Below are 55,831 nucleotides of genomic sequence, written 5' to 3' on the forward strand. Positions count from 1 at the left end.
CATGGCGGCGGGTCACGGCGCGCTCCTCCAGGAAAGCCTCATAGCCGCCGTCGTACACCGCGACCGTGTTCTGTGCGAGGTCCAGCTCCACGATGGTCGTCACGCAGCGCGCGAGGAACTCTCGGTCATGCGAAACCAGGACCACGCCGCCGCGCAGGCCCTGCACGAAGGCCTCCAGCTTGGCGAGGCCGCTGAGGTCCAGGTCGTTGGTGGGTTCATCGAGCAGCACGATGTCGAAGCGGCTGAGCAGCAGCGCCGCGAGGGCTACCCGTGCGGCCTGGCCCCCGGACAGCCCGGTCATCTCCGCGTCCGGCCCCACGTCAAGGCCGAGATCGGCCAGGACGGGCGGAATCCGCTCCTCGAGGTCGGCGGCGCCGGATGCCATCCAGCGGTCGAACGCCAGGGAGTAGGCGTCGTCGGAGCCGGGGGCGCCGGAACCCAAGGCTTCGGCGGTGGACTCCATGTCCGAGGCGGCCCGGGCGCAGCCTGTCCGCCGGGCGATGTAGCCGGCCACCGTTTCGCGGGCGATCCGCTCGTGTTCCTGCGGCAGCCAGCCCACGAAGGCGTCGGCCGGGGCAAGGCTGACCGTGCCCTCCTGTGGCTCGTCGACGCCGGCCAGGAGGCGGAGCAGGGTGGACTTGCCGGCGCCGTTGGCGCCCACGACCCCCACGACGTCGCCGGGAGCAACGGTCAGGGAGAGTTTGGAAAATAGCGTGCGGTGATCGTGACCACCGGAAAGGTCCTTGGCAACAAGGGTTGCAGTCATTAGTCAATCCTCTCACCACGGCCCAAACCGGCGGTCCAGAACGGCCCGGAATCCTCCGGGCATGCAGAAACCCGCCGGTCCGGACTTGGGGGGTGTACGGACCAGCGGGTTCGACCAATTAGCATAGTTGAATCAGACCTCTTCGTAAAATCGCTGCACAGCCGCACGCCAGGACCCGCTGCTCCCACCGACTCCGCAGGACGCCATAGATGCCCGTACCCGCCAAGGCATTCCAGCACTGGCTTCACAGTGTCGCGCCGGCCGCCAGCACCGCCGACATCTGCAGGATCTCCGGCATCAAGCGGACCACCCTTGCGCAGCAGCTGGTGCGGGGCAAAGTGGCCGAATCCACGGTAGTGAGCATCAGCCGGGCCCTGGACCGCAGCCCCCTGGCGGATCTGGCCACGTTCGAGAACTATGCCGAACTGGCCGGGCAGCCGCGGCCGCCGACTCCGGCCGAACTCGTCAGCCAGATTGCGACCGTGGATCTGCTGCGCGCGGTCATTGCCCGCCCCGACGCGGCCCACGGCGCACCGGTGGCCATGCTAGCGCTCAGCCCTGCGCCGCACGCCACGTCCGTCCGGAACTGGGTGGATGCGATCGACGACGGCGAGCTGCGGCACCGCGTCTCCGCCGCCACCGGGGTTGCGCCGCAAAACTATTCGGCCCAGCTCACGGCCAACAGGCTGTCCCCGGAACTTGCGGTCGCCACCGCGCGGGCGGCTGGCGTAGGCTTCACGGGCGGACTCGTCGCAACCGGACTCATTACCGAGACGGAAGCGGGCTGGCCGCCAAAGGCGAAGCAGTCGGCCCTGGACGCCCTGTCCGACGGCGAGCTCACGGCCCTGGCCGGCGAGCGGCTGCAGACGCTTGGCAAGGCGCTCCGCCGCCAGGAGCAGGAACAAGCACAAACAGAAAAGATATGGGAGAACCTCGGATGATCGGGATCCTTCAATGGACGACACTGGCGGTCTGCGGAATCGTCGCCCTTGCCCGCATTCCCAGTGCGCTCCGGGGTGAAAACCGGTCCCTGTTCTTCGTCTACGCGCTGATGACAGTGGCCATCCTCTTAAGCATCGACGCCCCGTACCTGGCCATCGACCAGGCTTTGGGGGGCACGAACATAGCCAACCTCGTGCTCCGCTTCCTCATTTTCGCCGCCATATTCTTCCTCGGCCTCAGGGTCGCCCGGGGCTTCAGCTCGGACGACGCCCTGCGGCTCATCACCGGCCCGATCGGAATCGCGGTAGCGGCGGCTGCGTCGCTGGCAGTGGTGGTGGTCTTCCTCATGATGGACACCGCCGGCTCATCAGCCGGAATGGTCGCAGTCTTTGCCAAGGACGCCCGGAATGCCGCCCTGGTGGAATACTACGGAGCCGCCGGACGCCTGTACCCCGCGTACATCACCCTGGCTTTGTTGCCTGCAATGGTGCGGACCGCGACCAGCAGCCTGCCCGTCCTGGTGCGGTTCAGCGCAGGGTTGATGGCGGCCGGTTCCGTGGCCATCACGCTGAGCCTGTTGTCCCCGGTGCTTCCGCCCGCGCTCGGATACCTGAGGTTCATCGTCAACTACACCGCCATTCTCTGCCTCGTGGTGGGCCTTGCCCTGATCTGGCTGGGGAAGGTACTTGCGAAGAGGACGCCGAAGAAGCAAGCTGACCTCTGATCGCCCATCCCCCGGTAGGGCTGGTGAAACATTCCACAAGAACGATGGACAGGGGCATTCACAAAATCATTAGACCGTGAGAGAATCATGAATGTGTGAAAGCGACATATCGCTTCGCGAACGGAAGTCAGCCGTGCGAGGCGGAGGCAGTCGTCCAAGCGCCATTGGGGGGATGAGTGGTAGCGGTCCAGCAGGACCGCTACCACTCAGCCTGTTTAACGGGCTTTCCGCTCCTCATACCCGGCTGTCCGAGGCCGTTTCCGGCCCCTCAGGCGGCCTCACAAACCTCAAAGTCATCAACTGGAACGGCCGGAGGGTCAGCCCGGCAGAATCGCGGCCGGCCGTCACCCCCGGGGCGTCGACGGGCCGCTCCAGCAGATCCACGGTATGAACACTGGCGACGTCGAAATTGGCCGTCATCAGCCCCGTGGACCGCTCCCCCAGCGATTCATACAGGCGCACGATTACGTCGCCGGAGCCGTCCTCAGCGAGCTTGACCGCCTCGATGACGAGGGCCTGGTTGAACACGGTGAACAGCGGTTCAACCCCGTGGGCCCCCCTGAGCACCCGCGGCACCAGGTTGGTCCGGTAGCCCTCTTCGACGGCGTCGGCGATGCTGGCGCCGGGCCGGATGGTCACGTTCAGCTCATGCCGGCCGCGGTCCGCCCCGGGATCAGGGAACTTGGGCGCCCGCAGGAGCGAGAGCCGCACGGTGGTGGTCGTCCCGCCGTCGTGCTCCCGGACGTTTCGGGTGACGTCGTGGCCGTAGCTGGAGGCGTTGGAGACCGCCACCCCGTAGCCCGGCTCGGCGACGTGGATCCAGCGGTGGGCGCAGATCTCGAACTTCGCCGCTTCCCAGGAGGTGTTGACGTGGGTGGGGCGGAACACGTGTCCGAACTGGGTTTCCGAGGCCGAGCGGTCCGCCCGGACATCGAGCGCGAAGCCGAGCTTCAGCAGTTTCTCGCTTTCCTGCCAGTCCACCGCCGTGGAAATGGCCAGCGAGCCGGAACCGGCCTCCAGCGAGATCCGCTGGGTCACGGCCGAGGAGCCGGCCATGCGCTCCACCAGCACGACGGCGTCCGGGCTTTCCCTGCGGGGGTCCCGCTCCAGCGTCACCGAGCGGGCGTCGGTCAGCCGCTCGACGTTCCTGCGGTAGAAGGCGTCGATGTCCCAGGCGTCCCATTCGTTCGGGGTGTCCCGGTGCAGCTCCAGGAGGTTTCCGGACTCCCCGGGCGCGATCGTCTCGCGCCCGCTGGAGTAGTCCATGAGGGAGGCCAGCAGCCCGTCGGCATCCACCACTGCCCGGATGATGCCGTTGTCCAGAATGTAGCCGCCCTCGGATCCGGTGACGGACACGGGTTGCTCGAAGCGGATCGGTTCGGCCGCGGCCAACGCCGGCACGCCCTGGCGCTCGTGCGGAGCGGCGTTGAGGAGGAACTCCCGGTCGCCCGTTCCCAGCACGGCCGCCGCGGCGTCCTCGATGATGGCTTCGAGCCCCCTTCCGACGGCGGCGTAGTTCCGCTCGGCGTCCTGGTGGACCCAGGCAATGGAGCTGCCGGGAAGGATGTCGTGGAACTGCTGCAGCAGGACCAGGCGCCACAGCCTCTTGAGCTCTGCCGCCGGGTAGCTGTAGCCGGTCCGCACCGCCGCCGTGGCGCACCAGAGTTCCGCTTCCCGCAGCAGGTGCTCGCTGCGCCGGTTGCCCAGCTTGGTCTTGGCCTGGCTGGTGTAGGTGCCGCGGTGCAGCTCCAGGTACATCTCCCCCACCCAGACGGGCAGGGACTGGTATTCCGCCTGCGCTCGGGCGAAGAAGCTGCTGGAAGTCCCGATCTGCACCTTCGGCGAACCCTCCAGGTCCGCGGTGCGCCTCGCCGCCGCCAGCATCTCCCGCGTGGGACCGCCGCCGCCGTCGCCGTAGCCGAACGGGACCAGCGACATGGTTCCCCGTCCGTGGTCGCGGTAATTCCGCTCCGCGTGGGCCAGGTCCCTGGCGCTGAGCTCGGAACTGTAGGTGTCCACCGGCGGGAAATGGGTGAACAGCCGGGTGCCGTCGATTCCTTCCCAGTCGAAGGTATGGTGCGGCATCCTGTTGACCTGGTTCCAGGAGATCTTCTGGGTCAGGAACCACCGGCTGCCCGCGGCCTTGACGATCTGCGGCAGTGCCGCGGAGTAGCCGAACGTGTCCGGGAGCCACGCTTCCTGGCATTCGACGCCGAACTCGTCCAGGAAGAAGCCCTTGCCCTCCAGGAACTGCCGTGCCATGGCCTCGCCGCCGGGCATGTTGGAGTCCGATTCGACCCACATGCCGCCCACAGGGATGAACTGGCCTCCCCTGACCTTTTCGCGGATGCGCCCGAACAGCTCCGGATAGTATTCCTTCATCCAGGCGAGCTGCTGGGCCGAGGAGCAGGAAAACACGAACCCGGGGTGCTCATCCATCAGCGCCACCGCGTTGGAGAACGTCCGGGCACACTTGCGGATGGTTTCCCGGACGGGCCACAACCAGGCGGAGTCGATGTGGGCATGCCCCGTGGCCACGAGCCGATGCGCCGAGGCATAGGCCGGCCGGGCCAGGGCGTCCGCCAGGGCGGCGCGTCCGGCGGCTGCCGTTCCCGGGACGTCGTCGGGGTCCAGGATGTCCAGCATCCGTTCCAGTGCGCGCAGGATCTCGTGACGGCGGGGCAGCTCCATGGGCAGCTCGTGCATGAGCCCGCCGAGCGCCCGGATGTCCTGCTGCAATTCCCAGACTGTCTGGTTGAGCTCGGCGATGACGATCCCGCCAAGCCGGTACTTCGGCTCGCTGCCCGACGTCGCCTTGTCGCCGTACGGCGTGGCTGCGAACGTCCAGCCCTGGGACAAGTCAGGGTTTGCCGCGGCCTCGACGTAGAAGTCCACGGCCATGCCGCTGCCCAGGAGTTTCAGCGGGATGTACTGGTTCCGTGGCGAGATCGCTTTGATGATGGTTCCGTCGGGCCGCCAGGCGATGCCTTCGCACTGGAATCCCGGGAGGGCGCCGCCGAAGCCCAGGTCCACGAGGACTTCGACCGAGGTGTCCGCCGCCGCGCCCCAGGCGTCCGGCACTTCACCCTGCAGCCTCAACCATTTGGTGCTCCAGGGCCGGCCCCAGGCCGCGCCGTGCTCCTGGGGGGCGAACTCCTGCCGCAGGGCCTCCGACACCGGCACCGGCTCGTCCGGCGCGTCCCAGCTGCTCAGCGTCAGCGGCACGCTGCGCGGGTACAGCGCGGGAACGATCCGTTCGCGCAGAAAGCGGTCCAGCCGGACTTCCGTGAGACGGCGGTCGTCGTGCAATGTGATCCTCTTTAGCGCTGGTGGAGGAAGCCGGGTCGCATCCAATCGATGGATAAAACTTACTTCGCGCGGAGGGGTTTAGCCAAGGACGCGCTATCCGGTCACGGACGCAGGAACGGTCACGCGGCTGTGGCCGGCGTACACATTCAGGGACGTGCCGCGGCTGAAACCGGCCAGGGTCATCCCGCTGGCCTCCGCCAACTCGACGGCCAGGCTGGAAGGGGCGCTAACGGCTGCCAGCACGGGGATTCCGGCCAGCGAAGCTTTCTGGACGAGTTCGAACGATGCCCTGCCGGAAACCTGCAGCACGGTTCCGCGGAGCGGCAGCAGGCCCTCGCGCAGCGCCCAGCCCACGACCTTGTCGACGGCGTTGTGCCGCCCCACGTCTTCGCGCAGGCACAACAGCTCGGCGGAGCCATCGACGGCAATCCTGAAGAGCCCCGCGGCGTGCACGCCCCCGGTGACGTCAAAGACTGCCTGGGCCTCCCGGAGCGCGTCAGGGAGGGACGCCAGCGTCGCCAGCGGCACGGTCAGAGGGTCGTCGGCCGGGCTGAAGTGCGAGGACTTGCGCACGGCGTCGATCGAGTCCGTGCCGCAAATACCGCATGAGCTGGAGGTGAAGATGTTCCGTCCGGTGTCCGGCCGGACGACGTCGGGCCGGAGTTGGGCCTCCACCACATTGAAGGTCTGGACCCCGTCGGCGTCTTCGCCGGCGCAGAACCGCAGGGAGACAAGCTGCTCGGGGGTCCAGATGACGCCCTCGGAGACGAGGAACCCCGCCACGAGGTCGAAGTCGCTGCCGGGCGTGCGCATCGTGACGGAGAAGGAGAGGCTTCCCAGCCGGATCTCCAGCGGTTCCTCGACGGCCAGCACATCCTCCCGGTGGCGGACCGGGAATTCGAGGGCCTGCGGTGATCCGTCCAGGACAAATTTGTGCACCTTGCGGCGCTGCGTCACGCGACCCATCAGGGGCTCCTAAGCAACGTGTTGTGCGGACCTTCGGTTGATTCCATCATTGCAAGTGCGGGACTCGGAAGCCAGCGCAGCCAGCGCGGCCTGGCGGAGCGCCGCTCACCCAAGGGCGCTCCAGTCCACCGGACCGTCGTTCGCCGGGGGTTTCCTTGCCGGTCTCCTGGCGGCCGTCTTTGCCTTTGCGGCGGCAGCCCCGGGGTCCGGGATGGGGGCGCCCCACGGGAGCGCGAAGGCGGGGACGGGCTCCCCCAGCTGCACGCCGTGGGGCGGGACAACCAGGACGCCGTCGGCGGCGGCCAGTCCGCGCATCATTCCGGGGCCGGTATGCTGCGCCGGCGACGCCATCCCGTAGAGCAGCCGGAAGGGCATCAGCCGTGTCCGGCCGGGATCAGCGTCGATCGTCGAGCCGCACGGCACCTCGGCGATCGGCGGTAGCGTTCCGTGCCCCAAGGCCGCAAGGAGCGGCGCCCCGATGGTCGAGAGCGCCATCATGGCCGCGAGCGGGTTCCCGGGCAGGCCGAGGATGAACCGGCCGTCCGGCAGCTCGGCCAGCACGGCGGGGTGGCCAGGACGCATGGCGATGCCGTCGATCAGCAGGCGTCCGCCCAGCTCGGCGACGGAGCGCCTGAGGTGGTCCGTTCCGGAGCGGCCGGTGCCCCCCGTGGTGATGACGACGTCGGCGGGCAGGTTCTCCATCACCGGTTCGGCGGCGGGCTCCGCGGACGGATCCCCGGCGGCGGCCGGCCCGGTATCCTCCAGTGCGGCGAGCCATTCGGCGTAGCTGTCGCCGATTTTCACCTCTTCAGTGCAGATTCCACCGAGCATGCCCACCACCCCTGCCAGCTGGGGTCCGAACGTGTCGCGCACCTCGCCCGGGCCCGGCAGGCCCGCGGCGACAACTTCGGAGCCGGTGAACACGAGGCGGACCAGTGGTTTGCCGAGCACCGGAAGGGTGTCGTACCCGGCCAGCGCGGCGAGGGCAAGATGGGCTGGGTTCAGCAAGGTGCCGGCCTTGATCAGCAGCTCGCCGGCGGCGGCTTCCTCCCCTGCTTTCCGGATGTGGTCGCCGTTTCGCGGCTCACCGGGCTTCGCAATGCCGCCGAGCCTCAGGACCGGCAGGCCGTCCTCGTCGGTGCCGATGGTTCCGTTCTCGCTGCGCAGCACGGCCTTCGCCCCTGGCGGGATCAGGCCGCCGGTGGCGATCGGACTCGCCTGGTGCGGGGCCAGCCGCTGGTTCGGCTCGGCCAGGATCCAGGGCCCGCTGCCGTTGACGGCCCAGCCGTCCATGGCAGACGAGGCATAGTGCGGCATGTCCTGCAGGGCCGCCGCATCCGCCGCCAGGGTCCTGCCCAGGGCCTGCCGGAGAGGCACGGGGGCCGCGGGAATGGCGGTGGCACAGTCAAAGGCGAGCTGCCGGGCCTCATGCCAGGTGTGGGCCACGTGCCGGTGCTGCCCCGGCTCGGCCTCCGCAGTCCCGTGGCCGTGAGGGGGTGCAGGCGTCATGCCCCGGGAGCTTCGGCGGCCGCGTAGTCCTTGGCGAGCTGGCGGGCCACTCCCATGGCGGCCTGCATGGACACGGCGTCGGTGGCCTGGCCGGAACCTGATGCCAGTCCGGCGGCAAAGCCTGCGATAAACGTGGTCAGCGGGGCGGCAGGGCGCACCACGGAATGAGCCGCCACACCGGCCAGGGCCAGGACCTCTGTCACGTCAATCTCGACATCCTCAAGCTCCAGGGCCTGGAGCAGGGCACGGCACCAGTCTTCCAGTGTTTCATCCTGGCTCTTCACCGTTTGCCTCCAAAGTCGAGTTCAGCTGCGGAGCTCCGGACCGGCCGTCTGGATCGTGGCCTTGAACCGGGCCGGATATCCCTAGGGCGGTGGCGTCATCCCAGGTATCCACATCATCCGTGGAACCGGAGGGGACTCGAACTTCCCGCACCTCAAGACTAGCAAGAAGGGCGAATACCGAAGCGTTCTCGAGGGCTCCCCGGCGCGCGGCGTCCGCGACGCAACGTTGTAGCGCAACTGTGCCATAAAAGCCCAGTAGGGGTTGCCTGCGCCCATCGCCGGAGACGGCCATGACGCCGTCGGTCTCCGGCGCATCCTCCCGGGCTGGCGTGGCGGACAGGGCTGTACTGTCCGGCCCGTCGCCTTCCAGCGCTTTGATGAGGGCGCGGACAGCGGACTCCACGCGGGGCATGTCACAGGCCAGGACCAGGGTGAGGGGCGCCGGACCGACTGCCCCGCCTCGGGCTGCATGGTCCGCCGCCACAGCGGACAGCCCGGCAGCGATGGCGGCGGCCGGACCCGCGAAGGGAGGATCCTCGCGGCAGTTCAGGACGCCGTCGGGCAGGTTCCCCGGGTCAGGCCCGACGACGACGACTCCCCTGGCGCCGTGCGCGGCCCGCAGCGAGCGTTCAAGGAGGGTGGCGCCGTCGTAGACCAGCCGTGACTTGGGCACGCCTCCCAGACGGGAGGACTTCCCCCCGGCGAGAATGACGGCATCGAACTCCACCGCTTCAGCCTAGCGCGGCAAGGGGTCCGGACCGGCACGCCGCGGGTTCAGGCGGCAGGTTCAGGCGGCAGGTTCAGGCCGCAGGTTCAGGCCGCGGATTCGGGCAGCAGGAACGGATCCCAGGCCGGAGTCGGCTTTTCGAGTTCCTTGATCTGCCAGACGGTGCCCTTCGGCGGCGCGGGAGCAAAGCCGAGTTTCCAGCCCATCTCGCCGGGCGTGTGATCACCCTTGGCGTTGTTGCAGCGCAGGCAGGCGGCCACGAGGTTTTCCCAGGAATCCGCACCGCCCCGGGACTTGGGCTGGACATGGTCTATGGTGTGGGCAGCCTTGCCGCAGTAAGCGCAGCGGTGGCCGTCCCGGCGGAGCACGCCCCGGCGGCTGACAGCCGTCATCGTGTTGTACCGGGGCCGGATATAGCGGTTCAGCAGGATCACGGACGGGCGGCCCAATATGTCCTGGGGGCCGACGACGGGATCGTCCCCTTCGGCCACCACGCTGGCCTTTCCGGTCAGCACAAGGACAAGCGCCCGGCGGAAGGTCACTACCGCCAGCGGTTCATATCCAGCATTCAGAACGAGCGTGCGCATCCGCATACCTCTTCACGGCCGCACCCGCCAGGGGCACGAGGGCCGGCTGCCCTCTGCATGGTCAGGCTATGGATCGACAACACAAGAGTAAACACTCAAGTGCCGGATCACCGAATTTTTTTCGACCGCGCCGGTCCGTGCCCCGGAAAGTTCATTCCGCGGCAACACAAAAGACCCCCGCCACCAGGGCGGGGGTCCTTCGAAAGTGCTGGGGCCGTGTTTAGCCTTTGTCTTAGCCCGTGGCTTAGCCGCCGACGCGGATGAAGACCGGGCCGGAGCCGACGTTGGCGCTGTACAGGGCGGTGGTGCCGCCGTTCCAGCCGCCGTGGACGGCCATGCCGTTGCCGACGTAGACAGCGATGTGGGCCATGCCCACGCCACCGTTCTGGTAATAGGCGAGGTCGCCCGGCTGTGCCTCGGCGGCGCTCACGGTGCGGCCCAAGGACAGGTAACCTGCCGGCCAGCCGTGGTAGTGGATGCCCGCTGCGGCCAGTGCGTTGGTTACGAGGGCGGTGCAGTCCTGCCCGACGCCGATCTGTGCATAGGCAGCGGCGGCGATCGTCGCGCCGTTGCCGCTGCCGATGCCTGCCGGTGCGCCGACGGACGCGGATGTTCCGAGCTGCGCGCCGCCGGCCTGGGCGTCCTGGACCTTCACAGCGGGCTTCGGGGCCTCGACGACAGGAGCCGGCGACGTGGTGACGGCGGGCTTCTCGTAGGAGATCGCGATGGTAGAAGCAGCCGAAATAGTTGCCGGAGCAGCTGACTGGACTTCGAGGGCGGAAGCGGAGGTGGATTCGCGCTGAACGTTGGTCTCAGCAGCGTTGGCTGCGATACCGCTGGTCAGAACCAGGCCGGATGCTGCGGCGATGACTGCAGCCTGGCGGCCCATGCCGCCGGCGTTGTCGCCGACAGCCTTGGCAATGACAGCAAGCGAGTTGGTCTTGGTGACCTCGGCGCGGTGCCGTGCAATGGTTGCACGAGTAGTCATTAAGTTCTCTCTTTCGTGATCCTTGGACCGCGCGTTTTCAGGCGCGGAATGAGGACGCTCCGGCATCTTGGGGGTACGCCGGATCGCCCCGAATGGGTTACTTAGCGAAGGGTGTACTGCGAAGACACGCCAAAAGCGAGCAGGTGCTTGGCCTGCTGTCCGGACTCAGTGGAGAGTGAGTCCGCGGAGTGAGCTCCAATCCGGGCGCCGGCAAGGGCAGCACGGGAGTTGGATTTCAGCGGGCTCCGAAGAGCCGCGCAAGCGCGATTATGCGCAGCATTGTGGCGTGAAGACACGAAAGTAGCCTCTCCCAATGCCTGCGAGGTGAGCTGTCGGATTCGGATGGGAGTCACCCGGCCGCGCTGCTTCCTGGGAAGCTTTGCGACTTAACCCCAAGGTCTTCTTTCGAAGACCAAAATTGGTTCCCCCGCCCCTGCCAGACGATGTGATGCGATCGGACCTTGAGCGGTGGCAGAGCTAGGCAATCCACTCAAGAGCGCCAACTTCGGAAAAGTTGGCGTGCTTCAAACGCTACAGGAGTCCGGACTCAATGTCACATTCAGATCACGGCGTGTCACAAGAATTCGAGAGTGATCCATCGGCTTACTTAGAGCCAGCCGAGCGGGTCAACGACGTCGCCGTTGACCATCACTTCGAAGTGGAGGTGGCAGCCCGTGGAGGCGCCTGTGGTGCCGCTCATCGCGATGAGGTCCCCGCGGGAGACCTTCTGGCCGACGCGCACGGAGGATGAGGACAGGTGGTTGTACGTGGTCTCCAGGCCGTTGCCGTGATCGATCACGATGCGGTTTCCACCGCCGTAGGGGTGCCATCCGGAAAAGGTGACGGTGCCGCTGGCGGCTGCGTGGACGGCTGTTCCGCATTGGGCGGCGTAGTCCTGGCCGCGGTGGAACTCGCCCGCACCGCCCGTGATCGGGCTGACGCGGTAGCCGAACGGCGAGGCCGTGACCATCTGGTCCAGCGGCGCACCGAGAGTGCCGGCCGATGCCGCGCGGGTGATGCTGCCCACCGACTGGGCGCTCAATAGCTGCTTGAGTTTCCCGTCCGGGTCGCCCTTCGTGGTGACGGCCGTGCGGCTGAAGTCGACCTTGGCTGCGGCGGCCGCCGTGACATCCGGCTGCGCTGCGGCGGCGACCGATCCGGACAGGCCGGCGCCCGTGGCCATGACCGGGCTGGTGACGGGGACGGTTACGGTCAGGACCAGGCCCGTGGCGGCCAGTGCGATGCCGGCCTTCTGTCCCACACCGCTGGCGGCGGCAAAGTCCGTTACCTGGCGGAACGGACTGCGGCGGCCCCGGCGTTCGTCGCGGTGCGCGTCACGTGGGCGGTCGGCCATTGGGGCGACAACCGGGCGCGGCTCCGGAGCGGGACCGGTCGCGCGACGACGGCCCCTGGCGGTCTGGGTAGTCAAGAACGGTTCCTCTCTGGATAGCCTGCGAAGTTAGCTGTCGGATTCGGGTCAGAGAGATCAAAGACCCGGTCCGCCGTGGCAAGCAGCCAGACACTGAGGCATCTTGGGATGCCTCGGTGGAGTGTGCTTGCCGCTGACGGACTTCACCCCAAGGCTGCTGTTGAAGCAGCCGCAAGTGGTTCCCCCGCCCCTGCCAGAAGGTGTTTCTGCGACTGATCCGCTGGCAGGGCTCGGCTTCGGATCAGGTAACGCTTTGGTATCGGTACTGGCCACTAACTATAGGTGATTAAGCCGCCCGGTAATAATTCCGTAATCACTTTTGTGCACAACTCATCGGTCATCCCATGAGCGGCGAGTCAGGGCAGGTTAGACGACCGTTACAAACACATGGGCGGCGACTTCGGGAGGCAACTCCAGGGCGCCTTCGATATCCGGGACCCGGACCGAGATGTACTCGCCGACCCGCTCCAGCGAGATCACGGCACCGGGCCGGATGCCGCCCTCATCAAGCTGAACCAGCAACTCCGGCTCGACCTGGATCGGCTCCGCCAGACGGCTGACCGTGATCCGCGAATCCGCACCGTAGCCGGCCATGGCGTCCAGCAGGTTCACCACCCCGTCCGTGTAGGCCCGGGACGGCTGGCCGCCGAGCTCCGCAAGTCCCGGGATCGGGTTTCCGTACGGCGAGACGGTCGGGTGGTTGAGCATCTCGAAAATCCTCCGCTCGACGCGTTCACTCATCACGTGCTCCCAGCGGCAGGCTTCCTCGTGGACGTAGGCCCAGTCGAGGCCGATCACGTCGGCGAGCAGGCGCTCGGCGAGGCGGTGCTTGCGCATGACTCCGATAGCGCGTTTCCGGCCGGTTTCCGTCAGCTCAAGGTGGCGGTCGCCCGAAACAACCACCAGTCCGTCGCGTTCCATGCGCCCGATGGTCTGGGAAACGGTGGGGCCGGAGTGGCGCAGCCTTTCGGCGATGCGGGCGCGGAGGGCGACGATGTTTTCTTCTTCAAGTTCCAGAATGGTCCGAAGATACATCTCCGTAGTATCGATCAGATCCGTCATTCAGCTCAGCTCCTCGAGCGCCGTCCTTGCGTCATTCCCACCGTACCGCGTGCAGGATGCGCCCTGGCGAGATCCGCCGTACGTTCGCAGGACATCTTAGCCTATTTTGAATTACTCCGGATAATCTTCCGGGCGTCGGCACTGGCCGTCACAGTCCCCTCGTTGAGCGTCGGCGTATCAACCGCGAACCAGCCGCGCACCGCCCGCACCGGTGCCTCAATGACTGGACTGTGACGGACCCTTTTCCGTATCGCCCGGGGCTTTCAGGCAGAATGAAAAGGAGTCTTCGTTGCAGCCACCCCTGCCAGGCCACCTCCCAAGCCACGCTACGTATCAGCCGAAAATTGGAGCCACTGTGAGCGACACCAGCATCACGATCCCCGCAAACCTCCTGCCCCAGGACGGACGGTTCGGCGCCGGACCGTCCAAGGTCCGGCCGGAACAGATGGAGGCCCTCGCCGCGGCGTCGGCGAAACTGCTGGGGACCTCCCACCGCCAGGCACCCGTCAAGAACCTTGTCGGCTCGGTCCGGACAGGGCTCAGCGAGTTCTTCCGTGCCCCCGAAGGCTACGAGGTCATCCTCGGCGTCGGCGGCTCCACGGCGTTCTGGGACGTCGCCAGCTTCGGCCTCGTGGACAACAAGGCACAGCACCTGTCCTTCGGCGAATTCGGCTCGAAGTTCGCCTCTGCCACCAACAAGGCACCCTTCCTGGCCGCCTCCTCCATCATCAAGTCCGAGCCCGGCACCCGGCCGTCCGCACAGGCGGAGGCCGGCGTCGACGTTTATGCGTGGCCCCAGAACGAGACCTCGACCGGCGTCGCCGCCCCGGTCAAGCGCGTGGCCGGCGCCGATGCGGGATCCCTGGTACTGGTGGATGCCACCTCTGCCGCCGGCGGCCTGGACGTGGATGTGGCCGAGGCCGACGTCTACTACTTTGCCCCGCAGAAGAACTTCGCGTCCGACGGCGGCCTGTGGCTCGGCCTGTTCTCCCCGGCAGCCCTCGAGCGGGCGGCCCGGATCAAGGCCACCGACCGCTGGATTCCCGACTTCCTGGACCTCCAGACGGCGATCGACAACTCCCGGCTGAACCAGACCTACAACACTCCGGCGCTGGCCACCCTCGTCACTCTGGACGCCCAGGTGCAGTGGCTCAATGCCAACGGCGGACTGGACTTCGCCGCGGCCCGGACCGCGGACTCCGCCGGGCGGATCTACCGCTGGGCCGAGGCCTCCGGGTACGCCACGCCATTCGTGGCCAACGCCGAGGACCGCTCCAACGTCATCGCCACGGTCGACTTCGACGAATCGATCGACGCCGCGGCCATCGCCAAGGTGCTCCGCGCCAACGGCATCGTGGACACCGAGCCCTACCGCAAGCTGGGCCGCAACCAGCTTCGGATCGCCACTTTCGTGGCGATCGAACCGGACGATGTCTCTGCGCTGCTGGAGTGCATCGATTTCGTCGTGGCCGAACTCAAGAAGTAGCGTCGGCGTTTCCGCCTGGGCGTTCCGGCCCAGCGCCGCCGGAACGGGTGCCGGATTCGAGCCGGAAGTGCCGCAGCCCGCGCGCCCTGCGGTCAAAGCGGATCCGCAGCTGCTTCGCCCGGACGATCCACAGCAGCCCGATCAAGGCCGCGATGAGTCCCGCGGCCGCCGCGACGCCCATTGACCAGCGGGGACCGGCAATGTTCGCCACCCAGCCCACCAGCGGTGCCCCGATCGGCGTGCCGCCCATGAAGATCGCCATGTACAGGGCCATCACCCGGCCGCGCATCACCGGATCCGTCGTCGTCTGGACGTAGCCGTTGGCGCTGGTCAGCATGGTGATCGCGAAGAGGCCCACCGGCACCAGCGAGACGCCGAACCAGAAGTAGTTCGGTGCCAGCGCGGCTAATCCGGAGGTCACACCGAATGCCCCGGCGGCCCCGAAGATGATCCGCAGCCGGGGCTTGCTGCGGCCGGCTGACAGCAGCGCCCCGGCGACGGACCCGATTGCCATGATCGAGTTCATCAAGCCGAAGGCGCCGGCGTCCAGGCCGAATTCCGTGCCGACCATCGCCGCGATGAACAGGGCGAAGTTCAGTCCCAGGGTTCCCACAATGAAGATTGCCACGAGCACCACCAGGATGTCCGGCCGGAACCGCACGTACCGCAAACCCTCACGGATCCGACCCTTGCCCGCCGGCGCCCGCGGCAGCTGGCGCAGCGACGCCGCCGGGATCTGCCACAGGCTCGCCAGCAGGGCAACGAACGTGAGGGTGTTGATCAGGAAGACCCAACCCGGCCCGACGACGACCGTGAGCACGCCGGCCACCGCCGGTCCGATCATCCGGGCCACGTTGAAAGAGGCGCTGTTGAGGGCCACGGCGTTGGGCAGGTAGTCGTCCCGGACCAGTTCCGAGACGAAGGTCTGCCGCACGGGCGCATCCAGCGCGGATACGACGCCGAGCAGCAGGGCGAACGAGTACACGTGCCAGAGTTGCGCGGCACCCGAGACCACCAGGACGCCGAGCCCGGCACTGAGCAGCGCCATCGCGGACTGGGTCAGGACAAGGAGCTGCTTACGGTTGAAGCGGTCGGCCACCAGTCCGGCCACGGGCGCCAGGAAAAGCTGCGGGCCCAGTTGCAGGGCCATCGTGATGCCCATGGCCCCGGCGTCGTGCCCGGTCAGGTGGGCGAACACCAGCCAGTCCTGGGCGGTGCGCTGCATCCACGTCCCGATATTGGAAATGATCGCGCCGATGAACCAGATCCGGTAGTTCAGGATGTGCAGGGATTTGAAGGTGGAGATCATGTCCAGCCCTCCCCGTGCATTCCCCGGGACGCTTCCAACCGCTAGTCAGCCTCGGCTGCGGAGTCGTCCTGGTCGGCGTCGGCGTCGGCTGCAGCGTCGTCGGCTGCAGCGTCGTCGGCGTCGGCTGCGGAGCTGTCCTCGGCGTCAGGCGCATCCGACGGCGCTCCGGCGCCGGATGCCTCCTCGGCAGCCTCGTCGCCCTGAGCGTCTTCCGGACGGACACGTTCAGCCCACGGGATCCAATCAGGCGCCAGGACGGAGTCCTCCGAGGGCAGCAGACCGAGCTCGTCGACCGTCACCACCTTGGACCGCGAGTTGCGGGTGAGCACGGCGTACCACTGCCAGCCCAGGTATCCGGGCAGCTTTGATTCGAACAGGTGTGTCACGAGACGGTCGCCTTCGCTGCGGGCACCCAGGTGCTGGCCGATCTGCCAGGCCGGGGCGATGCCTTCCACGGCGGTGCGGGCGAAGTCGACGGCGGCGGCCAGGACAGCGTCCGGCTTGCCCGTGCGCCAGACCGGAACGCCGGCGCGCGGCCGGGATCCGGCTGTTTTGGATCCGGCAGTTTTGGATCCGGCTGCGCCGGCCGCCTTGGGCGCCTTCTGATCAGGTTCCGGAGTCATCAAGGGCCCTATACGTCCAGCTCGTCGGCAACCTTACGGAGCGCGGCGGCAATCGCCTTGCCCTTGTTGCCTTCCGGGTACTTGCCCGCGGACAGGGTACCGGACAGGTTGTCCAGCACGCTCACCAGGTCCTGCACCAGCGGGGCAAGATCCTTGGCGCTGGGCCGCTTGGCCTTGGCGATGGAAGGTGTCTTGTCCAGCACGCGCAGGCCCAGGGCCTGGGCGCCCTTGCGGCCGTCGGCCACGCCGAATTCAACGCGGGTGCCGGTTTTCAGCTCCGTTACGCCCTCGGGCAACGCGGACTTCGGCAGGAACACTTCCTGGCCGTCCTCGCCCGCGAGGAATCCGAAGCCTTTTTCCTTGTCATACCACTTGACCTTGCCGGTAGGCACGTAATCAACCTTCTTCGTTCTGCTGGTACACGGCCGGCGGTCACCGCATCCGCATGGATATGCGGGTTCAGGGTGTGACTGCCTGGACCGTGTTGGTCTGTACGTCCAAGGTTATCCTGCCTCGCCCACTTTGACGGTTTGAGGCGCGGGCGAGGCCGGACTGTTAGCGTTGCCCCCATGACACCACAGCGCTACCGGCGGCCCCTACTGATCATTGCGGCCGCCGTGGCCGTGCTCTCGCTTGTTGCCGTCGGCGCCGTCATGGCCATGGCCTTCAACCAAGTCGTGGCCCCAGTCTGGATCACTTCCGCGGCCCTCTACGGGCTACCGCTGGCATTCCTGGTCATGCTCGCGCTCGTGATCGACGCGGTCGCAGCCCGGCGCCGCCCGCAAGAGCCGCGCGAAAGGTAACGTTGGACTGATGTCCCTTATCCGCGCGCTCAGCATCGATCTGCAGGCCCGCAGCGACGACTCGTTGCGGGCCCTGTTCTCCGCGCGACCGGACCTGGTTTCTCCCGGCGTGCCGGACTTCGCCGCCCTCGCCGCCCGGGCGAGCGGACGGGTCAGCGTGCAGCGCGCGCTGGAGCGGCTCAACCGCCCGGAAATGCAGGTACTGGAAACGCTGCACCTGTGCACCAACGCGGATACCGGGCACAGCGCCTCGGCCGCGATGCTGAAGAAACTCATCAACGGCTCCACTGTCGCCGCCATCGAGCGGCTGCTGCATTCACTGCAGGAACTGGCGCTCGTCCACCGGGCCGGACCCCCGCACGGCGTTGCCCCGGCCGCCGCCGCGAAGCAACGCTATTACCTCCCGGTCGGCAGCCTCAAGGATGTGATCGGCATCTACCCTGCAGGGCTGGGGCGCAGCTACACCGAGCTCGTGCGGCTCCAGCCGGCCTTCGCGCAGCGCGTCGTGCAGCTCGTCGGGGAGCTGCACCGCAGCGGGGCGGCGATCTCCCCCGCGACGACGCCGATGGAGGCGGCGCTGTCGCTGCAGCATTGGACGGCGACGCCGGAATCGCTCCGGAACATCCTTGCCACGGCCCCGGGACGCACGACGGCGCTGCTCGCCAGGTTCGGCAACTGGGCCATGGGCGCCGTTCCCCAGGCGCAACGGCGCGCCTCCGTCCTTCACGAAAGTGCCGACGCCGGCCCCGTGGACTGGCTGCTGGCCCGGGGGCTGCTGGTGCCGCTGGACGCCGCCCACGTGGAACTGCCGCACAGCGTCGGTGTTTCGCTGCGCGGCGGCTTCGTCATTGAGGACTTCGCTCTGGTTCCGCCGGTGCCGCAGCTGGGCCAGACCAGCGCGGGGCTGCGCCGCAACGCCGCGCTCGGTGCGATCGCGGAGACCCTGCGGCTCGTGGGCGAGCTGCTCTACTCCGTGCGTGAACAGCCGCTGGTCACGCTGCGCAGCGGCGGCGTCGGCGTCCGGGAGATGAAACGGCTGGCCGACTCCCTGCGGATCGGGCTGCAGGAGGCCGGAGTGCTCGCGGAGCTGTGTGCCCTTGCCGGGCTGCTGCGCCTGGACGTTGACAGTTCCGCCTGGGTCCAACCTGCGCAGCTTGAGTGGCTGACGCTTCCGCGGCAGGAGCAATGGCTCTGGCTGGTCAATGCCTGGCTGGCCAGCGAGCGCGCGCCCTCCCTCGTGGGGCAGCCCGTCAGCGGCGTGGCCTCGGCACCGGCCGCGCACCGCGGCACCGCCGGCACCACGATCAATGCGCTCTCCGCCGAGGCCCAGCGGCCCGATGCCCCGGTGGTCCGCAAGAGGATCCTGGAGATCCTGAATGAACTCACCCTGGAGGCCACGGCGCCGGACGGCCAGGCACCGGTGCTTGATGCCGCTGCCGTGCTGGAGCGCGCCGACTGGGCGCAGCCGCGCATGGCCAGGCGCTTCAGCTCGCTGATCCGGGGCGTCCTGGCCGAGGCGGAGATGCTGGGCCTCATCGGCTCCGGGGCCCTCAGCCAGCTCGGCGCGGCGATCGCTGCGGAGCAGCCCGACCATGCCCTGGGGATCCTGGGCGAACACCTGCCGGCGGCACTGAACCACGTCCTGCTGCAGGCGGACCTGACCGCGGTGGCGCCGGGCTACCTCGCACCGGAACTGAGCGAACGGCTCCTCACCATGGCCGCGGCCGAAGGCCAGGGTCCGGCGACCATCTACCGCTTCTCCGTGGCCTCGGTCCGGCGGGCCCTGGACGCCGGCCAGGATGCCCACGCAATGCTGGACTTCCTGCGCCAGCATTCGGCCACGGCCATCCCGCAGCCCCTCCGGTACCTCATCGAAGACACCTCGGCGCGGCATTCCCGGCTCCGGGTGGGCACGGCCGCCAGCTTCATCCAGAGCGAGGACGAGACAGCCCTGCTGGAACTGCTCAGCGCGCCCGGTGCGGCCGGCCTCGGTCTGGCACGCATCGCGCCCACCGTGGTCATCTCGCACGCCGCGCCCCGGGAAACCGCCCAGGTGCTCCGGAGCCTGGGGCTGTCCCCCGTCGTCGAGGAGGCCGAGTCCGTCGTCGTCCGTCTGCGCCGCAGCACCGCCGTGCCCGGCAGCGGCCGTCCGGTCTACACCGCCCCGCGCACCGCCCCGCCGGAGGCCGACGTCGACGCCCAGCTGGCGGTGCTCCGCAGTGACCGGTCCCGGGCTGCCGGCAGCGGCGGCCATCCCCGGCCGCCGCTGCAGGCAGCGAGGAGGCCACCCAGCTGGGGCTGGAGACCCTGCAGAAAGCGATCCGGCTCAAACAGCGCGTCGTGATGAACGTGGTGGACAGCATGGGGAATGCCAGAAGCGAAACGGTTGTTCCGGTAGCCGTGAATGGCGGCCGGGTCCGGGTTTTCGATCCGGACAAGGAAACCGAACGGGTCCTGTCCATCCACCGGATTATTGACGTAGAAGCCACAGAGGAATTGCTCCAGTGAATGACGGGCCCCTGATCGTCCAGAGCGACAAGACCATCCTGCTGGAAGTAGACCATGAGCTGGCCACCGAGGCCCGCCACGCGATTGCGGCGTTCGCCGAGCTGGAGCGCGCCCCGGAGCATGTGCACAGCTACCGGCTGACGCCGCTGGGCCTCTGGAACGCCAGGGCGGCCGGGCTGGACGCCGAAAGGGTGCTGGACACCCTGCTCAAGTACTCTCGCTTCCCGGTGCCGCATTCCCTGCTGATCGACATCGAAGAGACCATGTCGCGGTACGGCCGGCTCCGGCTCGAAAAGGATCCGCAGCACGGCCTGGTGATGCGCACGTCCGACTACCCGGTGCTTGAAGAGGTCAGCCGGGCCAAGAAGATCGCCCCGCTGCTGGGCCCGAGGATCGACGGCGAGACCGTGGTGGTGCACTCCTCCCAGCGCGGGCAGCTCAAGCAGCTGCTGCTCAAGATCGGCTGGCCGGCGGAGGACCTCGCCGGCTACGTGGACGGCACGCCCCACCCCATCACGCTGAACGAGTCCGGCTGGAAGCTCCGGCCGTACCAGCAGCTGGCCACGGAAAACTTCTGGGCCGGCGGCAGCGGCGTCGTCGTGCTCCCCTGCGGCGCGGGCAAGACCCTCGTGGGTGCCGCGGCCATGGCCATGAGCTCCACCACCACCCTGATCCTGGTGACGAATACCGTCTCCGCGCGACAGTGGAAGGACGAGCTGCTCAAGCGGACGTCCCTCACGGCGGAGGAGATCGGCGAATATTCCGGCTCCGTCAAGGAAGTCCGTCCGGTCACGATCGCCACCTACCAGGTCCTCACCACCAAGCGCGGCGGGCTCTACCCCCACCTGGAGCTGGTGGACGGCAATGACTGGGGGCTCATCATCTACGACGAGGTCCATCTGCTGCCCGCACCGATCTTCCGGATGACAGCGGACCTGCAGGCCCGGCGCCGGCTCGGGCTCACCGCCACGCTGGTCCGGGAAGACGGCCGGGAGGGCGAGGTCTTCAGCCTGATCGGCCCGAAACGCTATGACGCGCCGTGGAAGGACATCGAGGCCCAGGGCTACATTGCGCCCGCCGACTGCGTGGAAGTCCGGGTGGATCTCCCGCGTGATGAACGGGTGGCCTACGCGATGGCCGAGGACGCGGACAAGTACCGCCTGTGCGCCACGTCCGAGACGAAAACCCGGATAGTGGAACAGCTCGTGGCCGAACACGCCGGGGAGCAGCTGCTGGTGATCGGGCAGTACATCGACCAGCTGGATGAGATCGGCGAGCGCCTCCAGGCGCCGGTGATCAAGGGCGAGACGTCGGTCAAGGAACGCCAGCGGCTCTTTGAGGCCTTCCGTGCCGGCGAGGTGCAGACCCTCGTGGTATCCAAGGTCGCCAACTTCTCCATCGACCTGCCGGAGGCCTCGGTCGCGATCCAGGTGTCCGGCTCCTTCGGCTCCCGCCAGGAGGAGGCCCAGCGCCTGGGCCGGCTGCTGCGCCCCAAGAAGGACGGCCGCGCGGCCCGCTTCTATTCGCTCGTGGCCCGGGACACCCTGGATCAGGATTTCGCCGCGAAGCGGCAGCGCTTCCTCGCGGAGCAGGGCTATGCGTACCGGATCATGGACGCCAAGGACGTGGGGACGGCCAGCTGAGCACTCCAGCTGGCACCGGGCGCTCCAGCTGGCACCGGCGAATGATCCATACAACACACATCTCCCGTTCAGAAAACTCACAGAATCTGGGAGCATCATGGGTAGCATGAAAAAGAACGGTCCCGAAGCCAAGCTCCTCGTCGTCGATGATGAACCGAACATCCGCGAGCTGCTGTCCACGTCGTTGCGCTTCGCCGGCTTCGAAGTCGTTTCGGCCGGCACCGGGCGCGAGGCCCTGGCCGCCGCGGAACTGCATGCCCCCGATCTCGCCGTGCTGGACGTCATGCTGCCGGACATGGACGGCTTCACCGTCACACGCCGCCTCCGCGCCGCCGGCAAGCACTTCCCGGTGCTGTTCCTGACCGCGAAGGACGACACCGAAGACAAGGTCACGGGCCTGACCGTGGGCGGGGACGACTACGTCACCAAGCCTTTCAGCCTCGACGAGGTAGTGGCCCGCATCCGGGCCGTGCTCCGCCGCACGCAGCCCCAGCTCGACGACGACGCCGTCATCAGGGTCGATGACCTGCAGCTCGACGACGACGCCCACGAGGTCCGCCGCGGCGGCACCGTGATCGAGCTGTCCCCCACGGAGTTCAAGCTCCTGCGCTACCTCATGCTCAACCCGAACCGGGTCCTGTCCAAGGCCCAGATCCTGGACCATGTCTGGGAATACGATTTCAACGGCGACGCCTCGATCGTTGAGTCGTACATCTCCTACCTGCGCCGCAAGGTGGATATCGATCCTGACGCCCCGGCGCTGATCCAGACCAAGCGCGGCGTCGGCTACGTGCTGCGGACAGCCGAGAAGCGCTGACCTTGCTGCACCGCTGGAAATCGGCGTCGCTGCGTTCGCAACTGGTCGCCATCATGATGGCGCTGATGCTCGTGGCCCTGACCGCCACCGGCGCCGGCACCCTGACCCTGCTGCACAGCTTCCTCCAGGGGCAGGTGGACGACAAGCTCAGGGCCGCCATCGAGTCCGTGCGTCAGGAGCAATCCTTCAGCCAGCTGCAGGACAGCAACCCCAACGTTCCCACCGACTATTCGCTGATGCTATTCAGCCCCGGCCTGCCGCCCTTTCCGTTCGGCGGCGACAAGGAGTCCCACCCCGACATCAGCAGCATTTCCCCGGCCGAGGCCAGGGACCGCCAGCAGGCGCCGTTCCAGGTCCACGGCGGGAAAGGGGGCAACTGGCGGGTAGTGGCGCTTAACGTGCTGGACGGCAACCAGCGCGGCGCCGTCGTCGTCATCGGCCTCCCCCTCGACCCCGTCGATTCGGTGATGGAGCACGCCGTCCTCGTCGTGGTGGGGGTCGGGCTGCTGACCCTTGTGCTGGCCTTCTTCATCGCCACCTGGACCGTCTCCCGGTCCTTCCGGCCGCTGGCCCGGGTGGAGAAGACCGCCGCCGCGATCGCCGCCGGAGACCTGTCCCGGCGTGTGGAGGTCGAAAACCCCGGCACGGAGGTGGGCCGGCTAGGCAGCTCGCTGAACGCCATGCTGGCGCACATTGAAACGGCCTTCGCCGCCCGGATGGCGTCCGAGGCCCGGATGCGGCGCTTCGCCGCCGACGCCTCCCACGAGCTGCGGACTCCGCTCGTCACCATCCGGGGTTTCTCGGAGCTGTACCGGCACGGCGCGCTGTCCACTCCGGAGGACGTGGCGACGGCGATGAGTCGGATCGAAAGCGAGGCGAAACGCATGGGTGCCATGGTGGAGGATCTGCTGCTGCTGGCCCGGATCGATGAGCAGCGCCCGCTGCAGCAGAAGCCGGCGGACCTGCTGCTGCTGGCCCACGACGCCGTCGTGGACACCCAGGCCGCTGACCGCCGCCGCGTCATCAAGCTGGCAGGGCTCGACGGCGCCTCCCCGGGCCCGGCGCCGGTGCTGGGCGACGAGGCCAAGCTGCGGCAGGTGGTCAGCAACCTGGTCGGGAATGCCCTGCGCTACACGCCTGAGGGCAGCCCCATTGAACTTGCCGTGGGGGCCCGGACCGGCCAGGACGGAACGCGGCAGTCCGTGATCGAGGTCCGGGACCACGGTCCGGGCGTCCCGGAGGACGAAGCGGCCCGGATCTTCGAGCGCTTCTACCGGGCGGACACCTCGCGGACCCGGGAAACCGGCGGCAGCGGACTGGGACTGGCCATTGTTGCCGCCATCGTCGGCGCGCACTCCGGCTCCGTCCGGGTCTGGAAGACCGACGGCGGCGGGGCCACCCTGGTGGTCAGCCTGCCGTTCCTGGACGACGGCATCGAGAACCCCGGCTCCCGCGACGCTGTGCCTGCGTAGTCCCTGCCTGGTCCCTGCGTAGCCGCGTCCGCATGATCCGCTGTCCGGGCTGGGCGATTTCCACTTAGGGCGGTTTCCACATAGGGCAGCCGAGGGTGGCCGCCGCACCTGCCGGCTGCCTACGCTCGAGATGTCCGGAAGATCCGGACCAGGCAGCAACTCCTTCGCGAGGTCCCCCGCTGCCTCGCTTCACCGTCGAGAGGTCATCCCCATGAGCATCATCTCCGTCGATACGGAACTCCTCCAGCTCAAGTCCGCCAACGTCAAGGCCACGGTCGACCGGATCAGCGCGGACGTCCAGGCCATGAAACGCGGGCTCGACGAGCTCCAGGCAAGCTGGCGCGGCTCCGCGGCCACCAACTTCCAAAACCTGGTCGCCGAATGGACCCTGACCCAGGGCAGGGTGGAGGCATCCCTGGCATCCATCAACCTCGCGCTGAACTCTGCGGCCGCCAGCTACGCCCAGACCGAGCTGGGCAACACGCAGCGCTTCAGCTGAGCGTCCCCGTGCTGGCATTACGCCTCGGGGGTGCCCTGATGGAACCGCAGGCGCCACTGGGCACCGTCCAGGACCCACAGGGAGCTGCGCAGGGCAGTTCCTGAGCGGGTGTAGCTGCGGTACGTCAGGAGCACGATACCCTCGCCCAGGCGGTCCGCGCCCAGCAGCTCCAGTTCCGTTGGCCCGCCCGGGTTCTCTTCCAGTGCCATCATCATGGCGTCGCGGGTCCAGACGCGGCCCGAGCTGCCGATTTCGGTGAAATCCGGGTGCAGCAGCACGCCGGTACGCCCCAGGTCGCCCCGGGTTTCCGGCCGCAGCAGCTCGCGCTCAAGGGACTCGACGACGGCTTCAGGGCTCGCGTCCGCGCCGCCTGCGGTTGCGCGCGACGCCTCTTCGAGTTCGCTGAAGAGATCGGGCTCACTGAAAACGCCGGGCTCGCCGAAGAGTTCCTGCTGTCCGGCCGGCCGGGGCGCTGCCGGCGCTGCGGTTGGCGATTCCTGCGGTGCCGGGGCCGCTTCTTGCGCAGCCGCCGGGGCGGTTCCCGCCGTAGTGCCAAACCCGGGGCCATGCCGGACCGCAACGCCCTGCTGGTAGGCCGTGGCGGCCGCCCGGGCGCGGTCGTCCGCCGCCTCGTTGAGGTCGTGCCCGGCGTGGCCGCGCACCCACTCGAAGGTGTACTTGCGGCCGACGAGCGCCTGGTCGATCTCCTTGAGCAGGTCCACGTTCAGCACAGGCTTGCCGTCCGCCTTGCGCCATCCCTTGCGCTTCCAGCCCGCCATCCATTTGGTCACCGCGTTGATGACGTACTGGCTGTCGCAGAGGATATGCAGGTCCTCGCCGGGCAGGTGCGCCGTTGCCCGGAACAGGTCCAGGACGGCCATCAGCTCGCCCTGGTTATTCGTGCCGTGAGGCCACCCTCCGGCCCGCCAGCAGTCGTCGTTCACGTACCAGGCCCATCCGGCCGGGCCGGGATTTCCTAAGGCCGAACCGTCGGCCGCTGCTGTAATCGTCACTGCACTATCCTGCCAGATGCCGCCGGCCCCCACCGCCCCGCGCCCTCCCGCAGCGATCCTCCGGGACGGCCGTTAAGCCGACGGCGGCCCCACCCGAAGGTGGGACCGCCGTCGTTGAACTGCGTGGAGTGGCTAGCGAGCCGGGTGGTTAGAAACCGCCCATGCCGCCCATGCCGCCCATGTCGTCGCCGCCGCCCATGGCCGGGGAGTTCTTCTCCGGCTTGTCGGCCACAACGGCCTCGGTGGTGAGGAACAGGCCGGCGATGGAAGCCGCGTTCTGCAGGGCAGAGCGGGTTACCTTGACCGGGTCGTTGATGCCGGCAGCCAGCAGGTCGACGTACTCGCCGGTGGCGGCGTTCAGGCCGTGGCCTGCGGGCAGTCCGCGGACCTTGTCCACCACGACGCCGGGCTCGAGGCCGGCGTTGAAGGCGATCTGCTTCAGCGGCGCGTCGATGGCAACGCGGACGATGTTCGCACCGGTTGCCTCGTCGCCGGAGAGCTGCAGGTTGGCGAATGCCTTGGCACCAGCCTGGATCAGGGCAACGCCACCGCCGGCGACGATGCCCTCTTCAACAGCAGCCTTGGCGTTGCGGACAGCGTCCTCAATGCGGTGCTTGCGTTCCTTGAGCTCAACTTCGGTTGCGGCACCGGCCTTGATGACTGCAACGCCGCCGGCCAGCTTGGCCAGGCGCTCCTGCAGCTTCTCGCGGTCGTAGTCGGAATCGGAGTTCTCGATCTCGGCGCGGATCTGGGAGACGCGGCCGGCGATCTGGTCGGCGTCGCCTGCACCCTCAACGATGGTGGTCTCGTCCTTGGTGACAACGACCTTGCGGGCGTGGCCCAGGAGTTCGAGGCCTGCGGTCTCAAGCTTGAGGCCGACTTCCTCGGAGATGACCTGGCCACCGGTGAGGATGGCGATGTCCGCGAGCTGCGCCTTGCGGCGGTCGCCGAAGCCCGGAGCCTTGACGGCAACGGACTTGAAGGTGCCGCGGATCTTGTTGACGATCAGGGTGGCCAGGGCCTCGCCCTCGATGTCTTCGGCAATGATCAGCAGCGGCTTGTTGGACTGCATGACCTTTTCGAGGACAGCAACCAGTTCCTTGACGCTGGAGATCTTGGAGTTGACGATCAGGATGTACGGATCCTCGAGGACCGTTTCCTGGCGTTCAGCGTCCGTGACGAAGTACGCGGAGATGTAGCCCTTGTCGAAGCGCATGCCCTCGGTGAGCTCCAGCTCGAGGCCGAAGGTGTTCGACTCCTCGACGGTGATGACGCCTTCCTTGCCGACCTTGTCCAGGGCTTCGGCAATCAGGGCGCCAATCTCGTTGTCGCCGGCAGAGATGGACGCCGTGGCAGCGATCTCTTCCTTGGTCTCGATTTCCTTGGCGGAGGCCAGGAGCTCGCGGGTGACGGCTTCAACAGCCTTCTCGATGCCGCGCTTGAGGGACAGCGGGTCAGCGCCGGCTGCGACGTTGCGCAGGCCTTCCTTGACCAGGGCCTGTGCCAGAACGGTGGCGGTGGTGGTGCCGTCGCCGGCGACGTCGTCCGTCTTCTTGGCAACTTCCTTGACCAGCTCGGCGCCGATCTTCTCGTAAGGATCGTCCAGCTCGATCTCCTTGGCGATGGAAACACCATCGTTGGTGATCGTAGGGGCGCCCCACTTCTTTTCGAGGACGACGTTGCGTCCACGCGGGCCGAGGGTGACCTTGACGGCGTCGGCGAGGATGTTCAGGCCTCGCTCAAGACCGCGGCGTGCCTCTTCATCAAATGCAATGATCTTGGCCATAACGGCAGTAGTCCTTTCGGGACAGTCGTTAAGAATGAACCTTTGCTGCGGTGCCCGCGACGGACGATCCCTCCCCGGCGGCCTCTGTATGCCGCTGGGTCCGGGATCTCACCCCAGCCAGGTATTTCTTTCGCTCCCAGTCCGGCTGCCTCGCTTCGCGGCCGGCCGAACCGGGCGTCGTTTTAGCAGTCAGTACGCGGGAGTGCTAAGTCAATAATTAGCACTCCCCCGGGGAGAGTGCAAGCAGCGCATGATCCGGACCGCCTGTATTGGCGCTCTGCGGCGGCGCAATACGCTACGGGCGATCAGCCGCCGCTGCTGCTCGCGGTTTCGTTGCCGCTCATTGTGGCCTTGTTGTCGGCGCCGTAGCTGTACACCGTGTAGTTCGCCTCCGTGACGTCGCCGTGGGAATCAAAGTTGATCCGCCCGGATTCGCCGTCGTAGTCGGGGCGCTTGCCCGCGCGGATCGCGTCGGCGCATTCCTTGTATGACTTGCAGGTTGTGGTCTCACCGGAGGGCTGGGCACCGGCTGGCTGTCCGCCGGCTGGCTGTCCGCCGTCGGCGGGTTGCGCCGTTCCGCCGGACACGGCAACGAGCCTTGCCGCGATGGACGTGCCGGCGTCGTCTTCCGCCGCAGCCGCGGCCACGGCGGCCAGGTTGACGGCGTCGTAGGTCTCGGCGGCGAACGTCATGTCCTTCAAGCCCGGTTCAACGGCCACCAGGGCGGCCTGGAACGTGGCGGACGGAAAGACGCCGGGCAGGATCCCGCGCGCGCCGTCCAGGGCGCGGGTGCCGAGGCCGGAACCGTACTGGTTGACGGCCCCGTCACTGAGGATGAGCTTCTTGCCCGCGAGCCCCAGGTTGTTCAACTCGGCGATGGCGCCCTGCGCCCCCTCCCGGGAGACCAGGACGACGGCGTCGGGGGCCGCTGCCTTGGCGGCAGCCGCCGCCTGTTGCGCCTGCCCCGCCCTGAACTCCGCGTCGGCCACGGGATCCAGCCCGGACTGCTTCGCCGCGGCGGCCACGGCGGCGGCGACGTCCTTGCCGTAGCTGCCTTCCTCGTGCACGACGGCAAGGGTCCTGGCACCGCCGTCCTTGGCGAGCTTGGCGAGGACGGCGGCCTGCGCGATGTCGGCCGCCGAGGTGCGGAAATAGTAGCCGCCGCTCTTGTACGTGCTGAGCCCGCTGGCCGAGTTGGCCGGCGAGATCACCGCGACTTTGGCGTTGGACAGCACGTCGATGGCGGCGGGGGCGCGGCTGGAGTCGGTCGGGCCGATCACGACGTCGGCCTTGGCCGCCACGAGCTCCCTGGCCTGGGCCGCGGTGTCCGTGCTGATGGTCTCCGGGAGCAGCTCTACCGGCTTGCCCTTGTGGCCGCCCGCCGCGTTGATTTCCTTGACGGCAAGCTTCGCCGCGGCCGCCTGGGGTGCATTGAGGAAGTTCTGCGGGCCCGTGTTGTCCAGGATGAGGCCGATCCGCAGCGTGCCGTCACCGCTGGCGTCGGCGGTGGCCACGCGGGCGCTCCCGGTCGGCCCCAGGCAGGCGGTCATGGCCAGGACCGCGGCGGCCCCTGCCGCCGCGGCGCGGCTTAGCCGCACAGTACGCGTCCGGCGTCGGGCAGGGTCCTGCGGAGGGTGCGCTGCCGCCGGGAGTGCCACTAGGCGGGCCGGACGCTTTCGGCCTGCGGGCCCTTCTCGCCCTCGCCGACTTCCAGCTCCACCCGCTGGCCCTCATCCAGGGCGCGGTAGCCGTCGCCGATGATCGCGGACCAGTGCACGAAGACATCGTCCCCGGAGCCGTCCACGGTGATGAAGCCGTAGCCCTTTTCGGCGTTGAACCATTTGACGGTTCCCAATGCCATGGTGTCCACACTTTCAGCTAGCTTGCGGGCGGCCCACCTCGATGTGCGCCGCGGAATGCGAAACGAGGTCCGCAGTTACTCTATCCACAGGGTCCCGCAGGAGGGCAGGCTGCGGGCAGGGGCGCCGGCTAATAGTTATTCAGGCGTAACCGGAATTGACTACTGGAAACCGGGCCCGAGCACGACGACGAGGGGCATCTTGAACTCGGCCGACTCCACAAGGGTCGGGATGCCGAGCAGGGTCCCCAGCGCCTCGGCGTTGCCCTTCTGCGCCGCGCTGCTGTAAAAAATGACGGAGCTCTGCTGCGGGACGCCGCTCCAGTTGCCCATCGGGCCCAGGACCCAGCCTGCGGAGGCGACCGTAGCGCCCACCCGGCTGGCGAGGCCGGCCGTGGTTGTCCCGTTGTAGATCGCTACCGGCTGGGTCTTGTCCGCAGCGGCTGCGGTCGCGCTTGGCGTGGCGGAGGGGGTTGACGACGCCGACGGCGCTTCGCTGGGCGTGGCGTCGGATGCCGCCGGGCTCGTGGCGCCCGGCGAGGCCGGGGCGCTGGTGCCGGCTGTGTCAGGCGCCAGGGCCGCGTTCTCCCCCGCGGAGGAGAATCCAAGCTTCGGCAGGATCAGGAAGGCCACCAGGCCGACGACCAAGGCCAAGCAGCCGACGGCCAGGACGGGCGCCAGGCTGCGGCGGCGGGATTCGGCGACTGCCCGGTGGACACCCTGCCGTGCGGAGGTCTCCGGGACCCGATCAAATTCATCCCGAGCGTATTTGGTCATGGTAAAAACGACGTCCTTGCTGGTTTCTTACGAAGCCCGAGGCCGGAGTGGGCGCAAAGGCCCGCGCATCCGGCTGTGCTTCACGCGGCTTTACGCCTCTGTTCCCAAACGGCGTGCAGTGCGGGCACGTTGGCGTGACGTACGTAGTCTACGCAACCTCTTCACCAGCATGGGATCGTGGGCCAGCGCATCCTCGGTGTCGATGAGTGCATTGAGGATCTGGTAGTAGTGCGTGGCGGACAGATCGAAGAGCTCCCGGATGGCTTGTTCCTTGGCCCCGGCGTACTTCCACCACTGCCGTTCCAGTGCCAGCATCTGCTGGTCGCGGGTGCTCAGCGGAGACTCTTTGGACCCGCTATTCTTGGACACTTTCAGCGCGGTGACCGCGGCTGCAACGTCCGCGGGCAGGTGCTCCTGCGCTGCTTCGGCCACTTCACACTCCCTGGCTGGATCCGGTAAAAAGTCTCTCCCCATGCTACGGGCGAACGACAGGCTTGTCATTTGCCGCGTTCTCCTTCCGTGCGTGGCTTCAGGACGTACTGCGAGAATGGACCTGTGTCTGATTCCGATGCCTTGTTCGAGCTTGAGCCGCCCGCCGCGGAGACTATCGGCTTTGCCGGGCTGGCCCGCCTGCCGCTGACTGAACTCGTGGCGGAGGACTGGGCTGAGGCGCTGGCGCCGGTCGAAGGGCAGCTGCGCGCTGTCCTGGACTTCCTCGCCACTGAAGTTGCCGCCGGGCACGAGGTCCTGCCTTCGCCGTCGAACGTGCTGCGGGCGTTCCGGCAGCCGCTGGCAGGCGTCCGGGTCCTGATCGTGGGCCAGGACCCGTACCCCACGCCGGGGCACGCCGTCGGGCTGTCCTTCGCGGTGGAAGGCGCCATCCGCCCCATCCCGCGCAGCCTCGCCAACATCTACAAGGAACTCGAGACCGATCTCGGCCTGCCGCCGCGCGTCCACGGGGACCTCAGCCCCTGGGCGGACCAGGGTGTCCTGTTGCTGAACAGGGTGCTCAGCGTCCGGGCAGGAGCAGCGGGCTCGCACCGCAACAAGGGCTGGGAGGCCATCACGGCAGCCGCCATCGGCGCCGTCGCGGACCGCACTTCCGCAGCCGGCGGCAAGGCTCCCATGGTCGTGATCCTGTGGGGGAAGGACGCCGAATCGGTCAGGCGGCTGCTGGGGTCCGGCGCGGTGATCGCCAGCGCGCACCCCAGCCCGCTCTCGGCATCGCGGGGCTTCTTCGGCTCCCGGCCGTTCAGCCGCGCCAACCAGCTGCTCCAGGAGCAGGGCGACGGCACGGTCGACTGGGAACTGCCGCCGCTTCCTTAGCCGGGTTCTTAGCTAGGCTTAGGTCCATGACCTCCGTTCCCGCCGCCACCACTGCCAACCGGAACTCGCGTCCCCAGACCGACCTCACCGTCCTGAGGCGCGAGCAACTCTCTCCGCACATGGTCCGGATCGTCGCCGGCGGTCCGGGCTTCGCCGACTACGCCACCAACGGCTTCGTGGACCGCTACGTCAAGATCGTGTTCCCGCAGCCCGGCATCGACTACCCGGATCCGCTGGACCTCTGGGAGGTCAGGGAAACCATGCCCCGCGATCAGTGGCCGCACACCCGGACCTACACCGTCCGCTGGGTCGATCAGGTGGCTCAGGAGCTCGCCATCGACTTCGTGATCCACGGCGACGAAGGCCTCGCCGGTCCATGGGCTGCCGCCGCGCAGCCCGGAGACAGCCTCATCTTCACCGGCCCGGGCGGCGGCTACAACCCCGACCCGGCGGCGGACTGGCACCTGTTCGCGGGCGACGAGTCCGCGTTGCCGGCCATCAGCGCCGCGATCGAATCCCTCCCCCACGACGCCCGCGGGCTCGCCTTCCTGGAGGTGGACAGCGACGCCGATATCCAGTCGATCGCCGCACCCGCCGGCGTCGAACTGCACTGGCTCCCGCGCGGCGGTGTTCCTGCCGGGGCCGGCGAACTCCTGGTCGCCGCGGTCCGGGACTCAGAGTGGCTGGATGGCCGGGTGCAGGTCTTTGCCCACGGCGAGCGCGGCTACATGAAGAGCCTCCGGGACGTTCTCTACGTGCAGCGGGGACTGGAGCGCGCGCAGGTCTCGCTCTCCGGCTACTGGGCCAAGGGCCGGGTGGAGGATGACTTCCAGGCGGAGAAGAAGCTGCCCATCGGGAAGATCTAGCCGGGCAAGACCAGGGAATATCCAACCCGGGAATATCCAACCCGCGCGCTAGCGCCGGCGTGCCCGCCGTCGTTCGTTGCTCGCCAGGCTCCGGGTCAGCGGCCGCGCCAGGGTGTCACCGAGCACAATTCCCGCCGCGACGCCCAGCACGATCGCCCCGGCGTTGAGCATTCCGCCGGCGCCCATGAGGATCTCGGACTCCTCGATGGTCAATACATACATGGAGCGGAATATGGTGAGTCCGGGCAGCAGGATCAGCGCTGCCGGGACGGCGACCACGAGCTGCGGCGCGCCCATCCGGAGCGCCACCACCCGCGCCAGCAGCCCGATGACGACGGCGGCGAGGCCGGGAGCGAACCGGGCGCCGATGCCAACGGCGTCTCCCGCGATCAGGACCAGGTATCCCACGACGCCCACGGCCGCCGTCGGGAGCAGCAGAGTCCAGCTGGTCTGCTCCGTGATGCCGATCATCAGCACCGCGATGGCAATCAGGATGACGACCACCCACAAGTCATACTTGGGCGGGAATGTTTCGGTGACGTCGATTGGCTCCATGCCGGTCATGTCCCCGACCACGAAGGCGACGGCGATGCCAGCGACCAGCGCACCGAAGGTCAGGATGGTGGACAGGAATCGGCCGGCCGCCGTGACGGGGAAGCCGTTGATGGCATCCTGCACCGAGGACACGAGGCGACCGGTCGGGAGCAGCAGCAGGATGCCCCCGACCACCACGATGGCAGGGGCGATCTGGATCCCCACCGGGCTGCCGAACCGCCACAGGAGCAGAGCGATGATGGTGACCAGGAACGAACAGGCCGCCGTGATGAAGAAGTCCGGCGTGCGCCACCTGCCCAGCTGGCGGGCCAGCAGGCTGACCAGCAGGTTGGAGAAGAACGCGATCACGGAGGCGCCCGGCCCCCCGCCAAGGACGCCGACGAAGACGGCGGAGAAGACCCCGAACGCCACCGTGACCATCCAGCGGGGGAACGGCTTGGAGCTATGGGTGATTTCATCGAGCCGGCGCACGGCCTCTTCACGGCCCACGCCGCCGGCCACAATGTCCGTGACCAGCTGGTGCACCTTCGCGAGGCCTGCGTAGTTGTTGGTCCAGGACCGCACCACGCGCAACAGCGAGATGGGGGTCTGGTCCTTGGGGGCATAATTGATCGCCACCGACTGGTTGGTGATGTCCACCTCGATGTTTTTCAGTCCCAGGGCCGCCGTGATGGCGATGATGCTGGTTTCGACTTCCAGCGCGCCGGCACCGTACCGGAACATGGATTCGGCGAGGTGCAGCGCGAAGTCGATCGTCTTGCGCGCGGAGGTGTCCACCCCGCCCACCTGGATCATCGGGTTGGCGTACGGGCTGCCGGCCAGACGGTCCACGATGCTCATGGGGGCTGTCGGCGGGTTCTCACCCTGGACCAGACGGCGCAGCATGCGCTTGGCGGCGGCATTCTGGCTCACCTGCATGGGCGACATCGGCTCGGTCCGGGGCAGTCCGTCCGTGGGCGGCCTGCGGCGGCCGTCGGGTTCTTTGGTCATTCCGGCCTCCTCACTATCCGTTGCAGCCGGCTTAGTAGAACTGCTGGCCTGTTCGCCGGGTATAGAGCTGGCGTGCCACACGCTCGCCGGCAGCCATCCAGGCCTTGTACTTCAGCGGGCTCAGCACCTGGTCATAGCAGCCGACGAAGTCGGTGACGGTCTTGCTGAAGCTGGTTTTGAACAGTCCCAGCCCGTGGAACGGGTTGGACGTGTCCTTGAGCTGGTCGCTCGGCGGCGTGCCGCAGAAATCATATTCGGTGCAGCCGAGTTCCTTGAGCTGGTTGATGCCGATCCACTGGACCAGGTGCGAATCTCCGTACTGGCTCCGTTTCTGCAGCGAGCCGCCGTCCTTGTACGTTCCTTTGCGGCCGTAGTTGATCACGAAGGCGCCGACAGAGGGCACCCCGTTCTCGTAGACGAACAGGAGCCGGCCCTGGCCGCGGGTGAGGAAGTTGGTCCAGAACTGGCGGTAGTACTCATATTCGCGGACCCGGACCTGGGACTTGGCCTCCACCGTGGTGGTCATCAGGGCATACATCGCCCGGAAGTTCTCTTCCGTGGGTTCGACGTTGTGGACCTCCACTCCTTCGCGGATGGCCCGGCGCACAGCGTTCCTGCCGCGGGAATGAAGATTGCGCAGCAGTTGGCTGTCCTGTGGCGAAATGTCCAGCAGCGCCGTGGAGTCATTGGGCTGCAGGTTGTGGTTCTTGACCAGCCCGGCCCCTGCGAGGGCGCGCTTCGCCTCCTCGGACAGGACGATGTCCGGCTCGATCTTGATCGCAAAGACGCCCAGCTTGGCCCGCTTGACGAACTCCGCGTTGGCCGTGGCGATGCCGGGGATGTCCTCGACGGAGGCCACGTCCGGACCCTTGATCAGGTACCAGAGTTTGCCCACGAGGGGGAAGGACTTCTCCAGGACCAGGTTGTAGCTCGTGTAGTCGGCGCACTCGTAGACCAGGTGCAGCGGCTTCCAGCCGAAGTGCTGCTTGACCTCGGCGAAGGCCTCGGACTGCAGAAGGTTGCCGCCGTTCGGGTTCGCGGTGACGTTGGCGTCCCAGCTGGCGATCTCTTCTGCGGAGGCAAAGCGGGCAGTGAATTCTCGCAAGGGTGCGGTATCCAATCTTTGCGGAACGAGCTTCGGCGGCATGCGGACATGCACGCCCAAGTCTATCCGCCCGGCCCAGTGATTCAGCCCGGACCCGGTCCCGGACAAGCCCGGAATGGAACGCTAGGCTGGAACCATGCAGGCTCGCCACCACCCGGTCACACCGCGTTCAGGAGTCCCGCCGCGGGAGACCGGAGGGCGCGGGACCCGCCATGAGGTCCTGGGACTCCTGGCGTTCCTCGCGGCCTCCGCCCTGGTTGCCGGCCTGGGCGGGCTGGCCACCGGCAGCAACGTCACCGGCTGGTACGCCACCGCGGACAAGGCGCCGTGGTCGCCGCCGAACTGGGTCTTCGGTCCGGTCTGGACGGTGCTCTACCTTGCGATGGCGGTCGCGGCCTGGCTCGTCTGGCGCCGCCGCGCCGAGGGGTCAAGGGCCGCCCTGACGGCCTACGGCGTGCAGCTCGCGCTGAACCTCCTGTGGACGCCGGTTTTCTTCGGCCTGTACCCCGCGCTGGGCACCCCGGCGCTGTGGATCGCCGTTGCCGTCATCGTTGCCCTTGCCATCGCGGTTTCGGTGACGGTGCTGTGCTTCGGTCCGGTCAGCCGCGCGGCCGGGCTCCTGATGCTGCCCTATCTGTCCTGGATCGTCTTCGCCTCGTCACTGAACATGTGGGCGGCGCTGCACAACTGATCTCAGCAGACCGCCACGTTGACGGCGAGGCCGCCCATGGCGGTTTCCTTGTACTTGGAGGACATGTCCTTGCCGGTCTCGCGCATGGTCACGATCACCTCGTCCAGGGACACCCGGTGCGAGCCGTCCCCCCAGAGCGCCATCTTGGCGGCGTTGATGGCCTTGGCGGCGGCGATCGCGTTGCGTTCGATGCAGGGGATCTGCACGAGCCCGCCGATCGGATCGCAGGTCAGCCCGAGGTTGTGCTCCATCGCGATTTCCGCGGCGTTCTCCACCTGCCCGGGCGTGCCGCCCATGACCTCGGCCAGGCCGGCCGCGGCCATCGACGACGCCGAGCCCACCTCGCCCTGGCAGCCGACCTCGGCGCCGGAGATCGAGGCCTGCTCCTTGTACAGCACCCCGACGGCACCGGCGGTCAGCAGGAACCTGACCACGACGTCGTCGCGGTCCTTTTGGGTGGCCTGGTCCATGCCGGGGGCGAAGTGCAGCGCGTAGTACAGCACGGCCGGGATGATCCCGGCCGCGCCGTTGGTGGGCGCGGTGACCACCCGGCCGCCGGAGGCGTTTTCCTCGTTCACGGCCAGGGCGATCAGGTTCACCCATTCCTGCCAGTACTTCGGGTCCCGGTCCTTGTCCTCCTTCAGCAGCCGCTCATGCCAGTCAGGGGCGCGGCGGCGGACCTTCAGCCCGCCCGGCAGCAGGCCCTCGCGCCTGATGCTGATTTCGACGCAGGCCTCCATCACGGAGTAGATGTGCAGCAGGCCCTCGCGGATCTCCTCCTCGGTCCGGGAGGCCCGCTCGTTGACGAACATGATCTCGCCGATCGACAGGCCCCTGGACCGGCAGTGGCCCAGCAGTTCCGCGGCGGTGCGGAACGGCAGCGGCAGTTCCTTCTTGGACGCGGCCAGTTCCGCCAGGGCCGTGTCCTCTTCGCCTTCACGGACGATGAAGCCGCCGCCGACGGAGAAGAACGTGGCCGTGTGCAGGATCCCGCCGTCGGCGTCGGCGACGGTGAACGTCATGCCGTTGGTGTGCCGCGGCAGGATGGTCAGGGGGCGCAGGACGATGTCCTCCACCTTGTACGGCAGCGGGACAGCTCCGGCCAACTGCAGGGTCCCGGTTTCGGCGATCTTGGCGAGCCGTTCTTCCACTTCCTCCGGCAGGATGAGCTCCGGGTGGAAGCCTTCCAGGCCGAGCAGGATGGCGGTCATGGTGCCGTGGCCGTGGCCGGTGGCGGCGAGGGAACCGTAGAGGTCCACGCGCAGCGAGGCCACCCGGTCCAGCTTCCCGGAGGACTTGAGTTCCTCGGCAAACACCGCGGCGGCCCGCATCGGGCCCACGGTGTGGGAACTGGACGGTCCTATTCCGATGGAAAAAAGGTCGAAGACTCCAACGGCCATTGTCGGTTCCTAACTAGGTCTGGCTGTGGTCCGGCAGAGGTCCTGCCGGAAGGCGGTGCGGCCGCCGATGGGCGGCATCACGGCCCGATGCACGACGCCGGGCGGCAGCTTGTGGCGGCAGCCCGGCGTCGTGATCTGTACTGCGACTTCTGTACTGCGACTTCTGTAGTGCGGGTGATCTCTACTGCTACTTCAGTGATACGGCCTCTAGGCGAGGTTCGCAACCGAAGGGTAGAGCGGGTGGGCGGCGGCGAGGGCCTCCACCCGGGAGCGCAGGCCGGACAGGTCCGCGCCGGCGTCGGCGGTCAGGGCCTCGGCGATGATGTCCGCGACCTCGGCGAAGGCTGCCTCGCCGAAGCCGCGGGTGGCCAGCGCCGGGGTGCCGATCCGCAGCCCCGAGGTGACCATCGGCGGGCGCGGATCGAACGGCACGGCGTTGCGGTTGACGGTGATGTCGATCGCGGCGAGCCGGTCCTCGGCCTGCTGCCCGTCCAGTTCGCAGTTCCGCAGGTCCACCAGGACCAGGTGCACATCCGTGCCGCCGGAGATCACCGAGATCCCTCTGGCCGTGACGTCGTCCCGGACCAGGCGATCGGCGAGGATCCGGGCACCGGCCAGCACGCGTTCCTGGCGTTCCCTGAACTCTTCCGACGCGGCGATCTTGAAGGCCACGGCCTTGCCGGCGATCACGTGCTCCAGCGGGCCGCCCTGCTGGCCGGGGAACACGGCGGAGTTGATCTTCTTGGCGATGCCGGCGTCGTTGCTCAGGATGATGCCGCCGCGCGGACCGGCGAGGGTCTTGTGCGTCGTGGAGGTGGTCACGTGCGCGTGCGGGACCGGGGACGGGTGCAGGCCCGCGGCGACGAGCCCGGCGAAGTGCGCCATGTCCACCATCAGGTAGGCGCCCACGGCGTCGGCGATCCGGCGGAACTCGGCGAAGTCCAGCTGCCGGGCGTACGCGGACCAGCCGGCCACGATCAGGGCCGGCCTGTGCTCCAGTGCCAGGGCCTCCACCTCGGCCATGTCGATCCGGTGGTCCTCTTCACGGACCTGGTACGGGATGACGTTGTAGAGCCGGCCGGAGAAGTTGATCTTCATGCCGTGCGTCAGGTGCCCGCCGTGGGCCAGGTTCAGGCCCATGATGGTGTCGCCCGGACGGATCAGGGCGTGCATCACCGAGGCGTTGGCCTGCGCGCCGGAGTGCGGCTGCACGTTCGCGTACTCCGCGCCGAACAGCGCCTTGACCCGGTCGATGGCGAGCTGCTCGATGACGTCCACGTGCTCGCAGCCGCCGTAGTAACGCTTGCCCGGGTAACCCTCGGCGTACTTGTTGGTCAGCACCGAGCCCTGCGCCTGCATGACGGCCACGGCGGTGTGGTTCTCCGAGGCGATCATCTCCAGGCCGTCGCGCTGCCGGGAAAGCTCCGCGTCAATCTGAACGGCGATCTCCGGATCCAGGGCGGAGAGGTCCGCGTCCAGGCTCGCAGAAACGACCTGCTCAAACGCGACGGTACCTGCGGTCGTTGCGCCGCTCACAGCTCGCCGCCGTTCTTGGAAGCGTAGTCCTGGGCGGAGAGCAGCGGGCCCTCGAACTCGGCGGCGACCTTGAAGAGCCAGCCGGCACCGTAGGGATCGCTGTTGATCAGCGCGGGATCGGACACGACGTCCGGGTTGATCTCCGTGACCTCACCCGTGACCGGGGCGTACAGGTCCGAGACGGACTTGGTGGACTCCACCTCGCCGCAGGTCTCCCCCGCGGTCACTGTGGCGCCGACCTCAGGCAGGTCAACGTACACGATGTCGCCGAGCGCGTCCGTGGCCACGGCGGAAATCCCGATGGACACCACGTTGGAAGCCGCATCGCGCGCAACCCACTCGTGCTCGTCGGAGTACTGCAGTTCAGGGGCAACTCTTGCCATGTGTTTTTCCTAAAGTCGGTGTGGTCTTGGTGCTAGATAAATTGTGGCTGGGTTACGCGGCGGGGTTCGCCATCCTCCGCTAGAAGCCAGTTCAGTTTCGGGGCCAACAGTTTCGGAAGAACGCTGGCCGTTCAGATTCTTCGACGAGCCGGCCTCAGGTAGGCGGTTCATCCCCAGCACCTTTGGCTTTCGGGAGCGCTACTTCCGGTGGAGCGTCCGTTGGGTTCCGTTGTCCAAAAGGTGAGTTGTTCTTGAGGGGCCGGCTGGTCTGGGTTTTCGCAAGCGTGCGTCTAAGCGAGGAACGAGCGAGCACGCGTGAAAACTCAGGCCTGCCGGTCCCGGAGTCGGGGACGGCACCGCAGAGGATGCCGGCCCCGACGGGACCCGATGGACTACTTCTGGCGCTTGTAGAAAGGCAGTGCCACGACTTCGAACGGCTCCGTCTTGCCGCGCAGGTCGATGTCCAGGGCCGTGCCGGGCTCGGTGAACGCGACGTCGACGTACGCCATCGCCACCGGGTAGCCCAGGCTCGGGCTGGGCTGGCCGGAGGTGACCTCACCGACGACCACGCCGTCCTTGAGGACCGGGTAGTGGCCGCGGCCGGCCCGGCGGCCGAGTCCCTTGAGGCCGACGAGCTTGCGGCCCGTGGTGGATCCGGCGCCGGCTTCCTTCTTGGCGGCCAGGGCCGCCTTGCCCACGAAGTCGCCCTCCTTGGACAGTGCGACGACGGGTCCCAGCCCGGCGGCGAAGGGGTCGCCTTCGAGGCCAAGTTCGTTGCCGTAGAGCGGCATGCCGGCCTCGAGGCGGAGCGAATCGCGGGAGGCGAGTCCGGCGGGCGTCAGCTCGCCGTCTTCGGCGATGGCGACGACCGACTGCCAGAGGGCAGCGGCGTCGTCATTGGCGACGAAGATCTCGAAGCCGTCCTCGCCCGTGTAGCCGGTGCGGGCCAGCAGAAGCTCCTGGCTGGCGCCGCCGAACATGAAGGGGACCTCCACGGCAGCGTAGTACTTCAGGCCGGTGACGAGCTCGTGCTGCGCGGCAGGGACCAGCCGCAGCAGGATCTCCTGCGCCTTGGGGCCCTGCACGGCGATCAGCGAGGTCTCGGCGGAGGCGTCCTCGACGACGGCGTCGAAGCCACCTTCTGTCCCGGAACCGGCGCGCTCGGCCAGGGCCGCGGCCACGACCTTGGAATTGCCGGCGTTGGGGACGACCAGGAACTTTTCGTCCCCGCGCCGGTAAGTGATGAGGTCGTCGATGATGCCGCCGTCCTCGTTGCAGATCAGCGAGTACTTGGCCTTGCCGATCGCCATGGCGGACAGCTTGCCGACGAGCGCGTAGTCCAGGAAGGCAGCGGCGTCGGGGCCGGTGACCCAGACTTCGCCCATGTGGGAGAGGTCGAACAGGCCGGCGGACGTGCGGACGGCGTGGTGTTCGGCCAGTTCGGAGCTGTACTTGAGCGGCATCTGCCAGCCGCCGAAGTCCGTGAAGGAGGCGCCGAACTTCTTGTGCTCTTCGTAAAGGGCCGTGTACTTCTCAGTCATCGTTGGCTGTCCTTAGTTGGCGGAGTCGTCGGAGTGGTCCTCGAACGCCTCGAGGGGTGGGCAGGAGCAGATCAGGTTGCGGTCGCCGGCGGCGCCGTCGATCCGGCCGACCGGAGGGAAGTACTTGTCCTGCTTCAGGTGGTGGACCGGGAAGACGGCCTGCTCGCGCGGGTACTCACGCGCCCAGTCTGTGCTGATGACGGCGGCGGCGGTGTGCGGTGCGTTGCGCAGCGGGCTGTTCTCGATGGTGAAGTCGCCGTCGGCGACCTGGTCGATTTCGGCACGGATTGACACCATGGCCTGGATGAAGCGGTCGATCTCCACCAGGTCCTCGGACTCGGTGGGCTCCACCATGAGGGTGCCGGCCACCGGGAACGCCAGGGTGGGGGCGTGGAAGCCGTAGTCGATCAGGCGCTTGGCGACGTCCTCGGCGGTCACGCCGGTCCTGGCCGTGAGTTCGCGCAGGTCCAGGATGCACTCGTGGGCGACGAGCCCACCTTCGCCTGTGTACAGGACCGGGAAGAAGTCGTTCAGGCGCGCCGCGATGTAGTTGGCCGCGAGCAGCGCGGACTTGGTGGCGTCGGTCAGGCCCTTGCCGCCCATGAGCTTCACGTAGGCCCAGGAGATCGGCAGGACGCCGGCGGAGCCGTAGCGGGAGGCGGAGATCGGGGTGCCGTCGGCGCCGTTGGCCGGATCCGCGGCGTTGCCCGGCATGAAGGGCGCCAAGTGGGCCTTGGCTGCCACCGGTCCGACGCCGGGGCCGCCGCCGCCGTGCGGGATGCAGAAGGTCTTGTGCAGGTTCAGGTGGGAGACGTCGCCGCCGAACAGGCCGGGCTGGGCCAGGCCCACGAGCGCGTTGAGGTTGGCGCCGTCGATGTAGACCTGGCCGCCGGCGGCGTGGACGGCGTCGCAGACCTCGCGCACATCGGCGTCGTACACGCCGTGGGTGGACGGGTAGGTGATCATGATGGCGGACAGGGCGTCCTTGCTGGCCTCGATCTTGGCGGTGAGGTCGGCGTGGTCGATCGTGCCGTCGGCGGCGGTGGCAACCACGACCACCTTCATGCCGGCGAGCACTGCGGAGGCGGCGTTGGTGCCGTGGGCCGAGGCCGGGATGAGGCAGACGTTGCGCTGGGCGTCGCCGCGGGAGAGGTGGTAGCCGCGGATGGCCAGCAGGCCCGCGAGCTCGCCCTGCGATCCCGCGTTGGGCTGGATGGAGACCTGGTCGTAGCCGGTGATCTCGGTCAGCTGGGCTTCCAGGTCCTCGATCAGTTCGCGCCAGCCGGCGGTCTGGGAGTCCGGGGCGAAGGGGTGGATGGAGGCGAACTCGGGCCAGGAGATGGCTTCCATCTCGGCCGTGGCGTTCAGCTTCATGGTGCAGGAGCCCAGCGGGATCATGGTCCGGTCCAGGGCCAGGTCGCGGTCCGAGAGGCGGCGGATGTAGCGCAGCAGCTGGGTCTCGGAGCGGTGCGTGCTGAACACCGGGTGCTGCAGGTAGTCCGAGGTGCGTACGACGGCGGCGTCCAGGCCGAAGCCGGAAACGTCCGCCGCTGTGTCCGCGGCCGTGGCGCCGAAGGCGGCGACGACGTCGGCGACGATGGCCGCCGTCGTGGCCTCATCGGCGGAGATGCCGACCGTGTCCGCGTCGATGGCCCGCAGGTTGATGCCCTTGGCCTCGGCGGCGGCGATGATCTGCTCCGCCCTGCCCGGGACGGAGACGGTGACGGTGTCGAAGAACGAGGTGTGCAGCACGTCCAGGCCGGCGGCCTTGAGCGAGGCGGCGATGCTCCGGGCGTGTCCGTGGGTGGTCTCGGCGATGGCCTTGAGGCCGTCCGGGCCGTGGTAGACGGCGTAGAAGGACGCCACGATGGCCAGCAGCGCCTGGGCGGTGCAGATGTTGGAGGTGGCCTTCTCGCGGCGGATGTGCTGCTCGCGGGTCTGCAGTGCCAGGCGGTAGGCCGGGACACCGGCGTTATCCTTGGACACGCCGACGAGGCGGCCGGGCATGGACCGTTCGAGGCCCTTCTGGACGGCCATGTAGGCGGCGTGCGGGCCGCCGAAGAACAGCGGGACGCCGAAGCGCTGGGCGGATCCGACGGCGATGTCGGCGCCCTGCTCGCCCGGGGAGGTGATGAGCGTCAGGGACAGCAGGTCCGCTGCGACGGTCACGAGGGCGCCGCGTTCCTTGGCGTCGGCGATGATCGGGGCGTGGTCGAACACGCGGCCGGAGACACCGGGCTGCTGGAGGACGACACCGTTGATGACGCCGTCGGGCAGTCCCTTGGAGAGGTCGGCGACCTCGACTTCGAAGCCGAGGGCCTCGGCGCGGCCCTTGACGATCGCGATGGTCTGCGGCAGGCAGTCGGCGTCGAGGACGGTCTTGCCGTCATGGGCCGTCTTATTCTTGTTGGCGCGACGCATCATCAGCACGGCCTCGGCCACGGCGGTGGCTTCATCCAGCAGGGAGGCATTGGCGATCGGCAGGCCCACCAGGTCCTGGACCATGGTCTGGAAGTTCAGCAGCGCCTCAAGCCGGCCCTGCGAGATTTCCGGCTGGTACGGGGTGTAGGCGGTGTACCAGGCCGGCGCCTCGAGGATGTTCCGGCGGATGACGGCCGGGGTGAGGGTGTCATAGTAGCCCTGCCCGATCATCTGCACGGCGGTCTTGTTCTTCGCGGCCAGCATGCGCAGCTCGGCGAGGACCTCCACTTCACTGAGGGCTTCGGCCAGCCGCAGCGGTGAGTCCTGCCGGATGTCCTTGGGAACGGCGGTGTCCACCAGCGCATCGACGGTGTCGTAGCCGACAGCCTTCAGCATGGCGTCGACGTCGGACTGGCGGCGGGCGCCGATGTGCCGGTCAACGAAGGACGTGGAGGCGGAAGTAACAGTCACAAGGAACTCCATAACTCAGGCGGCGCAGGGTACGCCACAGTGATTCGGGTTCCTCCCCGCTCTGTATTGGACCTGAGAGTTTCCGCGCAGCCGTGCGTTTGCAGGGCTCCGCTTGCACCGTCGGTGAGCACAGCATGTCAGAGGACAGCCTGCTACTTTCCAGAGTTGCCTTGCCGCGGCGGTACATGGGCCTGAGAGATTCCTGGGGAGGGTTTGCTCCTACGGCGCCTGCTTGTACCTACAAGCAGAACTCTCCCGCCGCAGATCAAAGGCATATTCAATTGCTCGTGACAACAGTCACAGCTCCCATTGTCCTACGCCGGGCCCGCGTCCGCAAACCGCCGGGCGTCCGGGTTACGCCGGGCGTGAGGCGCGTCCGGCCCGACGGGCCCCTCAGCCGCGCAGCCGCTCGACGGCGGCCAGGAGGCTCTCGACGTCGGCGTCGACTTCGGGGAGTTGGCCGCCCGGGCCGCGGGTGAGCATGGCATTGAAGTACAGCCCGTCCCCCATGTACAGGACGGCTTTGGCCATGCCAGGCCCGACGTCGCCCGCCAACAGGTCCAGCCAGCTCGCCTGTCCGGCGGCGAAGCGGCGCAGGGTCTCCTCGTGCGCCACCTCGGCCAGCCGCGTGGCGGCCACGAAAACCCGGTCCATCGCGGTGCCCGCCCACACAGAGGACTTGATGAAATACGCCGCGGCACCCTGCGGAGCAGCCGCCATGGCCTTGAGATCCTCCGCGAGGAGCCGGTCCAGCCGTTCGAGCAGCACGGAGATCATCGCCTCCTTGGTCGGGAAATGATAGAGCAGGCCGCCTTTGGAGACGCCCGCCCGCTTCGCGACGGCATCCAGCGTCGCGGCGCGTTCACCCTCCTCGATCAGCAGGGATTCGAAGGCGTCAAGGACGGCTTCGCGGGCGACGGGTTTTCTGGGCATGGTTCCTATCATGCCCGTGTCGGCGTGCATTTCTTAACTTTACCGTCCAGACGGTATAGTTATCTTTTATGAGCAACGCATCCATTACCGCGAGCCGCACCAGCATCGGTACGGGCACCCAGTCGGGCAGCCGCCCGCGGGCACCGTGGCGCGACTGGCTGGCCCTGGCCCTGCTGATGTTCCCGGTACTCCTGGTGGCCGTGGACAACACCGCCCTGACCTTCGCCCTGCCGGCCATCGCCCGCAGCCTCGATGCCTCCGGCTTGGAACTGCTCTGGATTGTCGACACCTACCCCCTGGCCCTCGCCGGATTGCTTGTGGCGATGGGCAGCCTGGGCGACCGGATCGGCCGGCGCAAGCTCCTCTTCATCGGCAGCACCGGCTTCGCGGCCGTCTCGGCCGCCACCGCGTTCGCACCAAGCGCCGAATGGCTGATTGCCGGCCGGGCGGGGCTTGGTTTCTTCGGCGCCATGCTGATGCCCTCCACCCTGTCCTTGATCCGCAACATTTTCCCGGAGCCCAACCGGCGCAGGCTGGCGGTGGCCATCTGGGCGGCCGGCTTCTCCGGCGGCGCAGCCCTCGGCCCGATTGCCGGCGGCTGGCTCGTGGAGCACTTCTGGTGGGGAGCCGTCCTGCTGGTGGCAGTGCCGATCATCCTGCCGCTGGTGCTGCTCGGCCCGGCCCTGATTCCGGAATCCCGCGACCCCAAACCCGGCCGGGTGGACGTGCCCAGCATCATCCTGTCGCTGCTGGTCATGGTGCCGGTGGTCTACGGCGTCAAGGCACTCGCCTCCCACGGCCTGGCGTTCGAGCCCCTCACCAGCATCGGCCTGGGCCTGGTCATGGGGTACATGTTCATCCGCCGCCAGCAGGCCCTGGCCCGCGGGGGCACCACGGCCCCGATGCTGGATGTCAGCCTCTTCGGCAACAGGGTCTTCAGCACCGCCATCACCGCCAACGTCCTGGCGCTGTTCTCCTACAACGGCTTCATCCTGTTCCTGGCCCAGCACCTGCAGCTGATCGAGGGCCAGTCCCCCTCCGCGTCCGGCGTCGCCATGGTCCCGGCCCTCATCGCCACCGTCGCGGCAGGCCTGCTGGTGGTGCCGCTCGTGCGGAAGGTCCGGCCCGGCTTCGTGGTGGCCGGCGGCCTGCTGCTGAGCGCCGCAGGCTATTTCCTGGTGGCCTTCGGCAACCATGGCAACGGCCCGGCCCTGCTGCTGACGGCCCTGATGATCCTCTGCCTGGGCGTGGGCGCTGCCGAGACGATCTCCAACGATCTGATCCTGGGGGCCGTCCCGGCGGATAAGTCCGGAGCGGCCGCGGCGATCTCCGAGACCGGTTACGAGGTGGGCTCCCTGCTGGGCACGGCGATTCTTGGCTCCATCCTGACGGCCTCGTACCAGCACAACCTGCGGCTGCCCGCCGGGGTGTTCGAGCTCGCCCCGGACACCGCCACGAGCCAAGCCGGCGAGACCCTCGCCGGCGCCGTGGAGCTCGCGCAGACGCTTCCCGCCCCCGTGGCGGAGGCGGTGACGGCGGCCGCCCGTGTTGCCTTCGAATCAGGCGTCCACGTCACGGCCGCCATCGCGCTGGTACTGATGGCGGGAGCATCGGTGCTCGCCGCCGTCGTCCTCCGAAAAGTGCCCACCGCCAAGTAGCCGGTGGCGTCCGACGGCGGCACCGGTTCCGGTGCCGCCGCGCCGGCAGCCAGGGTCAGCTGCCCTCGACGTAGGCCTTGAGGGCATCGAGCAGGCCGTTCGTGCCCTCCTTGCGGCCTTCCACCTGGGCCGCGTCGCGGGCGGCGGTGCCGGTGAAGAAGGCGCCCTGCTCGGTCAGGGTCAGCAGGGTGCCGTCGCCGTCGGGTTCCAGTTCCAGTGTGCTGAGCGAGACGGACATGCGCTCCCCGTCCAGGAGCATCTCGTAGGTGTAAATGATCCGCTCGTTCTCCACGATGTCGTGGTAGACCGCATGCATGGTCGAGACGAAGCCCCCGACGGGTCCGCCGACGTCGGTCTCGCGTCCGCCCACCCGGAAGTCCAGGCTCGATTCGCCCTGGTTCCATTCGGGCGGTCCGGCGAACCACTTCTTCTTGCTCGCATGCTCGGAGAATGCGCGGAAAACGCGCGACGGCGGGGCGTTCAGCCGGCGTTCCAGGCTGAAGCTGGCGTGGGTGGTTGGGGTGCTCATGGCGTACTCCTCTTGGTTGTCTGTTCTTGGCTGACTGTTCTTGGCTGACTGTTCTTGACTGTTCTTGACTGTCAGCCCGGCGGCCGGGGCGGACGGGCCGGGCCGGGCGCGGGACGGGCAGGGTCTGCGGGTTCCGCGTCGGCATTCAGGAAGTCCTCAAGCCGGTCAAGGCGGCGCTCCCCGGGCGTCCGGCGCTGGCCCAGCCAGTTTTCTGCGCGCCGGACCGTGGCAGGGTCGATGCTGCAGCTGCGCACCCTGCCGATCTTTTCGCTGCGGATCAGGCCGCTGGCTTCCAGGACCTGAAGGTGCTGGACAACCCCGGGCAGGCTCATCCCGAACGGCTCCGCCAGTTGCGAGACCGTCGCGGGCCCCTCGCACAGCCGGACGACGATGGCCCGGCGGGTGGGGTGGGCGAGCGCGTGGAAAACGCCGTCGAGCTCCCGGTCGCTTACCGGATGATTCGCCTGATTGTTAAGCACATACTTAAGTATTCGCCTAGCGCGGCGGCTGTCAAGGGTTAAACGGAAACGTCCGGCGCCGGGACGAACCCGGCGCCGGACGCTGTGGACTGCATTACGTGGACTTACGTCAGTGCGTGGATAGCCGTACTGGAGGACCTAACTGGAGCGCTTTGCTACTTTGCGTCCGGCGTCGTCACGCTGGCGGAGGCCCGCATGATCTCGGCATTCACCATCCAGGCGTACTGCTCGAGCTTGGCGATGAACTCGTGCAGCAGGTCGGCAGTGGTCGGGTCTTCCTCATCCACCTCGTCGTGGACTTTGCGCATGGTGCCGACTGCCGCCTCGAGCGCTGCGACGATCCGTTCGATGGCGTCCTTGGTGTTGATCAGACCGGCCGGAAACTCGGCAAGGGCGGTGGACTTGGAGACCGTGGAGCTGCGGCCGTCCGGCAGGGCATGGAGGGCGCGCATGCGTTCGGCCATGTCATCCGCGAAGCCACGGGCGGCATCGATGATTTCGTCCAGCTGGAGGTGAAGGTCCCGGAAGTTCGTACCCACGATGTTCCAGTGCGCCTGCTTGCCCTGAAGGTGAAGCTCGATCAGGTCCACGAGTACTGCCTGCAGGTTGGTCGTCAGAGTCGGTGAAGCTTTCATACATACTCCTGGGTAGATCCGATGCCGTTCCAATACCGAACGAGCCGATGCTTCAGACGCTACCCCAGGGCCAGTTGGACCGCGACGCCCCGGGCAGGAATTTCTCGGTCAGCTTACTAAGCCGGCTTACTAAGTGGGGCGGCTAAGGCCGGAGGTGGCTCAGACTGCCTCGTTCAGCACCGGGGCGTGGGGGAAGATGGCCCGGGTGATGCCGCCTGCGGTGGCCTCGGTCAGCTGTGAGAGGTAGTCGTTCCGGCGCCGGGGCGTGATCCTGGACTGCGGTTCGAAGGCCTGATCGGGATCGTCAGCGTAGTGGGCGGTCAGCCCGTCGCGCATCAGCCGGATAGCCTCGGAACGCTGCTGGGACACGGCAGCATGCGTGGATCCGAGCTCCGCGGCGAGCTCCTTGACCGTCCGGTCGCCGAAGTAGATCTCCTCGACGACGTAGCGCATCCGCTCCGGTAGGGATTTGACGGCGGCGCGGAGGTACTGGAGCCGTTCGTCGGCGAGCACGGAGTGCTCCGGGGACAGGGTTTCGGCGGCCAGGGTGTCGACGACGGCTTCATCGAGGGGCGTCAGCGTGCGCGAAGCATCGGCCAGGGCTGCTTCCACGACGCTCTGCTGGACGCCCAGGGCCGAGGCGATCTCATCCACCGTGGGGGTGCGTCCGAGGGCGGCCGCCAATGTTTCCTGGACGGACATGGTTTCTTTGATCCGGCGCCGCGCCGAACGCGTGGCCCAGTCACTGGCCCGCATCTCGTCGGCGAAGGCGCCCAGGATGCGCCGGCGCGCGAAGGCGCCGAACGGCACACCGAGTTCCGGATCGAAGGAATCGGCCGATGTGATTAGGGCAATGGCGCCCGCTGAGGCCAAGTCATCGCGAGAAAGGTGTGAGGCCTTTGAGCACAAGTCTGAGACAAGATACCCCACCAGCGGAAGGTGCTGTGTGACCATCTCGTTGCGTTCCACGCGATTCAATAGTGTCCCCCCCCATGAGACCGGATCCGGAGCGTTCAAAACCGTTAAAACGCTGAGAGCCGCACCCGCAGACCGTCCTGCACTTCCCCCATGGAAGACGGTGCTCGGTACCAGGGTTCAGCACCCCTGCAGTGCAGGAAACTTATCACCTGATCAACGATCTGCGTGTACCCTCAGGGAAAAGCTTGGCTGAAAATGCGTAAGCCGCGTTCCAGCGGTGAATCGGGCGAGATCTCAAGGGGATTGGGGCCCATGGGTGCAGGTGATCTCTCGGCGGCGCTCTGGCAGGAGCGGCGCCACCTGGAACTGCTGTTGTTCAGGCTGGAGACGCAGCGGCTGCATGTGGAGGCCGGCAACCTTGAATGGCTGGGCTTCACGGCCTCAGACGTCGAAAGAGCCGTGGACCGGCTGCGCTTCGAGGCCCTGGCCCGGAGCGTCGAATCTGCCGCCGTGGCGGCGGAGTGGGGCCTGCCGGCACAGGCGACTCTCATCGAACTGATTTCGGCCGCGCCTGCCGGCCCGTGGCCCGAGGTCCTCCACGATCATCTGAACGCCCTCGGCAGTTTGCTGCGGCAGCTCAGCGACGCCGCCCGCGCCAATGAAGGGACACTCCGGACCCTGCGCCTGCCGGCTGCCCCGGCCCACGGACCCGGCCCGGCCGATACAGCCGGGCTCCTTGATCAGCTGACGACCGCCGGAAACGTTGAGCGGGCCCTCGCGGTGACGCGGCGGACCGCCCAGCCGCTCCTGGCGCAGTTCCTCGGCGGGGACCGGGACTGATCCGGAGCTGAACCGGGACTGATCCGGAGCTGGTGTCAGTCGGCGGCGGGAGCGGGGGCAGGCGGCGGCAGCAGCCCGCGCAGCGCATCCTCGGTATCCGGGCCGGCTTCCGCTGCGGCGAGGTTTGCAGCAGCGATGGCCTCGATGACTTCCCGGCGCTGGATCGGCACACCCCTGGGCGCCTCAATGCCTATCCGAATACCGTCGCCGCGGCCTTCCAGAACCGTGACGACGATCCCGTCGCCGATCATGATCTGTTCGCCCGGCTTGCGTGTAAGTACCAGCATCCTCTCAATGTACCCTTCGCTGCGGGGAGCTTCGGACGATTCCCGATGGTTCTGTCATGTCGGATCCGCGCCCGTCAGGTTTTCGCCGTCAGATTTTCGCCGCGCCGACCTGGCGCGTGTCGATCCAGCCCACAGGCGGTCCGAGGCCGTTGACACTTTCCGGCGTGGCCGTTTCCGCTGCTCCGATGACCGCCACCGCACTGATGTTCAGCTGGGCAGACAAAACGCCCACCCAGCGCGCCGTGTCCTCGTGCCTGCATCCGGCATCCACCACCACCCACACCTGGTCGGCGGAGAGCGCGGCCACGGACTGGACCCGTGCCAGGGCGTTGCGGGCCTTGCCGAGTCCGAATGCCACCAGCACCGTCCGGTCCGTCAGCACCGCATGGGCGCGGGCGGCCGTCGCGCCCTGGCGCCCGTCAACGTGCAGGTGACCGTAGGCGGACAGCTCACCCGCCGTCCGTACGTCGGCGCCGCCTGCTGCCGTGGACATGGCCAAGGCGGTGTCCATGGCGTCCTCCCCCAGCCCGACGAGGACCACCAGGTCTCCGATGCCTGTGAGCGGTGCCGCATCCGCCTCCGCCAGGAGGGCGGCGATGGCGGCGCCCTGCAGGTGGTGGGTGAACTCTCGGGTGGACCAGCCGGCGGGCCGGCAGCTCCGGCGTCGTCCGCTGCGGCGGGATCCTTCCCGGTGGAAGCTTTCCCGGCGGGATCCTTCCCGGTGGAAGCTTTCCCGGCGGGTGTGGCTCCGGCCCCCGCTAGGACGTCCGGTTCGGGAACCACCTCGCCGGTGACCACCTCATGTCCGGGCAGCACCTCGATCATGGCCTCATAACGGTCTCCGGCGAAGAGCCCGGCGATTCCGGGGCTGATGACGCGTTCCGCGGACACGATGCGGGCTGCGGGGCCGTACTGCAGCTCCGCCTTGCGGCGGATCTCCTCCAGCGGGGCCCCCTTAAGCCGATAGCGGTTCGGCATGGCGCACGACTCCTACGGTTTCGATCCGGACATTGGCTGAGGTCACCTCGCGGTAGGACAGCACGGGCACCGAACCCGGCTGCGCCCCACGAGGCGGTGGATGGCGGGCCGGAGCGCCGGGGCGCACACCAGCACGGCCTGGCGGTTGGCGGCGGCCGCGGATTCGACGGCGGAGCGCACGGAGCGCAGCACGGAGTCGAGCGAGGGCAGCGGCGAACTTCTTGTCGTCGAACTCCATGGTGCCGTTGCGCGTGATGCTGATGCCGATTTCCGACGGCGACCGCGGCGGAGTTCCCACGGGCAGGGAGGCCGCGGAGAGCATCGCCTGGTTGACGCCGCGGACGGAGCTGTCGCCGGTGAAGATGCCAGCCGAGGTGGATGCGCCGCTGGCATTCGTGGTGCTGCTGACGGCGGTCTTGCTGGCCACCAGGGAGAAGATGCCGTTGGCGCCGGCGACGAGATCCGACGCCAGCTTGGTGATACCCGCAACGTCGCGGGCGACCTCGAGGGTGACGGGGGTTGCCGTGATTTCGCTGACGGTGACCGAGACACCCTGAAGCACGTCCGCAAAAGTGTTGGTCGAGGAGGTGATGGCCGTCTGCGCGGAAGTTGCGGCCCAAAGCTGGATCTCCGCATCCTGGGCGGTCTTCGCGTCGGTGAAAGTGGTGCCCGGATCGGTAATCGTGAACGCTCCGGCGCTACCGGACTTCGAGGCTGTGAACTGGAGTCGGTACTCCCCGCCCCCGACTGAGACTTTGCTGGCTGTCACGCCGGCGCCGGCCGCGTTGACGGCTGACGACGTCATCCAGCGAGCTGGTCAACGGCGACACCGTAAAGACTTGGCCGCCGCTGTTGATATTCATGGTGGTGTAGGGCCATGCCGCGACGCTGCCGGAGACGGTGACCTGGGCCTGCGCAAGCTTGGAGACGGTGAAGTCGATCGAGCCGGCTTTCGCCCCCGCCGTGGTGGACACAGCGACCTTGTCGCTGGAGGAGGTTGCGGAGTTGAGATCGAGTGCCCCGGGCTTGGCCGCGGCAGTGGCCTGGGCCGCGAGGGCGGCGACCTTGCTGTTCAGTCCTTGGAGTGCGGACACCATGGACTGAACGTCAAAGGCCTTGTTCTTGAGCTGGGTCTGCGGGAAGGCCTCGACCTGCGTGAGTAAGCTGATCAACGACGTGGTGTCCAGGCCACTGGCGAGTCCATCCAATGAGATTCCCATGGCTGCTTCTCCTTGTTGGCACCACCTGAAAACGGAAACTGACGGTGCTGCGCCTAGGGCCGGACGCTGGTTTCCACCATCGTCCGGCCCTGGCCAGCGTATTCGATCGGGAGTCTGTCTTCGTCCGATCAGCTCGGCAGCCCTACTTCTGGACTGCTGATACGGGTTTAGCGCAGGAGCTGGAGGACGCCCTGGCCGGACTGGTTTGCCTGGGCCAGCATTGCGGTGCCGGCCTGGGACACAATGTTGGACTTGGTGAACTTGACCATTTCCTCAGCCATGTCCGTGTCGCGGATTCGGGAGTTCGCAGCCGAGAGGTTCTCCTTGGAGACCTGAAGGTTCTTGCTGACGCTCTCGAACCGGTTCTGGACCGCACCGAGTCCGGCCCTTGCAGTCGAAACTGCTTTGATCTGCGTGTCAGCCGAGGTGATCGAGGCCAGCGCGGCCGTGGAATCGGTGAACGTCATGGCCGTGACGGCCGCTGCAACGGCATTGACATCGGTCAGGCTCACATCAATTGTGTCGACCCCCGTCGCGCCGCCTGCGCCTACCTGGAAAGTCAACGTCGACGCTGCGTCAGCCAGCTTGATCGTGTTGACGATGGTGGACTTGGCGATACGCGTCAGTTCGCTGCCCAGTGCCGTAACTTCAGTCTGGATGGCGGTGCGTGAATCGGCCGTGTTGGAGTCGTTGCCTGCCTGGACAGCCAGGTCTCGGACGCGCTGGAGGATGGAGTGGACCTCAGTCAGGGAGCCTTCTGCGGTCTGAATGACACTGATGCCGTCCTGGGCGTTACGGGCTGCAACGCCCATGCCGTTGACCTGCGACTTCAGACGCTCGGAGATGGCCAGCCCGGCAGCGTCGTCACCGGCACGGTTGATGCGCAGGCCGCTGGAGAGCTTCTCCAAGGACTTGGACAGGTCGTTCTGAGTGTTGCTGAGGTTGCGGTACGCGTTGTTCGCAGCCAGGTTGGTGTTGATCTGCATTCCCATGATGTATTCCTCCGTGATCGGGATGTTGAGCGACGGCCCATCCGTGGGCCTTCAGGAGTAGCTATCGCCTTTTGAGCGGCACACGTAAGCAATATCCCACAATGAATTTTGGACGTCTTCCACCGTGCCGACTGCTAACGGATCCCCCGCCCCTGCCGATAGTTTCTACGAACCCTGCTGATGGCTGCACCTACTGCACTGCATTTCCTGCACTGTGGAATGCATGCCCGGCACCACCGCACCAATCACCCCCGAGGGAGCCGTCCGGACCATGGCAATCCACGAACTTTCAGCCCTGCTGTGGCGGGAGCGTGAACTCCTGGACGTTCTCACCTTCAAGCTTGAGGAAGAGCAACTGCTGCTCACCTCGGGCAAGTCCCGCTGGCTGCCCCACGGCACCCGGGAAGTCGAACAGGTGCTGGGGCACCTCTCCCAGGCGAGCCTCGCGCGCACCATCGAGGCCGCCGTCGTCGCCGAGGCGTGGGGACTGCCGTCGGATGCATCCTTGGGTGAACTGGCCGCGTCAGCGCCGGAAGGCGCCTGGTCCGAGGTCCTGGCCGCGCACCTGACCGCACTGACCCGCCAGACGGCCCTGATCAAGGAACTCCGCGACGCAAACGAGCAATACCTGCGCACCGCTGTCCGTTCCACCCAGGAGTCCCTGGCCGATCTGCGTCCCGCCGCCGGTACATACGACGCGCACGGCAAGACCGGGGAATCTGCCGGCTCGCGCATCTTCGACAAGCAGTTCTAAGGAAACGACCATGAGCACCTTCGGCGCCCTGAACACCGCCTACCGAGGACTGACAGCAGCCCAGCAGGGCATGAACGTTGCCGGGCAGAACATCGCCAACGCCGCCACCGAGGGCTACACCCGGCAGCGCGTGCAGCAGTCCTCGCTGGCCGCCGCCGCCCAGGGGCTGTTCGGTTCCGGCCGGCCCGTCGCCGGGCAAGGCGTTTCCGTGGACAGCGTCGCCCGGTTGGGCAGCAGCTTCCTGGACGCGGGCGTCCGCTCCGCAGGCGCCCAGGCGGGCTATGCAAATGTCCGGTCCTCCGCGCTGCAGGGGATCGAAAGCATCCTGAAGGAACCCGGGGACAACGGCATCTCTGCGTCGCTGCAAGACTTCTGGTCGGCCTGGCAGGGCGCGGCCAACCAGCCGGGCGAGTCCGGCCCGGCCGGTCTCCTTCTGGAGGCCGGCAACGATCTGACCGCCAAAATCTCGTCCGCCTACCAGGCGCTCGACTCACAGTGGAGCAGCGTCCGCGGCCAGGCCCGGAACGCCGTTGACACGGTCAATGCGGCGGCATCTCAGGTAGCGGCCTTCAACACCACCATCCGGTCCACGATCGCAGCCGGCGGCTCAGCCAACGAACTCATCGATGCCCGGGCCAAACTCACGGAGACCATCTCCCGGCTCACCGGCGGCACCGTCCGCGAACAGGCCGACGGCACCGTGGACGTCCATGTCGGCGGCAACGCCCTCGTCATGGGCGGCTCCGTCCGGATGCTGACGCTGGCCGGCAAGCAGGCAATGAACCAGCCGGCCGGAACCCCGGTGCAGCTCGAGTGGACCGACCGCCCCGGCGCTGCAGTGGGCCTCGACGGCGGAGAAATCGCCGGTGCGTTGTCCGTGCTGGCGCCCGCCAGCGGTGGAACAGGTGGCGCCATCGCCGAGGCCGCAGAGTCCTACAACCAGTTCGCGGGAAAGCTCAGGGATGCTGTCAACGCCGTGCACTTCGGTGCACAGACCTCCACCGGGGCGGTTGCCGGCAACTTCTTCAATTCGGCGCCCACCGGCCCGGCCGCGCTCAGCCTTACCGTGGTACCCCAGGACGTCGGCGCGATCGCTCTCGGCGTAGCCGGTGCCGGGAAACTCGACAGCAGCGTTGCGGACAAAATCTCCCAGCTCGGCACCGGACCGAATTCCCCGGACAGCGTCTGGGCGAGCATCGTCACCGGGATTGGCGTGCAGTCACGCGGCGCCCAGCAGCACGAGTCCCTCACGGCGGCTGCGGAAACGTCAGCCCTCACCGCCCGCGCGTCCAGCGCCTCGGTGAGCCTGGACGAGGAGAACGTCAGCCTGCTCACCAACCAGCACGCCTATCAGGCGGCCGCCCGGGTCATGACCGCCGTGGATGAAGCCCTGGACGTCCTGATCAACCGCACCGGACTGGTAGGAAGGTAGCCATGCTGAACCGCGTAACAAACCTGACCATGAGCGCCTCCGCCCAGCGGACCCTGCAGACCCAGCAGTCCAGACTGGCAGCACTCCAGGAGAAGGCCTCCTCGCTGGACAAGATCTCCCGACCCTCGGATGATCCCGCGGCCACCGGGCAGGCGCTGCAGACCCGCTCGAGGCTCGCCGCTTCTGCCCAATACGGCAGGAACATCGACGACGGCGGAAACTGGCTAACTGCGGCGGACTCCGCGCTTGGCCAGGCCACCAATGTGCTGGGCAAGATCCGGGACCTCACCGTGCAGGCCGGCAACGGCGCGCTCAACCAGCCGGCCAAAGACGCCATCGCGATTGAGCTCGAAGGCCTGGGCAAGGACATGCTCTCCATCGCCAACACCCAGCACCTGGGACGCAACATCTTCGCCGGCAGCTCCGACGCTGCCGGCGCGTTTGCCCCGGGCAATCCGCCGGTGTTCAACGGGATTCCGGGCAGCACCGTGGAGCGGCGCATCAGTGACAACCAGACCGTCCGTGTAGACGCTGACGGCGCCAAAATCTTCGGCGACGGCGCCAGCTCCGTATTCAAGCTGGTCAACGACATGGCCACGGCATTGCGCGCGGGAACCGACATCTCTCCACGGCTGGCCGAGGTAGACTCCGCATTCAAGGCCGTGATCAACGGACGTGCTGAGATAGGAACACGGCAGGCGCAGCTGGAACGCGCCGGCAACGTCAACACAGAACTGGAGGCCACCTTGGACGCGCAGAAAATGGGTATTGAAAAGGCCGATCTTGGCAGCGTCATCATGGACCTGAAGCTTCAGGAAACCAACTACCAGGTGGCCCTGGCCGCCACGGCGCGGGTCCTGCAGCCCACGCTGATGGACTTCCTGCGATGAGCACTGTGGTCATGGACACCCCCGTCACTTTCACCGCGCCCATGCCGGGGCTCGAGCACGTGCACGACTTCACGCTGCGAAGCGTCGACGGCGCCGCCGGGCTATACGCCCTCG

53 protein-coding genes, 1 pseudogene and 4 riboswitches (2 of these 58 running past the window's edge) are annotated in these 55,831 nt (G+C 67.7%); of the genes and pseudogenes, 18 read left to right on the forward strand and 36 right to left on the reverse strand.

From position 1 onward, the window contains the following. A protein-coding gene (locus tag ACQCSY_RS05050) for an ABC-F family ATP-binding cassette domain-containing protein (protein ID WP_427133715.1) crosses the window boundary here: on the reverse strand, positions 1-766 show its 5' end (the start). It extends 962 nt beyond the left edge of the window; only the first 766 of its 1,728 coding nucleotides appear in the window; it begins with the start codon at positions 764-766; the stop codon falls past the left edge of the window. Between the two features lie 209 nt (positions 767-975). On the opposite strand from ACQCSY_RS05050, the gene ACQCSY_RS05055 reads away from it, so the two are divergent. Further along, complete coding sequence (locus ACQCSY_RS05055) at positions 976-1,707, forward strand: hypothetical protein (RefSeq protein WP_427133717.1); 732 nt, start codon at positions 976-978, stop codon at positions 1,705-1,707. Continuing rightward, positions 1,704-2,432: a hypothetical protein gene (locus ACQCSY_RS05060; protein ID WP_427133719.1), complete on the forward strand. Its 729-nt coding sequence runs from the start codon at positions 1,704-1,706 to the stop codon at positions 2,430-2,432. Before ACQCSY_RS05055 ends, ACQCSY_RS05060 begins: the two co-directional genes overlap by 4 nt. Positions 2,433-2,666: 234 nt before the next feature. On the opposite strand, the gene ACQCSY_RS05065 is transcribed toward ACQCSY_RS05060, so the two are convergent. The 9 genes from ACQCSY_RS05065 to ACQCSY_RS05105 all read right to left on the reverse strand — a co-directional run bounded on the left by ACQCSY_RS05065 (position 2,667) and on the right by ACQCSY_RS05105 (position 13,293). Continuing rightward, positions 2,667-5,741: an alpha-mannosidase gene (locus tag ACQCSY_RS05065; protein WP_427133721.1), complete on the reverse strand. Its 3,075-nt coding sequence runs from the start codon at positions 5,739-5,741 to the stop codon at positions 2,667-2,669. Positions 5,742-5,834: 93 nt separating this feature from the next. Next, positions 5,835-6,707, reverse strand: a complete 873-nt coding sequence (gene fdhD / locus ACQCSY_RS05070) for a formate dehydrogenase accessory sulfurtransferase FdhD (RefSeq protein ID WP_427133723.1) — start codon at positions 6,705-6,707, stop codon at positions 5,835-5,837. 105 nt (positions 6,708-6,812) lie between these two features. Continuing rightward, positions 6,813-8,216, reverse strand: a complete 1,404-nt coding sequence (locus ACQCSY_RS05075; RefSeq protein WP_427133725.1) for a molybdopterin molybdotransferase MoeA — start codon at positions 8,214-8,216, stop codon at positions 6,813-6,815. Then, positions 8,213-8,500 carry a DUF6457 domain-containing protein gene (locus tag ACQCSY_RS05080; protein WP_427133727.1) on the reverse strand — a complete coding sequence of 96 codons (288 nt, stop codon included), beginning with the start codon at positions 8,498-8,500 and terminating at the stop codon, positions 8,213-8,215. Before ACQCSY_RS05080 ends, ACQCSY_RS05075 begins: the two co-directional genes overlap by 4 nt. Further along, entirely contained in the window at positions 8,484-9,227 is a 744-nt protein-coding gene (mobA, locus tag ACQCSY_RS05085; RefSeq protein ID WP_427133729.1) for a molybdenum cofactor guanylyltransferase, read from the reverse strand. The genes ACQCSY_RS05080 and mobA overlap by 17 nt, the downstream gene beginning before the upstream one ends. Before the next feature lie 86 nt (positions 9,228-9,313). Next, positions 9,314-9,814 (reverse strand): HNH endonuclease, encoded by a 501-nt coding sequence (locus tag ACQCSY_RS05090; protein ID WP_427133731.1) that lies wholly within the window; start codon positions 9,812-9,814, stop codon positions 9,314-9,316. A gap of 244 nt (positions 9,815-10,058) precedes the next feature. Beyond that, complete coding sequence (locus tag ACQCSY_RS05095; protein ID WP_427133733.1) at positions 10,059-10,802, reverse strand: NlpC/P60 family protein; 744 nt, start codon at positions 10,800-10,802, stop codon at positions 10,059-10,061. 300 nt (positions 10,803-11,102) lie between these two features. Next, positions 11,103-11,272: riboswitch (cyclic di-AMP (ydaO/yuaA leader) on the reverse strand. 137 nt (positions 11,273-11,409) lie between these two features. Next, on the reverse strand, positions 11,410-12,231 hold the full coding sequence (locus ACQCSY_RS05100; protein ID WP_427133735.1) for a M23 family metallopeptidase: 822 nt from the start codon (positions 12,229-12,231) through the stop codon (positions 11,410-11,412). Positions 12,232-12,235: 4 nt separating this feature from the next. Then, a riboswitch (cyclic di-AMP (ydaO/yuaA leader) is annotated at positions 12,236-12,452 on the reverse strand. A gap of 145 nt (positions 12,453-12,597) precedes the next feature. Beyond that, positions 12,598-13,293: a metal-dependent transcriptional regulator gene (locus ACQCSY_RS05105; RefSeq protein ID WP_427133737.1), complete on the reverse strand. Its 696-nt coding sequence runs from the start codon at positions 13,291-13,293 to the stop codon at positions 12,598-12,600. A 355-nt stretch (positions 13,294-13,648) separates the two neighbouring features. On the opposite strand from ACQCSY_RS05105, the gene serC reads away from it, so the two are divergent. Beyond that, the gene (serC, locus tag ACQCSY_RS05110) at positions 13,649-14,779 is read left to right on the forward strand and encodes a phosphoserine transaminase (RefSeq protein WP_427133739.1); all 1,131 of its coding nucleotides are present in this window, start codon (positions 13,649-13,651) and stop codon (positions 14,777-14,779) included. Here serC and ACQCSY_RS05115 read toward each other — a convergent pair. From ACQCSY_RS05115 to ACQCSY_RS05125, 3 genes are read right to left on the reverse strand one after another with little or no spacing between them, the layout of a single operon-like run. Next, positions 14,769-16,085 (reverse strand): MFS transporter, encoded by a 1,317-nt coding sequence (locus ACQCSY_RS05115; RefSeq protein WP_427135689.1) that lies wholly within the window; start codon positions 16,083-16,085, stop codon positions 14,769-14,771. The genes serC and ACQCSY_RS05115 overlap by 11 nt on opposite strands. Before the next feature lie 44 nt (positions 16,086-16,129). After that, a complete protein-coding gene (locus tag ACQCSY_RS05120) occupies positions 16,130-16,711 on the reverse strand; it encodes a DUF3027 domain-containing protein (RefSeq protein ID WP_427133741.1) in 582 nt (193 codons plus the stop codon). Between the two features lie 8 nt (positions 16,712-16,719). Then, positions 16,720-17,103: a cold-shock protein gene (locus ACQCSY_RS05125; RefSeq protein ID WP_427133743.1), complete on the reverse strand. Its 384-nt coding sequence runs from the start codon at positions 17,101-17,103 to the stop codon at positions 16,720-16,722. A gap of 177 nt (positions 17,104-17,280) precedes the next feature. Here ACQCSY_RS05125 and ACQCSY_RS05130 point away from each other — a divergent pair, with 177 nt between their 5' ends. The 6 genes and pseudogenes from ACQCSY_RS05130 (at position 17,281) to ACQCSY_RS05155 (ending at position 24,453) form a co-directional block, all read left to right on the forward strand. Next, positions 17,281-17,514 carry a hypothetical protein gene (locus ACQCSY_RS05130; protein WP_427133745.1) on the forward strand — a complete coding sequence of 78 codons (234 nt, stop codon included), beginning with the start codon at positions 17,281-17,283 and terminating at the stop codon, positions 17,512-17,514. 10 nt (positions 17,515-17,524) lie between these two features. Continuing rightward, positions 17,525-20,022: pseudogene (locus tag ACQCSY_RS05135) on the forward strand (helicase-associated domain-containing protein). After that, positions 20,019-21,665: a DNA repair helicase XPB gene (locus ACQCSY_RS05140; protein WP_427133747.1), complete on the forward strand. Its 1,647-nt coding sequence runs from the start codon at positions 20,019-20,021 to the stop codon at positions 21,663-21,665. The pseudogene ACQCSY_RS05135 and the gene ACQCSY_RS05140 overlap by 4 nt, the downstream one beginning before the upstream one ends. A 106-nt stretch (positions 21,666-21,771) precedes the next feature. Next, a complete protein-coding gene (locus ACQCSY_RS05145; RefSeq protein WP_427133749.1) occupies positions 21,772-22,482 on the forward strand; it encodes a response regulator transcription factor in 711 nt (236 codons plus the stop codon). 2 nt (positions 22,483-22,484) lie between these two features. Continuing rightward, positions 22,485-23,954, forward strand: coding sequence for an ATP-binding protein (locus ACQCSY_RS05150; protein ID WP_427133751.1), 1,470 nt, complete (start codon positions 22,485-22,487; stop codon positions 23,952-23,954). Between the two features lie 211 nt (positions 23,955-24,165). Then, on the forward strand, positions 24,166-24,453 hold the full coding sequence (locus tag ACQCSY_RS05155; RefSeq protein ID WP_427133753.1) for a WXG100 family type VII secretion target: 288 nt from the start codon (positions 24,166-24,168) through the stop codon (positions 24,451-24,453). A gap of 17 nt (positions 24,454-24,470) precedes the next feature. On the opposite strand, the gene ACQCSY_RS05160 is transcribed toward ACQCSY_RS05155, so the two are convergent. From ACQCSY_RS05160 to ACQCSY_RS05185, 6 genes are all read right to left on the reverse strand, one after another. Further along, a complete protein-coding gene (locus ACQCSY_RS05160) occupies positions 24,471-25,466 on the reverse strand; it encodes an RNase H family protein (RefSeq protein ID WP_427133755.1) in 996 nt (331 codons plus the stop codon). 148 nt (positions 25,467-25,614) lie between these two features. Further along, positions 25,615-27,252, reverse strand: a complete 1,638-nt coding sequence (gene groL / locus ACQCSY_RS05165) for a chaperonin GroEL (RefSeq protein ID WP_427133757.1) — start codon at positions 27,250-27,252, stop codon at positions 25,615-25,617. A gap of 305 nt (positions 27,253-27,557) precedes the next feature. Beyond that, a complete protein-coding gene (locus ACQCSY_RS05170; RefSeq protein WP_427133759.1) occupies positions 27,558-28,850 on the reverse strand; it encodes an ABC transporter substrate-binding protein in 1,293 nt (430 codons plus the stop codon). A gap of 59 nt (positions 28,851-28,909) precedes the next feature. Beyond that, positions 28,910-29,113, reverse strand: a complete 204-nt coding sequence (locus tag ACQCSY_RS05175; RefSeq protein ID WP_427133761.1) for a cold-shock protein — start codon at positions 29,111-29,113, stop codon at positions 28,910-28,912. A 159-nt stretch (positions 29,114-29,272) separates the two neighbouring features. Continuing rightward, on the reverse strand, positions 29,273-29,887 hold the full coding sequence (locus ACQCSY_RS05180) for a LytR C-terminal domain-containing protein (RefSeq protein ID WP_427133763.1): 615 nt from the start codon (positions 29,885-29,887) through the stop codon (positions 29,273-29,275). 90 nt (positions 29,888-29,977) lie between these two features. Beyond that, complete coding sequence (locus tag ACQCSY_RS05185; RefSeq protein WP_427133765.1) at positions 29,978-30,319, reverse strand: DUF3263 domain-containing protein; 342 nt, start codon at positions 30,317-30,319, stop codon at positions 29,978-29,980. 123 nt (positions 30,320-30,442) lie between these two features. On the opposite strand from ACQCSY_RS05185, the gene ACQCSY_RS05190 reads away from it, so the two are divergent. Both ACQCSY_RS05190 and ACQCSY_RS05195 read left to right on the forward strand, forming a co-directional pair. Next, positions 30,443-31,213 (forward strand): uracil-DNA glycosylase, encoded by a 771-nt coding sequence (locus tag ACQCSY_RS05190; protein WP_427133767.1) that lies wholly within the window; start codon positions 30,443-30,445, stop codon positions 31,211-31,213. A 26-nt stretch (positions 31,214-31,239) separates the two neighbouring features. Further along, complete coding sequence (locus ACQCSY_RS05195; protein WP_427133768.1) at positions 31,240-32,079, forward strand: siderophore-interacting protein; 840 nt, start codon at positions 31,240-31,242, stop codon at positions 32,077-32,079. Between the two features lie 48 nt (positions 32,080-32,127). Here the strand turns inward: ACQCSY_RS05195 and ACQCSY_RS05200 are convergent, their stop codons facing one another. Then, positions 32,128-33,624, reverse strand: a complete 1,497-nt coding sequence (locus ACQCSY_RS05200; protein ID WP_427133770.1) for a threonine/serine ThrE exporter family protein — start codon at positions 33,622-33,624, stop codon at positions 32,128-32,130. A 31-nt stretch (positions 33,625-33,655) separates the two neighbouring features. Continuing rightward, positions 33,656-34,729, reverse strand: coding sequence for a lipid II:glycine glycyltransferase FemX (locus ACQCSY_RS05205; protein WP_427133772.1), 1,074 nt, complete (start codon positions 34,727-34,729; stop codon positions 33,656-33,658). A gap of 136 nt (positions 34,730-34,865) precedes the next feature. Between ACQCSY_RS05205 and ACQCSY_RS05210 the strand changes: the two genes are divergently transcribed. After that, positions 34,866-35,420: a TspO/MBR family protein gene (locus ACQCSY_RS05210; RefSeq protein ID WP_427133774.1), complete on the forward strand. Its 555-nt coding sequence runs from the start codon at positions 34,866-34,868 to the stop codon at positions 35,418-35,420. Positions 35,421-35,422: 2 nt separating this feature from the next. Here ACQCSY_RS05210 and ACQCSY_RS05215 read toward each other — a convergent pair whose 3' ends face one another. The 6 genes from ACQCSY_RS05215 to ACQCSY_RS05240 form a co-directional block, all read right to left on the reverse strand. Beyond that, positions 35,423-36,820: an L-serine ammonia-lyase gene (locus tag ACQCSY_RS05215; protein WP_427133776.1), complete on the reverse strand. Its 1,398-nt coding sequence runs from the start codon at positions 36,818-36,820 to the stop codon at positions 35,423-35,425. A 207-nt stretch (positions 36,821-37,027) separates the two neighbouring features. Continuing rightward, the gene (glyA, locus tag ACQCSY_RS05220; protein ID WP_427133778.1) at positions 37,028-38,356 is read right to left on the reverse strand and encodes a serine hydroxymethyltransferase; all 1,329 of its coding nucleotides are present in this window, start codon (positions 38,354-38,356) and stop codon (positions 37,028-37,030) included. After that, positions 38,353-38,739, reverse strand: a complete 387-nt coding sequence (gene gcvH, locus ACQCSY_RS05225) for a glycine cleavage system protein GcvH (RefSeq protein WP_427133780.1) — start codon at positions 38,737-38,739, stop codon at positions 38,353-38,355. The genes glyA and gcvH overlap by 4 nt, the downstream gene beginning before the upstream one ends. Before the next feature lie 392 nt (positions 38,740-39,131). Beyond that, positions 39,132-40,280, reverse strand: coding sequence for a glycine cleavage system aminomethyltransferase GcvT (gcvT, locus tag ACQCSY_RS05230; protein WP_427133782.1), 1,149 nt, complete (start codon positions 40,278-40,280; stop codon positions 39,132-39,134). A gap of 12 nt (positions 40,281-40,292) precedes the next feature. Further along, the gene (gene gcvP, locus ACQCSY_RS05235) at positions 40,293-43,184 is read right to left on the reverse strand and encodes an aminomethyl-transferring glycine dehydrogenase (protein WP_427133784.1); all 2,892 of its coding nucleotides are present in this window, start codon (positions 43,182-43,184) and stop codon (positions 40,293-40,295) included. Between the two features lie 39 nt (positions 43,185-43,223). Then, positions 43,224-43,340: riboswitch (glycine riboswitch) on the reverse strand. A 1-nt stretch (position 43,341) separates the two neighbouring features. Next, positions 43,342-43,440: riboswitch (glycine riboswitch) on the reverse strand. Between the two features lie 125 nt (positions 43,441-43,565). After that, positions 43,566-44,105 (reverse strand): TetR/AcrR family transcriptional regulator, encoded by a 540-nt coding sequence (locus ACQCSY_RS05240; protein WP_427133785.1) that lies wholly within the window; start codon positions 44,103-44,105, stop codon positions 43,566-43,568. A 68-nt stretch (positions 44,106-44,173) separates the two neighbouring features. Here ACQCSY_RS05240 and ACQCSY_RS05245 point away from each other — a divergent pair, with 68 nt between their 5' ends. Beyond that, positions 44,174-45,763, forward strand: a complete 1,590-nt coding sequence (locus ACQCSY_RS05245) for an MFS transporter (protein ID WP_427133787.1) — start codon at positions 44,174-44,176, stop codon at positions 45,761-45,763. A 55-nt stretch (positions 45,764-45,818) separates the two neighbouring features. On the opposite strand, the gene ACQCSY_RS05250 is transcribed toward ACQCSY_RS05245, so the two are convergent. From ACQCSY_RS05250 to ACQCSY_RS05265, 4 genes are all read right to left on the reverse strand, one after another. Next, a complete protein-coding gene (locus ACQCSY_RS05250; protein WP_427133789.1) occupies positions 45,819-46,292 on the reverse strand; it encodes an SRPBCC family protein in 474 nt (157 codons plus the stop codon). 71 nt (positions 46,293-46,363) lie between these two features. Then, positions 46,364-46,771, reverse strand: coding sequence for an ArsR/SmtB family transcription factor (locus ACQCSY_RS05255; RefSeq protein WP_427133791.1), 408 nt, complete (start codon positions 46,769-46,771; stop codon positions 46,364-46,366). 155 nt (positions 46,772-46,926) lie between these two features. Next, the gene (locus ACQCSY_RS05260; protein WP_427133793.1) at positions 46,927-47,406 is read right to left on the reverse strand and encodes a Dps family protein; all 480 of its coding nucleotides are present in this window, start codon (positions 47,404-47,406) and stop codon (positions 46,927-46,929) included. A 159-nt stretch (positions 47,407-47,565) separates the two neighbouring features. Beyond that, the gene (locus ACQCSY_RS05265) at positions 47,566-48,384 is read right to left on the reverse strand and encodes a sigma-70 family RNA polymerase sigma factor (protein ID WP_427133795.1); all 819 of its coding nucleotides are present in this window, start codon (positions 48,382-48,384) and stop codon (positions 47,566-47,568) included. Positions 48,385-48,636: 252 nt separating this feature from the next. Between ACQCSY_RS05265 and flgN the strand changes: the two genes are divergently transcribed. Continuing rightward, positions 48,637-49,164: a flagellar export chaperone FlgN gene (flgN, locus tag ACQCSY_RS05270; protein WP_427133797.1), complete on the forward strand. Its 528-nt coding sequence runs from the start codon at positions 48,637-48,639 to the stop codon at positions 49,162-49,164. A gap of 35 nt (positions 49,165-49,199) precedes the next feature. On the opposite strand, the gene ACQCSY_RS05275 is transcribed toward flgN, so the two are convergent. The 5 genes from ACQCSY_RS05275 to ACQCSY_RS05295 form a co-directional block, all read right to left on the reverse strand. Further along, positions 49,200-49,451: a carbon storage regulator gene (locus ACQCSY_RS05275; protein WP_427133799.1), complete on the reverse strand. Its 252-nt coding sequence runs from the start codon at positions 49,449-49,451 to the stop codon at positions 49,200-49,202. A gap of 88 nt (positions 49,452-49,539) precedes the next feature. Next, complete coding sequence (locus ACQCSY_RS05280; RefSeq protein WP_427133801.1) at positions 49,540-49,992, reverse strand: hypothetical protein; 453 nt, start codon at positions 49,990-49,992, stop codon at positions 49,540-49,542. Positions 49,993-50,406: 414 nt separating this feature from the next. Continuing rightward, positions 50,407-51,234 carry a flagellar filament capping protein FliD gene (fliD, locus tag ACQCSY_RS05285; protein WP_427133803.1) on the reverse strand — a complete coding sequence of 276 codons (828 nt, stop codon included), beginning with the start codon at positions 51,232-51,234 and terminating at the stop codon, positions 50,407-50,409. Continuing rightward, positions 51,128-51,649 (reverse strand): flagellar cap protein FliD N-terminal domain-containing protein, encoded by a 522-nt coding sequence (locus ACQCSY_RS05290; RefSeq protein WP_427133805.1) that lies wholly within the window; start codon positions 51,647-51,649, stop codon positions 51,128-51,130. The genes fliD and ACQCSY_RS05290 overlap by 107 nt, the downstream gene beginning before the upstream one ends. A 167-nt stretch (positions 51,650-51,816) precedes the next feature. After that, the gene (locus ACQCSY_RS05295; RefSeq protein ID WP_427133807.1) at positions 51,817-52,641 is read right to left on the reverse strand and encodes a flagellin; all 825 of its coding nucleotides are present in this window, start codon (positions 52,639-52,641) and stop codon (positions 51,817-51,819) included. 223 nt (positions 52,642-52,864) lie between these two features. Between ACQCSY_RS05295 and ACQCSY_RS05300 the strand changes: the two genes are divergently transcribed. The 4 genes in view from ACQCSY_RS05300 to fliW are tightly spaced (at most 10 nt apart) and all read left to right on the forward strand, a layout consistent with a single transcriptional unit that may run on beyond the window. Further along, positions 52,865-53,395 carry a flagellar protein FlgN gene (locus tag ACQCSY_RS05300; RefSeq protein ID WP_427133808.1) on the forward strand — a complete coding sequence of 177 codons (531 nt, stop codon included), beginning with the start codon at positions 52,865-52,867 and terminating at the stop codon, positions 53,393-53,395. A gap of 10 nt (positions 53,396-53,405) precedes the next feature. Then, positions 53,406-54,827 carry a flagellar hook-associated protein FlgK gene (gene flgK, locus ACQCSY_RS05305; RefSeq protein ID WP_427133810.1) on the forward strand — a complete coding sequence of 474 codons (1,422 nt, stop codon included), beginning with the start codon at positions 53,406-53,408 and terminating at the stop codon, positions 54,825-54,827. Between the two features lie 2 nt (positions 54,828-54,829). Beyond that, positions 54,830-55,717, forward strand: coding sequence for a flagellar hook-associated protein FlgL (gene flgL, locus ACQCSY_RS05310; RefSeq protein WP_427133811.1), 888 nt, complete (start codon positions 54,830-54,832; stop codon positions 55,715-55,717). After that, positions 55,714-55,831, forward strand: the start of a protein-coding gene (gene fliW, locus ACQCSY_RS05315; protein WP_427133813.1) for a flagellar assembly protein FliW. The gene runs 137 nt beyond the window's last position; only the first 118 of its 255 coding nucleotides appear in the window; it begins with the start codon at positions 55,714-55,716; its stop codon lies beyond the right edge, outside the window. Before flgL ends, fliW begins: the two co-directional genes overlap by 4 nt.

Origin of the sequence: Pseudarthrobacter sp. S9, assembly GCF_050156545.1 — a bacterium.
In the GTDB taxonomy this organism is placed as follows: Bacteria; Actinomycetota; Actinomycetes; order Actinomycetales; family Micrococcaceae; genus Arthrobacter.

Excerpts from the sequence above, each read along its gene's own strand:
- ACQCSY_RS05055 (WP_427133717.1), top strand. The coding sequence starts at position 976 with ATGCCCGTACCCGCCAAGGCATTCCAGCACTGGCTTCACAGTGTCGCG.
- ACQCSY_RS05060 (WP_427133719.1), top strand. The coding sequence starts at position 1,704 with ATGATCGGGATCCTTCAATGGACGACACTGGCGGTCTGCGGAATCGTC.
- fdhD (WP_427133723.1), bottom strand. The coding sequence starts at position 6,707 with ATGGGTCGCGTGACGCAGCGCCGCAAGGTGCACAAATTTGTCCTGGAC.
- ACQCSY_RS05075 (WP_427133725.1), bottom strand. The coding sequence starts at position 8,216 with ATGACGCCTGCACCCCCTCACGGCCACGGGACTGCGGAGGCCGAGCCG.
- ACQCSY_RS05090 (WP_427133731.1), bottom strand. The coding sequence starts at position 9,814 with ATGCGCACGCTCGTTCTGAATGCTGGATATGAACCGCTGGCGGTAGTG.
- ACQCSY_RS05095 (WP_427133733.1), bottom strand. The coding sequence starts at position 10,802 with ATGACTACTCGTGCAACCATTGCACGGCACCGCGCCGAGGTCACCAAG.
- ACQCSY_RS05105 (WP_427133737.1), bottom strand. The coding sequence starts at position 13,293 with ATGACGGATCTGATCGATACTACGGAGATGTATCTTCGGACCATTCTG.
- ACQCSY_RS05120 (WP_427133741.1), bottom strand. The coding sequence starts at position 16,711 with ATGACTCCGGAACCTGATCAGAAGGCGCCCAAGGCGGCCGGCGCAGCC.
- ACQCSY_RS05130 (WP_427133745.1), top strand. The coding sequence starts at position 17,281 with ATGACACCACAGCGCTACCGGCGGCCCCTACTGATCATTGCGGCCGCC.
- ACQCSY_RS05145 (WP_427133749.1), top strand. The coding sequence starts at position 21,772 with ATGAAAAAGAACGGTCCCGAAGCCAAGCTCCTCGTCGTCGATGATGAA.
- ACQCSY_RS05155 (WP_427133753.1), top strand. The coding sequence starts at position 24,166 with ATGAGCATCATCTCCGTCGATACGGAACTCCTCCAGCTCAAGTCCGCC.
- groL (WP_427133757.1), bottom strand. The coding sequence starts at position 27,252 with ATGGCCAAGATCATTGCATTTGATGAAGAGGCACGCCGCGGTCTTGAG.
- ACQCSY_RS05175 (WP_427133761.1), bottom strand. The coding sequence starts at position 29,113 with ATGGCATTGGGAACCGTCAAATGGTTCAACGCCGAAAAGGGCTACGGC.
- ACQCSY_RS05180 (WP_427133763.1), bottom strand. The coding sequence starts at position 29,887 with ATGACCAAATACGCTCGGGATGAATTTGATCGGGTCCCGGAGACCTCC.
- ACQCSY_RS05195 (WP_427133768.1), top strand. The coding sequence starts at position 31,240 with ATGACCTCCGTTCCCGCCGCCACCACTGCCAACCGGAACTCGCGTCCC.
- ACQCSY_RS05200 (WP_427133770.1), bottom strand. The coding sequence starts at position 33,624 with ATGACCAAAGAACCCGACGGCCGCCGCAGGCCGCCCACGGACGGACTG.
- ACQCSY_RS05210 (WP_427133774.1), top strand. The coding sequence starts at position 34,866 with ATGCAGGCTCGCCACCACCCGGTCACACCGCGTTCAGGAGTCCCGCCG.
- ACQCSY_RS05215 (WP_427133776.1), bottom strand. The coding sequence starts at position 36,820 with ATGGCCGTTGGAGTCTTCGACCTTTTTTCCATCGGAATAGGACCGTCC.
- gcvH (WP_427133780.1), bottom strand. The coding sequence starts at position 38,739 with ATGGCAAGAGTTGCCCCTGAACTGCAGTACTCCGACGAGCACGAGTGG.
- gcvT (WP_427133782.1), bottom strand. The coding sequence starts at position 40,280 with ATGACTGAGAAGTACACGGCCCTTTACGAAGAGCACAAGAAGTTCGGC.
- gcvP (WP_427133784.1), bottom strand. The coding sequence starts at position 43,184 with ATGGAGTTCCTTGTGACTGTTACTTCCGCCTCCACGTCCTTCGTTGAC.
- ACQCSY_RS05240 (WP_427133785.1), bottom strand. The coding sequence starts at position 44,105 with ATGCCCAGAAAACCCGTCGCCCGCGAAGCCGTCCTTGACGCCTTCGAA.
- ACQCSY_RS05245 (WP_427133787.1), top strand. The coding sequence starts at position 44,174 with ATGAGCAACGCATCCATTACCGCGAGCCGCACCAGCATCGGTACGGGC.
- ACQCSY_RS05250 (WP_427133789.1), bottom strand. The coding sequence starts at position 46,292 with ATGAGCACCCCAACCACCCACGCCAGCTTCAGCCTGGAACGCCGGCTG.
- ACQCSY_RS05260 (WP_427133793.1), bottom strand. The coding sequence starts at position 47,406 with ATGAAAGCTTCACCGACTCTGACGACCAACCTGCAGGCAGTACTCGTG.
- flgN (WP_427133797.1), top strand. The coding sequence starts at position 48,637 with ATGGGTGCAGGTGATCTCTCGGCGGCGCTCTGGCAGGAGCGGCGCCAC.
- ACQCSY_RS05275 (WP_427133799.1), bottom strand. The coding sequence starts at position 49,451 with ATGCTGGTACTTACACGCAAGCCGGGCGAACAGATCATGATCGGCGAC.
- fliD (WP_427133803.1), bottom strand. The coding sequence starts at position 51,234 with ATGACGTCGTCAGCCGTCAACGCGGCCGGCGCCGGCGTGACAGCCAGC.
- ACQCSY_RS05290 (WP_427133805.1), bottom strand. The coding sequence starts at position 51,649 with ATGGGAATCTCATTGGATGGACTCGCCAGTGGCCTGGACACCACGTCG.
- ACQCSY_RS05295 (WP_427133807.1), bottom strand. The coding sequence starts at position 52,641 with ATGGGAATGCAGATCAACACCAACCTGGCTGCGAACAACGCGTACCGC.
- ACQCSY_RS05300 (WP_427133808.1), top strand. The coding sequence starts at position 52,865 with ATGCCCGGCACCACCGCACCAATCACCCCCGAGGGAGCCGTCCGGACC.
- flgK (WP_427133810.1), top strand. The coding sequence starts at position 53,406 with ATGAGCACCTTCGGCGCCCTGAACACCGCCTACCGAGGACTGACAGCA.
- flgL (WP_427133811.1), top strand. The coding sequence starts at position 54,830 with ATGCTGAACCGCGTAACAAACCTGACCATGAGCGCCTCCGCCCAGCGG.